At 70.4% G+C, this 57,671-nt stretch carries 48 protein-coding genes and 1 pseudogene (1 of these 49 only partly in view); 24 read left to right on the top strand and 25 right to left on the bottom strand.

The genetic code is table 11. The features are described 5' to 3' along the window. Positions 1–165: 165 nt before the first annotated feature. Complete coding sequence (locus B0I29_RS39825) at positions 166–741, bottom strand: cob(I)yrinic acid a,c-diamide adenosyltransferase (RefSeq protein WP_111654348.1); 576 nt, start codon at positions 739–741, stop codon at positions 166–168. Here B0I29_RS39825 and murA point away from each other — a divergent pair. Beyond that, complete coding sequence (murA, locus tag B0I29_RS39820) at positions 740–2,086, top strand: UDP-N-acetylglucosamine 1-carboxyvinyltransferase (RefSeq protein ID WP_111654347.1); 1,347 nt, start codon at positions 740–742, stop codon at positions 2,084–2,086. The two genes, B0I29_RS39825 and murA, sit on opposite strands and share 2 nt — an antisense overlap. Before the next feature lie 15 nt (positions 2,087–2,101). Here murA and B0I29_RS39815 read toward each other — a convergent pair whose 3' ends face one another. Beyond that, positions 2,102–2,434: a hypothetical protein gene (locus B0I29_RS39815; protein ID WP_111654346.1), complete on the bottom strand. Its 333-nt coding sequence runs from the start codon at positions 2,432–2,434 to the stop codon at positions 2,102–2,104. Between the two features lie 124 nt (positions 2,435–2,558). Here B0I29_RS39815 and B0I29_RS39810 point away from each other — a divergent pair, with 124 nt between their 5' ends. Then, entirely contained in the window at positions 2,559–3,407 is an 849-nt protein-coding gene (locus B0I29_RS39810; protein WP_111654345.1) for a 3-hydroxyacyl-CoA dehydrogenase family protein, read from the top strand. A 738-nt stretch (positions 3,408–4,145) separates the two neighbouring features. On the opposite strand, the gene B0I29_RS39805 is transcribed toward B0I29_RS39810, so the two are convergent. Genes B0I29_RS39805 through B0I29_RS39790 form a run of 4 tightly spaced genes read right to left on the bottom strand, consistent with a single transcriptional unit; the run spans position 4,146 to position 9,470 of the window. Then, positions 4,146–4,916, bottom strand: coding sequence for a hypothetical protein (locus tag B0I29_RS39805; protein ID WP_111654344.1), 771 nt, complete (start codon positions 4,914–4,916; stop codon positions 4,146–4,148). Continuing rightward, positions 4,903–7,440 (bottom strand): FtsK/SpoIIIE domain-containing protein, encoded by a 2,538-nt coding sequence (locus B0I29_RS39800; RefSeq protein WP_181558220.1) that lies wholly within the window; start codon positions 7,438–7,440, stop codon positions 4,903–4,905. Before B0I29_RS39800 ends, B0I29_RS39805 begins: the two co-directional genes overlap by 14 nt. A 57-nt stretch (positions 7,441–7,497) precedes the next feature. After that, complete coding sequence (locus B0I29_RS39795; protein WP_111654342.1) at positions 7,498–8,814, bottom strand: hypothetical protein; 1,317 nt, start codon at positions 8,812–8,814, stop codon at positions 7,498–7,500. An 8-nt stretch (positions 8,815–8,822) separates the two neighbouring features. Further along, on the bottom strand, positions 8,823–9,470 hold the full coding sequence (locus B0I29_RS39790; protein WP_111654341.1) for a DUF4126 domain-containing protein: 648 nt from the start codon (positions 9,468–9,470) through the stop codon (positions 8,823–8,825). A gap of 54 nt (positions 9,471–9,524) precedes the next feature. Here B0I29_RS39790 and nucS point away from each other — a divergent pair, with 54 nt between their 5' ends. Further along, complete coding sequence (gene nucS, locus B0I29_RS39785; protein ID WP_111654380.1) at positions 9,525–10,184, top strand: endonuclease NucS; 660 nt, start codon at positions 9,525–9,527, stop codon at positions 10,182–10,184. On the opposite strand, the gene B0I29_RS39780 is transcribed toward nucS, so the two are convergent. The 3 genes from B0I29_RS39780 to B0I29_RS39770 are packed head-to-tail and all read right to left on the bottom strand — an operon-like array spanning position 10,181 to position 13,809. Further along, positions 10,181–11,677, bottom strand: a complete 1,497-nt coding sequence (locus B0I29_RS39780; protein WP_111654340.1) for a DUF6297 family protein — start codon at positions 11,675–11,677, stop codon at positions 10,181–10,183. The genes nucS and B0I29_RS39780 overlap by 4 nt on opposite strands. Beyond that, positions 11,674–12,306, bottom strand: a complete 633-nt coding sequence (locus B0I29_RS39775) for an ABC transporter ATP-binding protein (RefSeq protein ID WP_111654339.1) — start codon at positions 12,304–12,306, stop codon at positions 11,674–11,676. The genes B0I29_RS39780 and B0I29_RS39775 overlap by 4 nt, the downstream gene beginning before the upstream one ends. Positions 12,307–12,315: 9 nt before the next feature. Continuing rightward, the gene (locus B0I29_RS39770; RefSeq protein ID WP_111654338.1) at positions 12,316–13,809 is read right to left on the bottom strand and encodes an aldehyde dehydrogenase family protein; all 1,494 of its coding nucleotides are present in this window, start codon (positions 13,807–13,809) and stop codon (positions 12,316–12,318) included. Positions 13,810–13,863: 54 nt separating this feature from the next. Between B0I29_RS39770 and B0I29_RS39765 the strand changes: the two genes are divergently transcribed. After that, a complete protein-coding gene (locus tag B0I29_RS39765) occupies positions 13,864–14,190 on the top strand; it encodes a hypothetical protein (RefSeq protein WP_181558215.1) in 327 nt (108 codons plus the stop codon). A gap of 11 nt (positions 14,191–14,201) precedes the next feature. After that, positions 14,202–14,996 (top strand): alpha/beta hydrolase, encoded by a 795-nt coding sequence (locus tag B0I29_RS39760; RefSeq protein ID WP_111654379.1) that lies wholly within the window; start codon positions 14,202–14,204, stop codon positions 14,994–14,996. Here B0I29_RS39760 and B0I29_RS39755 read toward each other — a convergent pair whose 3' ends face one another. From B0I29_RS39755 to mce, 6 genes are all read right to left on the bottom strand, one after another. After that, positions 14,997–15,503 carry a hypothetical protein gene (locus B0I29_RS39755; RefSeq protein WP_111654336.1) on the bottom strand — a complete coding sequence of 169 codons (507 nt, stop codon included), beginning with the start codon at positions 15,501–15,503 and terminating at the stop codon, positions 14,997–14,999. Between the two features lie 14 nt (positions 15,504–15,517). After that, positions 15,518–17,860: an amidase domain-containing protein gene (locus B0I29_RS39750; protein WP_146617044.1), complete on the bottom strand. Its 2,343-nt coding sequence runs from the start codon at positions 17,858–17,860 to the stop codon at positions 15,518–15,520. Between the two features lie 93 nt (positions 17,861–17,953). Further along, positions 17,954–19,069 carry an AI-2E family transporter gene (locus B0I29_RS39745; protein WP_221402011.1) on the bottom strand — a complete coding sequence of 372 codons (1,116 nt, stop codon included), beginning with the start codon at positions 19,067–19,069 and terminating at the stop codon, positions 17,954–17,956. 63 nt (positions 19,070–19,132) lie between these two features. Continuing rightward, entirely contained in the window at positions 19,133–20,536 is a 1,404-nt protein-coding gene (locus B0I29_RS39740) for a coiled-coil domain-containing protein (RefSeq protein WP_181558214.1), read from the bottom strand. Positions 20,537–20,778: 242 nt separating this feature from the next. Continuing rightward, positions 20,779–22,149 (bottom strand): coiled-coil domain-containing protein, encoded by a 1,371-nt coding sequence (locus B0I29_RS39735; RefSeq protein ID WP_111654333.1) that lies wholly within the window; start codon positions 22,147–22,149, stop codon positions 20,779–20,781. Positions 22,150–22,430: 281 nt separating this feature from the next. After that, positions 22,431–22,898, bottom strand: coding sequence for a methylmalonyl-CoA epimerase (gene mce / locus B0I29_RS39730; protein ID WP_111654332.1), 468 nt, complete (start codon positions 22,896–22,898; stop codon positions 22,431–22,433). 82 nt (positions 22,899–22,980) lie between these two features. Between mce and B0I29_RS39725 the strand changes: the two genes are divergently transcribed. After that, positions 22,981–24,162, top strand: a complete 1,182-nt coding sequence (locus tag B0I29_RS39725; protein WP_111654377.1) for an acetyl-CoA C-acetyltransferase — start codon at positions 22,981–22,983, stop codon at positions 24,160–24,162. Next, positions 24,159–25,115, top strand: coding sequence for a methylmalonyl Co-A mutase-associated GTPase MeaB (meaB, locus tag B0I29_RS39720; protein WP_111654331.1), 957 nt, complete (start codon positions 24,159–24,161; stop codon positions 25,113–25,115). The genes B0I29_RS39725 and meaB overlap by 4 nt, the downstream gene beginning before the upstream one ends. Here the strand turns inward: meaB and B0I29_RS39715 are convergent. Continuing rightward, positions 25,108–25,689, bottom strand: coding sequence for a PadR family transcriptional regulator (locus B0I29_RS39715; protein ID WP_111654330.1), 582 nt, complete (start codon positions 25,687–25,689; stop codon positions 25,108–25,110). The two genes, meaB and B0I29_RS39715, sit on opposite strands and share 8 nt — an antisense overlap. Before the next feature lie 53 nt (positions 25,690–25,742). Between B0I29_RS39715 and B0I29_RS39710 the strand changes: the two genes are divergently transcribed. From B0I29_RS39710 to B0I29_RS39695, 4 genes and pseudogenes are all read left to right on the top strand, one after another. Continuing rightward, positions 25,743–26,933, top strand: coding sequence for an FAD-dependent oxidoreductase (locus B0I29_RS39710; RefSeq protein ID WP_111654329.1), 1,191 nt, complete (start codon positions 25,743–25,745; stop codon positions 26,931–26,933). Positions 26,934–26,971: 38 nt separating this feature from the next. Next, a complete protein-coding gene (icmA, locus tag B0I29_RS39705; protein ID WP_111654328.1) occupies positions 26,972–28,645 on the top strand; it encodes a coenzyme B12-dependent isobutyryl-CoA mutase large subunit in 1,674 nt (557 codons plus the stop codon). Between the two features lie 74 nt (positions 28,646–28,719). Next, positions 28,720–29,664, top strand: coding sequence for a tetratricopeptide repeat protein (locus tag B0I29_RS39700; RefSeq protein WP_111654327.1), 945 nt, complete (start codon positions 28,720–28,722; stop codon positions 29,662–29,664). A 42-nt stretch (positions 29,665–29,706) separates the two neighbouring features. Next, positions 29,707–30,786, top strand: a pseudogene (locus B0I29_RS39695) (arginase family protein); the annotation flags it as partial. Positions 30,787–31,233: 447 nt separating this feature from the next. On the opposite strand, the gene B0I29_RS39690 reads toward B0I29_RS39695, so the two are convergent. Beyond that, positions 31,234–33,138, bottom strand: a complete 1,905-nt coding sequence (locus B0I29_RS39690; RefSeq protein ID WP_111654325.1) for a penicillin-binding transpeptidase domain-containing protein — start codon at positions 33,136–33,138, stop codon at positions 31,234–31,236. 200 nt (positions 33,139–33,338) lie between these two features. Between B0I29_RS39690 and B0I29_RS39685 the strand changes: the two genes are divergently transcribed. Further along, complete coding sequence (locus tag B0I29_RS39685) at positions 33,339–38,279, top strand: NAD-glutamate dehydrogenase (protein WP_111654324.1); 4,941 nt, start codon at positions 33,339–33,341, stop codon at positions 38,277–38,279. Between the two features lie 205 nt (positions 38,280–38,484). Then, positions 38,485–39,435: a type IV toxin-antitoxin system AbiEi family antitoxin domain-containing protein gene (locus B0I29_RS39680; protein WP_181558213.1), complete on the top strand. Its 951-nt coding sequence runs from the start codon at positions 38,485–38,487 to the stop codon at positions 39,433–39,435. A gap of 245 nt (positions 39,436–39,680) precedes the next feature. Here the strand turns inward: B0I29_RS39680 and B0I29_RS39675 are convergent, their stop codons facing one another. Continuing rightward, on the bottom strand, positions 39,681–41,135 hold the full coding sequence (locus B0I29_RS39675; protein WP_111654322.1) for a glycoside hydrolase family 3 N-terminal domain-containing protein: 1,455 nt from the start codon (positions 41,133–41,135) through the stop codon (positions 39,681–39,683). Positions 41,136–41,307: 172 nt separating this feature from the next. Between B0I29_RS39675 and B0I29_RS39670 the strand changes: the two genes are divergently transcribed. The 3 genes from B0I29_RS39670 to B0I29_RS39660 are packed head-to-tail and all read left to right on the top strand — an operon-like array spanning position 41,308 to position 44,240. Beyond that, positions 41,308–42,486 (top strand): ROK family transcriptional regulator, encoded by a 1,179-nt coding sequence (locus tag B0I29_RS39670; protein ID WP_111654321.1) that lies wholly within the window; start codon positions 41,308–41,310, stop codon positions 42,484–42,486. Between the two features lie 34 nt (positions 42,487–42,520). Beyond that, positions 42,521–43,348: an ABC transporter ATP-binding protein gene (locus tag B0I29_RS39665; RefSeq protein WP_111654320.1), complete on the top strand. Its 828-nt coding sequence runs from the start codon at positions 42,521–42,523 to the stop codon at positions 43,346–43,348. 1 nt (position 43,349) lies between these two features. Continuing rightward, a complete protein-coding gene (locus B0I29_RS39660; RefSeq protein ID WP_111654319.1) occupies positions 43,350–44,240 on the top strand; it encodes a ribokinase in 891 nt (296 codons plus the stop codon). On the opposite strand, the gene B0I29_RS39655 is transcribed toward B0I29_RS39660, so the two are convergent. Genes B0I29_RS39655 through B0I29_RS39640 form a run of 4 tightly spaced genes read right to left on the bottom strand, consistent with a single transcriptional unit; the run spans position 44,237 to position 46,599 of the window. Next, the gene (locus B0I29_RS39655; RefSeq protein ID WP_111654318.1) at positions 44,237–44,782 is read right to left on the bottom strand and encodes a PAS domain-containing protein; all 546 of its coding nucleotides are present in this window, start codon (positions 44,780–44,782) and stop codon (positions 44,237–44,239) included. The genes B0I29_RS39660 and B0I29_RS39655 overlap by 4 nt on opposite strands. Positions 44,783–44,812: 30 nt before the next feature. Continuing rightward, on the bottom strand, positions 44,813–45,730 hold the full coding sequence (locus tag B0I29_RS39650) for a methyl-accepting chemotaxis protein (protein WP_111654376.1): 918 nt from the start codon (positions 45,728–45,730) through the stop codon (positions 44,813–44,815). Positions 45,731–45,787: 57 nt separating this feature from the next. Continuing rightward, positions 45,788–46,141 carry a DoxX family protein gene (locus tag B0I29_RS39645; protein ID WP_111654317.1) on the bottom strand — a complete coding sequence of 118 codons (354 nt, stop codon included), beginning with the start codon at positions 46,139–46,141 and terminating at the stop codon, positions 45,788–45,790. Further along, complete coding sequence (locus B0I29_RS39640) at positions 46,138–46,599, bottom strand: DUF6232 family protein (protein WP_111654316.1); 462 nt, start codon at positions 46,597–46,599, stop codon at positions 46,138–46,140. Before B0I29_RS39640 ends, B0I29_RS39645 begins: the two co-directional genes overlap by 4 nt. Before the next feature lie 81 nt (positions 46,600–46,680). Here B0I29_RS39640 and B0I29_RS39635 point away from each other — a divergent pair, with 81 nt between their 5' ends. Together B0I29_RS39635 and B0I29_RS47185 are read left to right on the top strand one after the other, a co-directional pair. Then, on the top strand, positions 46,681–47,454 hold the full coding sequence (locus B0I29_RS39635) for an enoyl-CoA hydratase/isomerase family protein (protein ID WP_111654315.1): 774 nt from the start codon (positions 46,681–46,683) through the stop codon (positions 47,452–47,454). 42 nt (positions 47,455–47,496) lie between these two features. Next, complete coding sequence (locus B0I29_RS47185) at positions 47,497–49,659, top strand: Hsp70 family protein (protein ID WP_245973134.1); 2,163 nt, start codon at positions 47,497–47,499, stop codon at positions 49,657–49,659. On the opposite strand, the gene B0I29_RS39625 is transcribed toward B0I29_RS47185, so the two are convergent. Genes B0I29_RS39625 through B0I29_RS39615 form a run of 3 tightly spaced genes read right to left on the bottom strand, consistent with a single transcriptional unit; the run spans position 49,656 to position 50,769 of the window. Next, positions 49,656–50,048, bottom strand: coding sequence for a PLD nuclease N-terminal domain-containing protein (locus tag B0I29_RS39625; RefSeq protein ID WP_111654314.1), 393 nt, complete (start codon positions 50,046–50,048; stop codon positions 49,656–49,658). The two genes, B0I29_RS47185 and B0I29_RS39625, sit on opposite strands and share 4 nt — an antisense overlap. A gap of 38 nt (positions 50,049–50,086) precedes the next feature. Beyond that, on the bottom strand, positions 50,087–50,386 hold the full coding sequence (locus tag B0I29_RS39620) for a DUF202 domain-containing protein (RefSeq protein WP_111654313.1): 300 nt from the start codon (positions 50,384–50,386) through the stop codon (positions 50,087–50,089). Further along, the gene (locus tag B0I29_RS39615; protein ID WP_111654312.1) at positions 50,386–50,769 is read right to left on the bottom strand and encodes a YidH family protein; all 384 of its coding nucleotides are present in this window, start codon (positions 50,767–50,769) and stop codon (positions 50,386–50,388) included. Before B0I29_RS39615 ends, B0I29_RS39620 begins: the two co-directional genes overlap by 1 nt. Positions 50,770–51,174: 405 nt before the next feature. Here B0I29_RS39615 and B0I29_RS39610 point away from each other — a divergent pair, with 405 nt between their 5' ends. The 6 genes from B0I29_RS39610 to ligA form a co-directional block, all read left to right on the top strand. Beyond that, positions 51,175–51,951, top strand: a complete 777-nt coding sequence (locus tag B0I29_RS39610) for an electron transfer flavoprotein subunit beta/FixA family protein (RefSeq protein ID WP_111654311.1) — start codon at positions 51,175–51,177, stop codon at positions 51,949–51,951. Between the two features lie 19 nt (positions 51,952–51,970). After that, positions 51,971–52,903 (top strand): electron transfer flavoprotein subunit alpha/FixB family protein, encoded by a 933-nt coding sequence (locus B0I29_RS39605; protein WP_111654310.1) that lies wholly within the window; start codon positions 51,971–51,973, stop codon positions 52,901–52,903. Positions 52,904–53,039: 136 nt separating this feature from the next. Beyond that, the gene (locus B0I29_RS39600) at positions 53,040–54,215 is read left to right on the top strand and encodes a cysteine desulfurase family protein (protein WP_111654309.1); all 1,176 of its coding nucleotides are present in this window, start codon (positions 53,040–53,042) and stop codon (positions 54,213–54,215) included. Positions 54,216–54,224: 9 nt separating this feature from the next. Next, positions 54,225–55,313: a tRNA 2-thiouridine(34) synthase MnmA gene (gene mnmA / locus B0I29_RS39595; protein WP_111654308.1), complete on the top strand. Its 1,089-nt coding sequence runs from the start codon at positions 54,225–54,227 to the stop codon at positions 55,311–55,313. Then, positions 55,306–56,295 (top strand): methionine synthase, encoded by a 990-nt coding sequence (locus B0I29_RS39590; RefSeq protein WP_111654307.1) that lies wholly within the window; start codon positions 55,306–55,308, stop codon positions 56,293–56,295. Before mnmA ends, B0I29_RS39590 begins: the two co-directional genes overlap by 8 nt. A gap of 64 nt (positions 56,296–56,359) precedes the next feature. Next, on the top strand, positions 56,360–57,671 hold the 5' portion of the coding sequence (gene ligA, locus B0I29_RS39585; RefSeq protein ID WP_111654375.1) for an NAD-dependent DNA ligase LigA. Its footprint extends 953 nt past the window's final position; only the first 1,312 of its 2,265 coding nucleotides appear in the window; the start codon lies at positions 56,360–56,362; its stop codon lies beyond the right edge, outside the window.

Below are 57,671 nucleotides of genomic sequence, written 5' to 3'. Positions count from 1 at the left end.
GGGCCTTGGCCTGCGGCTGGCTCGTGCTTGTGGTCGCCTGGGAGCTGAAAACGCGACCGTAAGCGCGAGCCGGCCGCGACCAGGTCCGAGATCTAGGCGACTAATGGTCGCTATGTGGGCGGAACTTGCCAAGATCTCGACGAGCGGGCGGGCGGACGGTGGGGGCTAGCGCTGGCCGCCGGGGATCCACTTGACGTCGCCGTCTGGGTTGGCTGCCCGGGACAGGATGAACAGGAGGTCGGAGAGGCGGTTCAGGTATTTGGCGGGCAGCACGCTGGTGGTGTCCGGCTCGGCTTCGATCAGGGCCCACGTCGACCTCTCCGCGCGCCGGGCCACCGTGCGGGCCACGTGCAGCAGGGCGGCGCCCGGTGTCCCGCCCGGGAGGATGAAGCTGTCCAGCGCGCTCAGCTGCTCGTTGAACTCGTCGCACCAGCCTTCGAGGCGGGTCACGTAGTCCTCGGTGACGCGCAGCGGGGGATAGGCCGGCGGCTCGGACGAGAGTGGGTTCCCCAGGTCGGCCCCGAGATCGAAGAGATCATTCTGGATGCGGGAGAGCACTGTGCGTACCCCCGAAGGGAGATCGCCCAGGGCGAGGGCCGCGCCCAGCGCGGCGTTGCACTCGTCCGCGTCCGCGTAAGCCGCGATGCGGGGCGCGGTTTTCGGCGCGACCTCGTTGTTGACCAGACGGGTCTGCCCGGCATCGCCGGTTCGGGTGTAGATGCGGGTGAGATGTACGGCCATGCGACCCACCCTACGAGCTGACCCTACGAGGCGGCGCGGGCGCGGGAACCCTACGATTGCCCGCGTGGATGTGATCAGGGTGAAGGGCGGCGCGCGGCTTGCCGGCGACGTCGCTGTCGGCGGGGCGAAGAATTCGGCGCTGAAGCTGATGGCGGTCGCGTTGCTGGCCGAGGGCCGGAGCGTGGTGGCGAACGTCCCGCGCATCACGGACATCGCCATCATGGGCGAGGTGCTGCGCCGGCTCGGCTGCGACGTCGAGCTCAAGGGCAACGAGGCGATCATCGACGTGCCGGCCGAGCCCGGTGCGGAGGCCGACTACGACCTGGTCAGGCGGCTGCGCGCGTCGATCTGCGTGCTCGGCCCGCTGCTGGCCCGGCGCGGGTTCGTGCGGGTGGCGCTGCCCGGCGGCGACATGATCGGCTCCCGAGGGCTGGACATGCACGTGTCCGGCCTGGCCCGGATGGGTGCGGAGATCTCCAACGAGCACGGTTTCGTGATCGCGTCGGCGCCGCAGGGGCTGCGCGGTTCCAAGATCTGGCTGGACTTCCCGAGCGTCGGCGCCACCGAGAACCTGCTGATGGCGGCCGTTCTGGCCCGCGGCGTGACGGAGATCGACAACGCCGCCCGGGAACCGGAGATCGTCGACATCTGCGACATGCTCACCGCGATGGGCGCCAGGATCGAGGGCGCCGGCACGTCGACGCTGATCGTCGAGGGGGTGGACGGGCCACTCAAGCCGGTCCAGCACACCACGGTCGGTGACCGGATCGTCGGGGGTACGTGGGCGTACGCCGCAGCGATGACCCGTGGCGACGTGACAGTGCACGGCGTCCGGCCGGAGTTCCTGGACATCGCCCTGGACAAGCTGGTCCAGGCCGGTGCGACGGTCGAACCGGGCGACAACAAGTTCCGGGTACGCATGACCGAGCGCCCGAAGAGCGTCGACATCGTCACGCTGCCGTACCCGGGGTTCGCGACCGACCTGCTGCCGATGGCGCTGGGTCTGGCCGCCGTGGCCGAGGGCTCGTCACTGATCACCGAGAACATCTTCGACGGCCGCTTCATGTTCGTGAACGAGATGGTGCGACTCGGCGCCGACATCCGTACCGACGGCCACCACGCCGTGGTGAACGGCCGGGACCGGCTCTCCGGAGCGCCGGTACGCGCCACCGACATCCGGGCCGGCGCCGGCCTGGTCATCGCCGGCCTCTGCGCCGACGGGGTGACCGAGGTGGGCGAGGTCCACCACATCGACCGCGGTTACCCGGACTTCGTCTCCGACCTGGCGAACCTGGGCGTCGAGGTGGAGCGGACCGACGTGCCGGAGCCGACGTTCGATTTCTAGCTCCGGGTTCGATTTCTAGCTCTGGGCGAGCCTGCGCGCCTCCTCCACCTCCTCGGCGAAGACCAGCACGGTGACCCGGCCATCGCGCCGGGTCGCACTTGTCGCTCGGATGCCCGCATCGGCGAGCAGCCGCCGGATCTCGTCGGCGACCTCGGTGTCCTCCGTGACCGCCGCGGGCCAGAGCAGTCCGTAGTCCTCGCACTCGGAGAAGATCGAGAGACCGTCCGGTTCCGCGCCGGGTGCGCCGGTGGGCTGCAGGCCCATTCGCCAGAAGACCGCGCCGAGAAAGCCGACAAGACCGACGGCGATCAACGGTCCGATGAGGTACCAGCCGTCGCTCGTGGCCATGGGCACAGTGTGGCACCGCCAAGCGATGTTTTCATGGGATTTGACCCGATCGAGAACCCGTGCTGAATCACCGTTAAGTAACCCGGCTAAGGTGAGCCCCAGTTACCCGACGAAGGAGTGGGATATGGCTGGTCGTCTCGCGGTCATCGGTTCCGGTTTGATGGGCTCCGGCATCGCGCAGGTCTCGGCGCAGGCCGGATGGCAGGTCACTATCCGGGACGTGGACGACGCCTCGCTCAACCGTGGCCTGGCCGCGATCGAGGAGTCGCTGACCCGGTTCGCGGTCAAGGGCCGGATCGCCGAGGCGGACGTCGACGCCACCCTGTCGCGGATCACCACCACCACCGACCTGGACGCCGCGTCCGAGGCCGACGTCGTGGTCGAGGCGATCTACGAGAAGATCGAGGCGAAGCACGACGTCTTCAAGCAGCTCGACAAGATCTGCAAGGCGGACGCGGTCCTCGGCACCAACACCTCGGCCATCCCGATCACCCAGATCGCCACGGTCACCTCGCGTCCGGAGTCGGTGGTCGGCATCCACTTCTTCTCGCCGGTGCCGATGATGAAGCTGGTCGAGCTGGTCCGCGGTTACCAGACCTCCGACGCGACCCTGGCCGCCGCGCGCACCTATGCCGAAGGTGTCGGCAAGACGTGCGTAGAGGTCAAGCGCGACGTGGCCGGTTTCGTCTCCAACCGCCTCTTCTCGGCGATCCTGGTCGAGGCGATCAAGCTGGTCGAGTCCGGCGTGGTCAGCGCCGAGGACCTGGACACCGTGATGAAGCTCGGCTTCGGCCACGCCATGGGCCCGCTCGCCACCGTCGACCTCACCGGCCTCGACGTGATGCTCAACGCGGCCGGCAACATCTACCGCGACACCGCCGACGAGAAGTTCTTCCCGCCGGAGCTGCTCCAGCGCATGGTCACCGCCGGCGACCTCGGCCGCAAGACCGGCAAGGGCTTCTACAAGTACTGACCCCGGTCACCCTCTGAAAGCCGGTGCGGCCTCCTGCCGCACCGGCTCTTCCATGCGTACGCCCCAGGGCCCCACAAACGCACCAAGGCCGAACCCCGCCTCCGGCGGCTACCGCCGGCACTCTGCGGCTCCAGTCCGCAAAGGCATCGCAACCCCGCCTGGACAGGCCCGACACCCGCTCCGCCGGACAGGGGCCCACGGTGTGCCCTCGTCTCGGCGGGTCCAGAGCCCACGGTGAGCCTCTGTCCGCGCGTCGCCGGAGCCATCCGTGGCGAGACCGGCGCCCACCCGCAGCGCGAGTGCAACCGCGGCCCAAATTCGCGCAGGTCAGAACGGATGTGTCGATTTCAGGTTCGATACGCGCCCGAACTCGACACGCAGCGGCGGGCCACTCGCAGCGTGTCGACTTCGGGCGCGCCGGGCGGAAAGCCGAGCCGGGCCGAGCCGTAGCTCAGACGTGTAATCGGATCCTCATAAGGTGCCTGAGCGACGGCCGAGAGGCGCGAGCCGTAGTCCAGACACGCAATCGCCGCCCCATGACAGCTCTGAGCTACGGCTCGCCCCCTCGGCAACGGGAACTGCGGCACCCGAACTACGCCGTGGTCCAACAGGCCGGTGCGCTCTGTCGCCACACCGGCCCATTGGCCGCCAGGATGCCGTCGAGACAACCGTGACAATCAGCCGGGCGATCAGCGATCAGCGATCAGCGATCAGCGGTCAGCGGTCAGCGATCAGCGGTCAGCGGGTCGCGGCGAAGGCCAGAGACAACGCCGTCGCGGCCAGCATGCCGCCGAGCAGCGTCAAACCGATGCCGCCGATCTCCAGCCTGGCCCGCAGCCGCCGGTGCGCGATCCAGGCGGCCACCGGCACACCCGTCGACGGCGCCACCAGGAACCCGAGCCAGCCAAAGCCACGGATCACCGAGGCGCCTACGACGTCCGTACCCCCGAATGTCACCAAGCCGGCGGCGATGAGACCCGCAAGGGTCGCGCAGAGCGCGCCCACCAGCGGCAGTAATGGGAACACCCAGCGCCTCGGCCGGACCCGGCCGGCCGGACGGGACGTGATGTCGATCCGGTCCGCGGCGCGGGCCAGCAGCGCGCGCGGCGACTGACGGCCCGGAGTCAGTCCCTGGGTGGCCAGCTCGGTGCCGGCGGATTCGGGCCGGCGCTGCAGGGCGACCCGGGGCATCGCCTCGATCGAGGCCGGCTCCGGGACCTCGCCCAGGGCACGGACCCGCATCCCGCGGGCCCGGCGCAGCTGGTCCCAGAGGGCGGCCGCCTCCCGGTCCACGTCGAGGACCTGGGCGGCCGCGGCGCCGGCCCAGCGGTCGGCGGTGAGCGCGTCGTGCTCGGCACGGGCCAGTTCGCCGGCCGCGCGCGACGCGTTGTCCTGATACGCCTGTTCCGCGTCGTCCAGCTCGGTGTCGCGGCGCTTGTTCACCTCGGCCAGGGCGCTCACCATCAGCTGGTAGTCGCGGCCCATGGGCTGCCGGTCACGTGTGGTCACTGTTCACCTCGTACGGGATGATCACTTCGGGTGTGCGGTGCACGGAACGGTCGAAGAAGAGTGCTCGGCGGCTGCGCGGGTACCAGACCGGGCCGCCGGGTTGCGGGTACAGCGGTGCCAGGTCGGCGCCGGGCACGTCGAGCGCGACCCAGGCGCCGATCGAGTCGAAACTGGCGCTCATCCCGCCGAGGTCGTCGCGGAGCCGGGGCACGGTGCGCCACCAGCCGAGCACGTGGGTACGCCTCTCCGGCCCCGAGTCGAGCAGGGCACGCAGCGCCTCCCGGTGTGCCGGTCCGGCCGCGTCGAGCGCGTACCCGAGCACGTAGTGCGGCACGTCGGTGGCGGGCAGGTCGAACGTGAGGTCCGAGGAGTCGTACCAATCGGCGGCCGGAAGCTCGGCGACCAGCCGGGCCGCCGCGCGTTCGGCCTCGGGCGCCAGACAGATCACGCTGAAGTGCGCGGGCCCCTGCGCGGCGAGCGACAGCGCGGCCGCGGCGAGGATGTCACCCGCCTCATCGGTACGCGCACCGAGCACCGCCAGGTTCCGTCCCGGCATCCGCCCGAGCCGCAGCCGGGCGGGCCGGGCAGCCACATCGATCCGCTCCCCGAGAACAGCGCCCGGAGAAGAACCCGGCCCGGGAGAAGGGCTCGAGGTGCGATACACGGCAGGGAGACGCGGCACCGCATACCCGTCGAAGAGCCGCGGCTCCTCGCAGCCGACCGGCCGGGACCGCCAGAGCCGCCGCTGCAGGGTGCGCCAGACGGTCCGGTCACCGGCGTCCGGCAGCCGGACGATCCGGTTGGCGCCGGCCGCGCCGGAGTCGGTGTTCACCACCGCGTGGTACCGGGGGATGACCGCCGGCGCCAGGTTGTCGTCGGTCAGCACCCGGCGGGCCTTGGGCAGCGCGATCCGCAGCGGGAAGTGCCCGCCCAGCGACTGCATCCCGACCGTCTCCGGTGACGCGAGGATCAGGTGGATGCCCTGCTGGCCGCCGCGCCGGGCCAGGTCGCCGAGCAGACCGGCGGCCTCGTCGGCGGCCGCGTCCCGGCCGGTGATCAGCGCCTGGAACTCGTCGATGACGGCCACGATCCGCGGCCAGTGGCCCTCCGGGTCGGCCGCTTTCAGCTCGGCGTGTGTCGTGGCGCCGTGCCGGCTCGCGGCCAGCGACCGGGTACGCAACTCCTCGCCGAGGTGGCGCAGCATGGCCAGCCCGAACTCGCGATCCGCGTTGACGTTGATGCCGGCCAGGCGTACCTGGGGGAGCCAGCTGGGGTCACGGGAGCCCGGCGCGTACCGGGCGAACGAGACGCCCTCCTTGAAGTCGAGCAGGTAGAGGGCGAGATCCTCGGGGCCGTACCGGGTGGCGAGCGAACCGAGCCAGACGTGGATCAGGTTGGTCTTGCCGGAACCGGGCGGCCCGCCGATCAGCACGTGCGGCAACGCGTCGCCGAGCGGCACCTCGACCATTGTGCCGTCGGTGCAGTCGCCGATCGGGGCGGGCAGGCCGTCCCGTGCGGATGCGGCCCAGAACTTCGGCGGCTCCAGGTCGCTGAGCCGGGCCGGCGCGGGACCGGCGTTCATCCGGTCGGCGGCCGCCCGGCAGAACGCGGTGACCCGTTCGGCCGGCGGCGGCGGGTCGAGCCGGATCGGGAGCGGGCCGAGCGAGTCGGAGAACGCGGTCCGCTCGTGGACCACGATCCGTTCGACGCTCGGATGTTCTTCGAGCTCCAGCCCGCGAACCACCAGGTGCACCCCGGCGGTCACCCCGTTACGCGCGACCCGGTCCAGCTGGGCCTGCTGCGCCGGCGTGATCTCGGCCGCGGTGGCCCGATCGGCGAGCAACACCACGATCCGCCACGGTTCGGTACGCGGTCCCGGCATCTCGTTGATCCGGCAGATGTGCTCGACCAGCTCGTCCAGAAGGGACCCGAGCGCACCGGGGCCGACCAGGGCCGGCGCCAGCGGGGCGAACGGCGCGAGCGTGCCGCCGAGCTGCTCCGGGTCGTACACGGTGAGCTGGACGTCGCCCGGCCGGGTGCTGCCGATCGCGCGCATCAGCAGGCCGATGATCATCTGATCGAGAGTGGCCGGTGGCCCGCTCAGGTGCAGGTGCGCGGCGTCGAGCAGCGGCACCAGCCCGGGCAGGGCGGCCGTCTCCTCGAACGCGATCGTGCCGATGCGGAGCAGGCCGGGCCGATCGCCCGGCTCCGGCTCGCTCGGCGCCCACACCCGCCACGGCGCACCGGCCGCGCCCGTGGCGCTGACCGTGGCCAGTCCGCGCAGGTGACCGGCGAGGCGTACCGCCTCGCTGCGGTATCGCCGCTGGATGTCGTCACGTGCCGACTCGCGTGCCGCGGCCAGCTGGTTCAGGCAGGTGGCGTACGCCTCCCGAACCAGTCCTTTGCGGTGCTGAGCCTCGCCACGTGATGTTTCGGCGGCGGCCAGCACTGCCCGTGCGGTGCCCCGAGCCTCGGCGAGTTCCTGCCGGACAGCGGCGACCAACGCGTTGCGGTGACTACCCACGCGCACCCCCGGAGTCCATGTTGGGGGAGTTTAGCCATATCTGCCCAATTCGGGCATTTAGCCACTGCGTGTCGTGGTCTCATGCAGATGACGACCGCTCAACTCGTCCCACAGTCCGCCCGCGACGATCATGGCGGCCTCCTGCTGCCATTGCCGGGTCACGTCCCGCGGCACGTACCGCTTGAACCAGTCCACCGCCAGCCTCGCCTCACGGCTCATGCCGTCGGTGCGGGGCCTTCTCGCGTACGGATCAATGCCCAGCACGCAGCAGAACTGCAGCACGTTGTAGTACCGCCACTCGTCAGTGGTCCCGAATGGACCCGTCGGCCGCAGCCCCGAAACGCACTCCCGCAGCACCGCCCGCAGCTCGCGCGCCCGGGCCCGCGGCTGATCCTCCCGGCCGGCGAGCCGCCGCTCCACCACCGGCAGATCCGTGAGCGGGCTCCGGGTCAGCCGATCCAAATCGCCGAAATCGGACAGTGCCCGCCGGGTCAGCCGCAGGAACTCCGGCTCGCCGATGCTGTCCAGGCGCCGGCGTTCCCGGCGGCGCAGCAACGCGTCCGCGTTCGAGAAAAGCGCTGCCCGGTCCGTCCGCAAGGGACCCTCGTCGCCCAGCGCCACCCGGTCCAGCAGGCGGCGCACCCGGCCGGACAGGCCGACGCCCGCCATCGCCACCGCGATGATCAGAAACTGCAGCACGGCCACCACGTCGTCGCCCGGTGTCAGCATCATCGTGACCGTCGCCGGAACCCCGGCCAGCACCGTCACCACGATCGCCCCGGTCGCCGAGCGGCGCAGATCGGGCCGCAGCCGCTCACCGGTCTCCACCGCGTGCGCCACCGCGATCAGGTAACCGGCCGCCAGCAGATCGACACCGAGCGCGGCCAGCGCCGCCACGTCAGCGCCTTTCACCGGCACCAGCAGCAGCACCAGACCCGCCGCGTAGAGCCCGGCCATCGTCGTCATCGCCAGCGGCAGCCGCAGCGGCAGCACCTGCGCGCGCAGCCGCCAGAGCAGCGTCAGCGCGCCGGCCAGCGGCGCCAGCGCCACCAGCCGCCCGATCGGCGGCAGCGCGATCACCATCGCCAGGAACAACAACCCGAGCACCAGTGCGCCACGATCAACCGGCCGTCGTTCGCGCGGCGTCAGCGGCAGCAGCGCCACCACCGCGCCCGCCCAGCCCAGCGCCGGCAGACAGAGCCAGACCTGCGCGAACACGCTTCCTGGGGCGAGGGTCCAGATCAAGACCCCGATTGCGTACGCCCAGAGCGCCGACGAAGCCCACCGCAGAACCGTTCGCCCCGGATCACGCCCCAGCAGGTAACAGGCCAGCCACGCGGAAAGGGCGAACACAGGAACGGCGAGAGCGGGCACCGGAAGAGTCAACCAAAGAGTCGTTGCGTATCGACAGCCCTGTCCCCTGCTTCTCTGTCACGTGCCTCGTCCCGTGCCTCACGGCGCTTGTTGCGGCGCCGGAAGACCCAGAAGGAAAAGAACGTCAGGGCGGCGAGGCCGATCAGCACCAGGATCGGCAGCACGATCGCCAGTACCGACATCACGATGCTGCCGAAGTCCTCGGCGGTGCTCGCCACCGGCGCGCCGAGGCCGCCGGTCGTCGCGTTCACCACCGGTCTGGACGCCGCTTTCACGCCGTGCACACCGAGGGCGATCAGGCCACCCGCGACGATCGGCACCCAGGCGTGCGAGGTGAAGAACGAGCCCGGGTCGGTGACGGTGACCGTCTCGGACGTCGAGCCCGCGCCGAACGCCAGGCCACCGGCGGTCGGCCGGACGAAGGTCTGCACCACGTCGTTCAGGTGATCGACCACGGGGATCTTGTCGGCGACCACTTCGATCGCCAGGAGCACGGCAAGAATCGTCAGTGTCCAGCCGTTGGACAGCCAGGCCCAGCCGGACGGCAGATCGATCGCGCCGGTGAATCGGGCCAGCAGGCCCATGGTCAGCAGGGGGATATACGCATTCAGGCCGGCGGATGCCGCCAGGCCGGTGCCGGTGAGGACTTCGAACACGTAGCCAGCATGGCACCGCCACGCTCGTCCCGCTCGGTCGGTTACTGTCACCCGGTGCGCCTGGTCATCGCGAAATGCTCAGTGGACTACGTGGGACGTTTGTCCGCCCACCTCCCGCCCGCCGTCCGCCTGTTGATGGTGAAGGCCGACGGCTCGGTGTCGATCCACGCCGACGACCGTGCCTACAAGCCGCTGAACTGGATGAGCCCGCCCTGCAAGCTGCAGGAATCGCCGGGCGTCTGGAAAGTGGTGAACAAGGCCGGCGAGGAACTGCGGATCACCCTGGAGGAGATCTTCCAGGACTATTCGTACGAATTGGGCATTGACCCTGGCCTGGTCAAGGACGGTGTGGAAGCTCACCTCCAGGAGCTGCTCGCCGCCCACCCGGAGACGTTCGGCGAGGGCTGGACCCTGGTCCGCCGCGAGTACATGACCGCGATCGGCCCGGTCGACCTGCTCTGCAAGGACGACAAGGGCGGCTCGGTGGCCGTCGAGATCAAGCGCCGAGGCGAGATCGACGGCGTCGAGCAGCTGACCCGGTACCTCGAACTGATGAACCGCGACCCGCTGCTCTCTCCGGTGAAGGGCATCTTCGCCGCCCAGGAGATCAAGCCACAGGCCCGAGTCCTGGCAACCGACCGAGGCATCCGCTGCGTGGTCGTCGACTACGACAAGCTCCGCGGCATGGAGCGCAACGAACTCACCCTCTTCTAACGGGGAGTCAGCTCGGTCCGGGTCTCGGCCGTCGTGGCGTTCAGGTACGCGCGGGCGCCCATCACCGCGATCGCGGCCTGCAGGATCACCGAGCTCCAGGACAGCGGCTTGTTCTGGGCCAGCGCCAGCAGCGTCGGCAGGCCCAGCAGGAGCAGGTCGGGGCCGGCGATCGAGTTGACGAGCGGGCCCGTTGAGACCGTGCCCATCGGGGTGTCCAGCGGGAGCAGGTCGTTGCGGACGAAACCGGTCCGAGCCTTGCGGATCGCCGCGGCTGCTCCGGCGGGTGCCAGGGCGATGCCCAGCGCCCACCACGGGCCGGGTGCGAGGTTGCCGGTGAGCTGGAGCAGGGCCAGGGCCGCCGTCGCCCAGACGCCGGCCAGGGCGACGGGCACCCACGCCCGCTGGTAGAGCGCCTGGCGTGAGGTGAGACCCACGAGCCGGGACAGGACCGGGTTGCCGGCGTCGGTGCGGATCGTGCCGGTCGAGGTGCGGGCCGCGATCATCGTGGCGTACAGCAGGACGATGGCGAGCAGCCAGCGCGGGGTCGAGGTCAGCAGCAGCGGCAGGGTCGTGGCGCCGGCCAGCCAGAACAGGCGGGGCAGCCGGCGGCCGGTCAGCAGCAGGTCCTGGGCGGTCAGCACCGGCAGGCGGGCGACCCGCAGCAGGTGGCTGGAGCGCAGCCGGCGGTTCGCCCAGTACCGTCGCTCGACCATGTCGGTGATCCAGGACGGTTCCATGCCGAATGCCGCGTCGAACAGGGTGCCCGCCGTCTTCGCCGATTCCAGGATCCGGTCGTTGCGGGTGCGCGCGAGGTCGCGTACCAGAAGCCCGAAGCCCAGCAGCAGGACCAGCGTGAGCGCACCCGCGAGCGGGACCAGCGACGTGGTCGTGGGTGGGCCCGCGAGGGTGGGCGGCGTCCATCCGGCTGCTTCGGCGACCAGCTCGGCCAGGCCGATGGCGAGCGCCAGCGAGGCGAGGCGATCGATGATCGTCGCACCTCGGGAGGCCGACTGGGCGAGCGCGGCGATCAGGTAGACCAGTAGGCCGGCCAGCGCGCCGATCACGATGAGCAGATCGGAGAGAGTGTCGCGGGAGCCGGTGTGACCGAGGATCGCGAAGGCGGCCGCGGCACCGGCCAGGGCTGCCGCTGCCGCCGCGATGCGCACCGACGGAATGAGCAGACGGCGGCGGCTCACCGGGGCGGTGAGCAGGAAATATGAGGCCGGGCGGCTCAGTGTGATCGGGCCGAGGCGGCGCAGCGACAACAGCAGCAGGGCGCCGCAGATGACGGCGACCGAGACGCTGCCGAGGGCGGAGAGCGACGGGTCGGCCGGCCAGAAGATCTTGGTGAGCTGCTCCTTGAACATCGCCACCACGATGGCGACGAACAGGACGCCGACGTAGACGTTGCTGAGGGTGGCGCCACGCTCGCGGTGTGATGACTGAGTGGCGTGGATCCAGTGGCGGACCGGGCGGAGCGGGACCGAGGTCACAGCTCGTCCATCGTGGTCACCGACGCGCCGGACGCGGCCGCGAACGCGTCGTCGTGGCTCGCCATCAGCAGGGAGCCGCCGTCGGCGATGTACTCGGCGAGCATCGCGGCGACGGCGGCCTTGCCGTCCGGGTCGAGGCGCTGCTCCGGCTCGTCGAGGATGAGCAGCGAGCTGGGCCGGATCAGGGCCAGCACCAGGGTGAGCCGCTGTTTCTGGCCGGAGGAGAGCGACGGTGGGATGGCGTCAGCGTGCGCGGTGAGGCCGAACCGTTCCAGAGCCTCATCGACTCCGGCAGCTGCCGGATCCTGACCGTGCGCCCGGCAGACCAGCTCGGCGTGCTCGCGGGCGGTGAGGCCGGGGTACCAGGTGGGCGGTTCCACGGTGGTGACCACGGCACGCCAGAACTCCGGGGTGTCGCCCGGATCACCGCCGAAGACCCGGATGGTGCCCTCGTCCGGCTGCTGCAGGCTGCTCACACAGCGCAGCAGGGTGGACTTGCCGATGCCGTTCTCGCCGGTGACGCAGATCCCGGCGCCGGACGGCACGACAAGCCCCACGTCGACGAGGACCGGCGTGGAGCCGTAACTGACGTGCAGACCGCTGACCTCGACCGCCGGATGATCGACCACTCGAACAGACTAGGGCTTACGTCCGTACAGCAGACGCAGGGCCTTGACGATCTGCTGCACCTGGGCCGGTGTGCGTTCGAAGGTCATCGCCGGGAGGAGGGACTTCGCCCGGCGTACGGTGATCGCCTTCGGCCGGGCGAACTCGCGCAGCCCGTCCTCGCCGTGGATCCGCCCGAAGCCGGACTCGCCGACGCCGCCGAACGGCAGGTTGCCCATGCCGACGAAGGTGAGCGTGCCGTTCACCGCGACCATGCCGGAGCGCAGCCGGCGGGCGATCCGGATGCCGTTCTTCTTGGCGAAGACCGAGCCACCCAGCCCGTACGGAGTGTCGTTGGCCTTCTCGACGGCCTCGTCCGCGTCCCGGACCTTGGTGATCGTCAGAGTCGGGCCGAACGTCTCCTCGCGCATCTCCGACGAGTCGGCCGGCACGTCGACGAGCACCGTGGGCGCCACATAGGGAGCTTGCACCGAGGAAGCACCGCCGAGAACCGCCCGGCCGCCCTTGGCCAGCGCGTCCTCGATGTGGTCGCGGATGATGTCGAGCTGCTTCGGCATGGTGATCGGGCCGATCTCCTGGCCGGTCCGCAGTTTGCCGGCCTTCTCCACGACGGCTTCGACGAACGCGTCGTAGACCGGGGCTACCGCGTACACCCGCTCGATGCCGATGCAGGTCTGCCCGGCGTTGGTCATCGAGCCCCAGACGGCGGCCTCGGCCGCGGCCGAGACGTCCGCGTCAGCGTCGACGATGAGCGCGTCCTTGCCGCCCGCCTCGATGACGACCGGCACCAGGTTCTCGGCGCAGGCCATCATCACCTTCTTGCCGGTCGCGGTGGAGCCGGTGAACGAGACCTTGCCGACGCCGGACCGGCAGAGCGCGCCGCCGACGTCACCGAACCCGTGCACGGCCTGCAGCACCGGGTGCTCCGGCACGACCTCGGCGAACGTGTCGGCCAGCCACTGCCCGACCACCGGGGTGTACTCGCTCGGCTTGAAGACGACGGTGTTGCCGGCGGCTAGGGCGCCACTGATCGGGCCGATCGGCGTGACGATCGGGTAGTTCCACGGGCCGATCACGCCGACCACGCCGAACGGCAGGTACTCCACGTGCCCGGAGTGCTCGGCGAGCAGCAGACGGGTACGCACCTTGCGGGGACCGAGCACCCGCTTCGCGTTCTTGGCCGCCCAGTCGAGGTGCTCGACGGCGGCGGTGACCTCGATGATCCCGTCGGTGACCGGCTTGCCGGCCTCGGAGTGGGCCAGCTCGGCGAGCTCCTGGATCCGCTCGACGAGCAGGGTGCGCCAGCGCAGCAGGCGGACCTTGCGTCCCTCGAAGCCGATGCTCTGCCACCAGATCGCGGCTGCCTTGGCGCGCTCGACGGCGGCCACGACCGCCTTCTCGTCGGCGACCGGGACACGCCCGGCCTCGTCGCCGGTGGCCGGGTTCGTGGAGAGAAGCCAGCCGTCCTCGATCACAGGAGTGCCAGGAACGTGAGTCGCCGTCATGTACGGGAGTGTATGGCGATTGTTACCAGCGAGTCACTACGTACTCTTGGTGTTGTGAGCCCCCGCCGCAACCGCCCGAAGAAAAAGACCGATGATGAGCCCAGCGTCGACCGCCCCGGCATCACTGAGGACCGCGTCCAGCAGTGGCAGGACGGCGAGTGGATGGTGCGCAACATCTTCGGGCAGGCGGCGGTAAAGGTCTATCGCTGCCCGGGTTGCATGCAGGACGTCCGCCCCGGCGTCGCGCACATCGTGGCGTGGCCGGCCGACGGTTACGGCGACGAGAGCGACCGCCGGCACTGGCACACGGGCTGCTGGCGAGCACGCGACCGTCGTGCACCAGGGGTGGAGCGGTCACGCAACGCTCCCCGCTATGGGTGAAAATCAACTTCATGAGCAATCAGATCCGGGCCAACTCGATCCTTCCCGCGAACCGCGAGGAGATCGAGCTGCACACCGCGGACGGCGTCACCCTCGTCGGTGAGCTGGCCCGCCCGCTCGACCGTGAGCCGGTGGCGACCATCGTCTGCCTGCACCCGCTGCCCACGCACGGCGGGATGATGGACAGTCACATCTACCGCAAGGCAGCCTGGCGGCTGCCTGCTCTGGCCGGGGTCGCGGTTCTGCGTTTCAACACCCGAGGGACATCTTCGGTACGCGGTACGAGCGGCGGATCCTTCTCCGGCGCCGTCGACGAGAAGTTCGACGTGGCCGCCGCCATCGAGTACGCCGAGTTCGCCGACCTGCCGAACATCTGGCTGGTCGGCTGGTCGTTCGGCACCGACCTGACCCTGATGTACGGCCTGGAACCGTCGGTGAGCGGCGCGATCCTGCTCTCCCCGCCGCTGCGGTTCTCCAAGCCCGAGCACCTCGACGCCTGGGCCGAGGCCGGCAAGCCGATCACCGCGATCGTCCCGGAGTTCGACGACTACCTGCGCCCGGCCGAGGCGAAAGAGCGGTTCGCCGCCATCCCGCAGTGCGAGGTGGTCCCGGTCGAGGGCGGCAAGCACCTCTGGGTCGGCGACGCCGAGACGATCCTCGACGAGATCGTCCGCCGAGTGGCGCCGGACGTGCCGACGCCACTGCCACGGACGTGGGACGGGCCGATCGAGACCGGTGACGCCGGTGCGTACGCGGACCGCACCGTCGCCTCGTTCTCCGACAAACCCGTCCCACAACCCGAGTGATCACTTCTGTGCTGCGATGACCTTCGCGTCGAGCTCCGCCAGCACCGCGCTCTCCTCCGGGCTGCCGCCGAGCGCGGCCTCCCGGAGGTTCGGCGGGAAGATCTCGTCGATCGACTTCGGATAGTCGTCGCCGTCCTGCGGCAGCTCGTACCGCATGGGCGAGGTTAGATGGACCACGACCGGCGAGGCGATCCCCGGAAGCGAGGCTCCGTCGTCGACGCCGTCCCGCACCCACTTGCAGTAGATCCAGGCGTAGACGGTCCGCGGATCCACGTCCTCGGGCGAGAGTCCCATCGGCCGGCCCGCACAGATCGGATGCCAGCCGGGGTCCTGTGTGGTCTCCTGGCCGAACGTGGCGTCCGCCTCCAGAGCCCGCAGGGCCTGCTCGGTGGCGGCCGCGGCGTCGGGTGAGCCGATGACCGCGTCAGCCGGTTCGCTGCCGCATGCCGTGCTGGTCGTCCCGATCATGGCAATCGCCGCGATCAGGGCTGTCCATCTCTTCGTCATCACAGGTCCTGTCGTTACGGGCGGATGATCCGGAGACCGTGGCCGGACTTCTCCATATTGACCCGCTGGTACGAGGTGCGCTTCCAGTACCAGGTCCGCCAGTCGGTGACCTTCCCGGAGGAGTGCTGGGCGTACTCGTCGTAGCCCTTCGAGAAGCCCACCTGGATGGCCGCGTGCTGCCAGTCCGGCTTGCTGCGCTTGTTGCCACTGTCGAAGATGTACGCCTCACCGGTGCCGGCCGGCGAGTACTTCTTGTTCAGCGCGGTCCGGCCCTGAACGTAGACGTACCGGCTGCCGATGTCGTACCAGCGGCTGCGGAAGTCCTTGACCCGGATGAAGGAGTAACTGCCCTCCTTGAAGTAGTAACCGTCGTTGTTGTACCAGCGCGCCTGATGCCAGTTGTTGGTCATCGGGATCTTGCCGCCCCGGTTCCACGCGGCACTCACGAAGTTGGTGCAGTCCGACCCGTAGAACTTGTAGTTCGGGATGGTCGGGTTGCTCGTCGAGGTCTTCGCGTAGTTGGCCTTCGCCCAGTTCTGCGCGGCGACGCCGTCGAACCGGGATCCGTACCCCTTCGCCATCACCTGCGCCTCGGCCTCGGCCTCGGGAGACGCCGACGGGTCCGGCTCCACCTGGCCCGGCTCCTCGGCCGGGGTCTCGGTGTAACCGTCGAAGGTCACCATCCGCCACTGCCCGTCGTCACCCTTGCGCAGGCTGACCTGCCACTGGGTGGGATCCGGCGAGGTGCAACCTTCCTCGGTGGACAGCGAGCCACCCTCGAAGCAGTTCGTCGTCGCGCCCAGCACGATCGCCGTGGCGGTGCTGCCGGAGACCTGGATGCCCCGCCACTCCAGCACCTGGAAGTCCGAGCTGACCAGCGACGGCAGCGTCGGGTCGGCGGCGTCGGCCTGCATCGCCTGAGCCAGTGCGGTCGCCTCGGTGTCCAGCACCGATCGGTCCAGGCTGACGGACACCTTCGCGATGAAGCTCGACGCGGAGGCGGCCGAGTACGCGCTCATCCCGGGCGAGGTGTTCGCCGCGGTGACGTCGCTGACGTACCGGGTGGCCTGGGCCTGCCGGGTGGCCGGAGCCGGCGACAGCCGCTGCGCCTGGTTGAACGACTCCATCAGCGACTCCATGTCGGAGCGGATCGCCGCGACGTCGGTGGCCGGGCCGGCATCGGCCGTGGCCGCCAGCGGCTCGTCGGCGTCGAGGTCGACGTCGGTCGCCGTGGGTGCGTTGGCGGACGTCGCCAGCAGTGTCGCCTTGTCGGCCGGCATCTCGGCCACCTCGGCGCTCGCGGTGAACTCACACCACGGCGACCAGCCGGAGGTGATCGTGCCCTCGTCCGCCTTGACCCGCCACTGATAGCTGTCGCCGTCGGTGAGCTGCCCGGCCGGGACCGTGGTCGCGGCCGCGGTGGCGTTCTTGCCGGAGACCGTCGCGGTGCCCAGCGCCTCGGTGCCCTCGACCGGCCACCACTCGAACGTGACGGCCAGGGTGGCCGACGCGGCGTAACCGTAGGTGGCGGCGAGCGCCGGGGTCAGCCCGGCGACCGGACGGCCGGATCCGATCACGCAGACCGGTGCCGCCGCGGTCGTCCGCGCGCCGAGCCGTGGCACCGTGTTCACCACGACCTCGCACTTGCTGCTCCACGGGCTGAAGCGCATGCCGTCGGTGACCCGTACCCGCCAGGCGTATGTGCCGCCGTTGACGAACGCGCCGGCTGGCACTGTCACCGACCCCTTGGCGCCGGAGTTGAACTCGGCCGACGTCGCGCCGCCGATCTTGGTGCCGCCGGTGGTGAACCACTCGAAGTCGGCGAGCAGGGTGTCGCCGTTCGGGTCCGTTCCGGTGATGCCGAGCACCGGCCGGGTCGTGTTGATCGAGGGCCGGGCCGTACCGGTCACGCAGGAGGTCGCCGGCGTGATGCTGCGCGTGCCGAGCGCGGGCTGCCCGGTGATCGAGCACTCCTTGGCCGGCGTGGTGGCGCTTCCGTCATCGTCCAGGTCGATGCTGGAGATGTTGTCCTCGAAGATCCAGCCGTAGTCCTGGGTCGCGTCGAGGCGGGCGTACCACCACTTGTTGCCCCAGGAGTTGTAGGTGTAGCACCAGAACCAGACCTTCTGCCCGACCTTCGCCTGCACGCCGGTGTTGTTGCAGTCCGCGTAGGGACCGTGCCGGAGGTTCTGGGCAAAGTTCATGATCCCGCTGCCGTCACCGTTGGTGGTGGTCACGAAATCGTCGTCGCAGTACCACTGGGCCTGGGCCGGCGTGGGCGTTACCGCCGCGAGCCCGGCCGTGACCGCCACTGACATCAGGGCAGCCAGACAGAGCCGCCAGAAACGGCGGCTCACCATGTGAACCATAAATTCCCCCGAATTTAATTTCTCGTCAAGCGGACGAGCGGGGGTAATGATCTACTTAGGACTCTCGATCTGGCAAGAGGGTCATCGATCTTGTTGGGACGGCACCAGGACCTCCCGCATGATCAGCTGGATCGCGGCCACCATCGGGATCGCGACCAGGGCGCCGATCACACCGAACAGCCCGACCCCGACCAGGGCTGCCACCAGCGCCGCGACGTCGCTGACCTTCACCGACCGGCGCATCACGTTCGGGTAGATCAGGTAGTTCTCGATCTGCTGGTACACGATGAAGAACACGATGCAGACGATCCCGTCGGTGATCGACGAGCCCAGACCGACCAGGCTGACCACCACGGCGCCGAGCGTCGCCCCGATCTGCGGGATCAGGTCGCATACCGCGACCACCACGGCCAGGGCGAATGGGTACGCGAGACCGAGCACCAGCGCCAGCGCGAAAGTACTGAACCCGGCCAGGATCGCGATCGCCAGCGCACCCACCATGTATGCGCCGACCTTGGTGAGGATCTCGTCGGTGAGCAGCTGGACCCGCTCCCGCCGGGTGCCCGGCACCAGCGAGTAACCGGCCGCCTTGATCCGCTCGAACGCGGCCATGAAGTAGATCGTCAGGACCAGCACGGTCAGGATGTTGAAGACCGTGCCGAACAGCAGCCGGGCGCCGCCGACCACCCCGCCCACCGCGTTGCCGACGGTGCCCGCGTTGATCGCGCTCTGCACCTTGGTCACGATGTCGTACCGCTGGATCAGCTCGTTGACGGTCTCGCTGCGCCGGAAGCTCTCGATCGTCTCGGGCGCGTTGTTGATCAGCTCGGTGGTCTGGGTGACCAGCGGCGGAATCAGCGCGATCAGGCCGCCGACCAGCAGGCCGACCACGGCCAGGGCGACGATCGCGACGGCGAAGCCACGGCGCATGCCCCAGCGGCGCAGCCGTTCCACGGCCGGGTTGAGCCCGATCGCCAGGAACAGCGCGATGAAGATCAGAACCAGGATCGAGGCGGCATTACGAAGACCGAGGAAGAGCGCGTACGCCAGGATGACGCCGAGTCCGAACAGGAACCCGAAAAGGAACGGGCTGCGCCGGTTGAGCGGGCGCCCGGGCTCACCGAAACGGCCCTCGTCGTCGTCCTCGACGAGCACAGGCTCTTCGGCGGGTTCCTCGGCGGGCTGTTCGGACGACATGAACGGAAGCTATCGCTGCCACGCCGCCCCCGCCACCCGGCGCGAACGGCGTGCCGGTGATCGTTACTCGGCGTCCGCCGAAACCCGGCTGGCCTGCGGAACGGTCACCTTCGCCGAAGCGGTGACCTTGGCCGGCTGGACCTGCTGGGTCTTCTCGGACGAGGCGGTGGCGGGTGCGGCCGCCGGAGCGCTGGGCTCCACGTCCTCGTACCCCTCGTGGTCCTCGCCCGGTGAGGCGGCGGCGGCCAGCACCGCTGCGGCGGCCAGCTCGGCCACCCGCTTCGCCTCACGCTGCACCTGCCGGCGTACCTCGGTGGCGCGCCGCTCGGCGGCCTCGCCGGCGCGCACGGCCTCGGCGACCCGCTTGAGCTCCACCTCGAGTGACTGGGACGTCTCGGTGAGGCGTTCCTGCACCCGGTCGGCTTCCTGCTCCGACTCCGACGCCCGCTGCTCGGCGGCGGCCCGGCGCTTCTCCGCCTCGGCGATCTTGCCCTGCGCGGTGTCCAGATCACGCCCGGCCTGGGCGATCTTCTCCTGCTGGGCGGTGATCTCCTTGCGGACGGCAGTGGCCTGCTCGTCGGAGCGCCGGAGCACCTCCTCGGCGTACTTGTCGGCCTCGCTGCGCAGGTCGGCGCACTGCTTCTCGACGCCGGTGCGCATCTGACCGAGCTCCTCCAGCACCGAGTGCCGGCGCAGGGCCAGCTCGTGCTCGACGGAGGCCTTGAGGTCGGCCTGCTCGCGCTCCGCGGCGGTGCGCTTCGCGTCGATCTCCTGCTGGGCCTTCTCGCGCTGGGCCTTGAGCTCCTGCTCCGCCTGGACCCGGGTGGACTGGACGTAACCGTCCACTTCGGCCTTGGTGCGCTGGGCGTCCTGGACGGCCTTGTCGGTGATGCTCTGCCCCTCGGTGCGAGCCCGGTTCAGCACGGTCTCGGCCTCGGTACGCATCTGCTCGGCGTTCTGCCGGGCCGCCGTCACGTGCTGCTCGGTGGCCACGCGTTTCGCCGAGTCGGTCTTCTCCTCCTCGGCCCGGCGTGCGGCCAGGGCGATCTCGAAGTCCCGGATGCCGTCGTGGGCGTGCGCCTCGGACTCGGCGCGGATCCGCTCCGCCTCGGCGAGCCGGCTCGCGATGTCATCGGTGGCCGACGCCTTGATCGCCTCGGCCTGCTCCTCGGCCAGCGCCAGGATCTGCTCGACCTTGGGGCCGAGGTGCCGGAACGAGACCTCGCCGACGGCGCCGGACTGCCGGCGGACCTGGGTCATCTCCTGCTGGAGACGCTCGATCTGGGCGCTCATCGCCTGTATCTGCGAGTACGCCTGCTCCCGCTCGGCTGCCAGCGCGGCGATCTCGTTCTCGGCGCGGGCAACGTATCGCTCGACCTGTTTCTTCTCATAGCCCCGGAGGGCGGTCTCGAAGCTGGGTTCGTGAGCCGAGTCCCCGCTGAGGCCGAAGATTTCGCCGTGCGACATGCTGTCCATCCTCACATACGCATCGTCCCGTGGCGTGTGCATACACACCGGGCTGGCAGGGACTATGCGGGTAGTTACGATTTGTCCGCCCCGGCTTGCCAAAACCCAAGGCTACGCGGCGAGAACGAGCGAAGCCGTATCGGAGAAACTCCGATACGGCCCGATGTAGCCGCACCACCCGGCGCAATCACCGTCGCGTACTCGCGGCGGCTCCGCAACCCGAGGGCGGCGCGTCGAATATCTCAGGAGTTGGTCTTAGCGGCCACCGGCTCGTCGCCGGCCTCCGCTTCCTGAGCCTCGCCCTGCTGCTGAGCGGCCTGCTCGGCAGCCTGCTCGGGGGTGCGCTGAGCAGGCGCCTCGGCCTGCGGCTGAGCCGGTGCCTGCGGGCGCTGCGGTGCGACCGCCTCGGCGACGGCCTTGACGGCAGCCGCGCCACCGACACCCGGCACCAGGCCGGAGAGGCCGGAGAGCATCTGCCCGAGCTGGTTGGTGACCGCGTCTTTCTGGCGGGTCAGGTCCTCGACCTCGCGGCGAGCGGCCTGTGTGGTCAGCTCGGCCTCGGTGCGGGAGTCGCTGAGCAGGCGGTTCGCCTCGGCGCGGGCCTCGGTGACGGTCTTCTCGGCGAGCGCGCGGGATTTCTCGACGGTCTCGACGGCATGGCGCTCGGACTCGACGCGGCGGGTCTCGGCGCGCTGCTGGATCTCCTTGGCGCGGTCCTCGGCGGCACGGGCCCGCTGCTCGGCCTCGGAGACCATCTTCTGCGTGGCGTTGACCTGCGCGGCGTGCCGCTCGGACTCCTCACGCTCGGCCTTCTCACGCCGCTCGGCGATCTCGACGGCCAGCGACTGGAGGTCCTTCTCACGCTTGTCACGCGCGTCGGTGAGCAGCTTGGTGGCCTCGGCCCGCTTCTCCTCCGCCTCGCGGGCGGCCTTGGCGCGAGCCTGGGTGATCTCCCGCTCGGCGGTGGCGCGCAGCGAGGCGACCTCCCGCTCCACGGTCGACTTCAGCTCGGCGACCTCGTGCGCGGTGACCGTACGCAGCTGCTTGGTCTCGCGGTCGGCGTCGGAGCGCAGCGTGTCGGCCTCGCGCCGGGCCTGAACCCGGTTCTCGGCGGCCTCGCGCTCGGCGTGGGTCCGCAGCTGACCGGCCTCACGCTCGGCGGTCGCCTTCATCGCGGCGGCCTCGGCGCGAGCCTTGTCGGTGATCTCACGTGCTTCGAGGCGAGCCGCGGAGAGGATGCCCTCCGACTCCCGTTTCGCCTCGTTGCGGTGATCGTTCGCCTGTTCCTCGGCGAGACGCAGGATCTGCTCCACCCGGGTGCCCAGCCCGGAGAGCGTCGGCCTGTTGTTCTCTTCCAACAGCTTGTTGGAGTCGGCGAGTTTCTGCTCCAGCGCGTTGAGCCGCTGCTCAGCCTGGCGCAGACGACGCTGAGCGTCGTTCATCCGCTGTTCGGCCTCGCCGCGAGCCTGCTCGGACTGGTTCAGCGCGGCGAGCAGCCGGCCGATGTGTCCGTCGACCTGGTGACGGTCGTATCCCCGCAGGACCACGGTGAAGTCGTGCTGCGAGTTAGCGGTCTCGAAGAAGGCCAGGTTCTGATCCTGCTGCTGGGGCATTGCGCCATCCTGGCGAGAAGGGGGCGGACATGCAAGAGCGGACGGGCATCCGAACCGCATCGTAGATCAGCTTTGACCAGGAGCGTAGTCGGGCCCCGGGCCGAACGGATGCGGCCCTCGACAAACCGGTCAGTGTCCGCTGTCCTCCCGTCCTCACCTGCTCAGTCGGCGCTCAGCGTGATCCCGGTGCCTCCGTCTGCCCCGTCGGCCCTGCTCAATGGCCACGATCCTGCCAGGCCGCCCGGTAAGAGTCAGGTGGAATCACCCGACCGAAGTACCCGTCAGGCCGGTTCCACCAGCTCCACCAGGACACCACCGGCGTCCTTGGGGTGGACGAAATTGATGCGGGATCCGGCCGTGCCCCGGCGTGGCGTGTCATACAGAAGCCGGAGGCCCTTGGCCCGGAGCGCGTCCGAGGCCTTCTCCACGTCGGCCACCGTGTACGCCAGCTGCTGCAGGCCCGGACCGCTGCGGCCGAGGAACTTGGCGATCGCGGAGTCGGGCCGCAGCGGCGCCAGGAGCTGGAGTTTCGGGCCGGTGCCGTCACCGACCGCGAGCATCGCCTCGCGGACACCCTGCTCGTCGTTCGTCTCTTGATGCACGCACCGCAAACCCAGGTTTTCCGCGTAGAAGCGGATGGCCTCGTCCAGATCGGGCACCGCGATCCCGACGTGGTCGATGCGCAGCAATTCGACATCAGAGAATGTGAGATTCTCCGGAGAACCGTTACTCGATGAGACGTCCGTCATGAGGTTAGTCTCGGCCCTGACCCATCGTTAAGGCCAGCGGGTGCCTCCTCAGCACCCGGTCGACGCAGATCGGATCGAGACCGTGACCAGCTCCGTCATCGTCAGTGGCGCCCGGACCCCGATGGGGCGCCTGCTCGGCAACCTCAAGCACCTGCCCGCCACCGCCCTGGGCGGCCATGCCATCGCGGCGGCTCTGCAGCGCGGCGGCGTCGTGCCGGAGCGGGTGCAATACGTGATCATGGGCCAGGTCCTCCAGGCCGGTTGTGGACAGATCCCGGCCCGCCAGGCAGCTGTCGCCGGCGGCATCCCGATGACCACCCCGGCGCTCACCGTCAACAAGGTGTGCCTCTCCGGGCTGGACGCGATCGCCCTGGCCGACCAGCTGATCCGGGCCGGCGAGTTCGACATCGTGGTGGCCGGCGGCATGGAGTCGATGACCAACGCTCCCTACCTTCTGACCGAGCAGCGCCAGGGGCGCAAGTTCGGTGACGTGACCGCTCGCGACCACATGGCGCTCGACGGTCTCACCGACCCGTGGGACAACGTGCCGATGGGCGAGGCCACCGAGACCAGCGGCACGAAACTCGGGATCACCCGGGCCGAGCAGGACGCGTTCGCCGCGCTGAGCCACCAGCGTGCCGCCGCCGCGCAGCGCGAGGGCCGGTTCGCCGAGGAGATCGCCGGTGTCCCGGCCGGCGGCCGTGGTGCCACCGGCCTGGTCGAGACCGACGAGGGCGTGCGACCGGACACCACCGCCGAGTCGCTGGCCAAGCTGCGCCCGGCGTTCACCCCGGACGGCACGATCACCGCGGCCTCCGCCTCGCCGATCTCGGACGGCGCCGCGGCAGTGGTCGTGATGCGCAAGGAGACGGCCGAGGAGCTGGGGCTCACCTGGCTCGCCGAGATCGTCTCGCACGGCAACGTGTCCGGCCCGGACAGCTCGCTGCAGTCCCAGCCGGCCAACGCCATCAAGCACGCCCTGGACAAGGCCCACCTGGCAGTGGACGACCTGGACCTGATCGAGATCAACGAGGCGTTCGCCCAGGTCGTGCTGCAGTCGGCGCGCGAGCTGAAGGTGAGCGAGGAGATCGTCAACGTGAACGGCGGCGCGATCGCCCTCGGCCACCCGATCGGCATGTCCGGCGCCCGGCTGGTGCTGACCCTGGCCCTGGAGCTGAAGCGGCGCGGCGGCGGCCTCGGTGCGGCCGGCCTGTGCGGCGGCGGCGGTCAGGGCGACGCCCTGATCATCAAGGTGGCCGCGTGACCCGATCGCGTGATGTGCCCTCTCTCGTCGCGAAGGCGAGACAGGGCGATCCGCGGTCCGTTGCCAGGCTGATCAGCCTGGTGGAGAACGGCGATCCGGCGCTGCCCCAGGTGGCGGCCGCGATGGCTCCGTGGGCCGGCCGGGCCCAGGTGATCGGCCTGACCGGTGCACCCGGCGTCGGCAAGTCCACCACGACGAACGAGCTGGTCCGGGCGCTGCGGGAAACCGGCGCCCGGGTCGGCGTGCTCGCCGTCGACCCGTCCAGCCCGTTCACCGGTGGCGCGATCCTCGGTGACCGGATCCGGATGCAGGACCACAGCGCCGACAGCGGCGTCTACATCCGGTCCATGTCGACCCGCGGCCAGCTGGGCGGCCTCTCGGCCGCGACACCCCAGGCGGTACGCGTCCTCGAAGGCGCCGGCTGCGACGTCGTGCTCGTCGAGACGGTCGGTGTCGGCCAGGCCGAGGTGGAGATCGCCTCACTCGCCGACACCACGCTCGTGCTGCTCGCGCCGGGGATGGGCGACGCGATCCAGGCGGTGAAAGCCGGTGTCCTGGAGATCGCCGACGTCTTCGTGATCAACAAGTCGGACCGGCCCGGCGCCGATGCGACGTTCCGGGACATCCAGGGGATGCTGGCGCTCGGCGACCGCGGGCCGGGCGACTGGCGGCCGCAGGTGACCCGGGCCGTCGCGGTCAAGGGCGAGGGTCTGGACGACGTGGTGGCCGCGATCGGCAAACACCGCGAGTGGCTGGAGAGCACCGGCAACCTTCAGGTACGCCGGGAGCGCCGGGCCGCGGCCGAGGTGTCCGCGCTGGCGCTCGGCGTGCTGCGGGCCCGGATGGGCGACCCGCGCGAGGGCACCGCCCTGGGCGAGCTGGCCGCGCGGGTGGCAGCCGGCGAACTCGACCCGCACGCGGCAGCCGCCCTGCTGCTGGAGACCATCAGCTGAACCGGGCCAGCGTCTCCTCGATGAAGGCGCGGTCCCAGGTGAGGCGGCCCGACTCCAGGTCGGCGACGATCCCGCGCAGCCACTCGATCTCGGCGCGCAGCAGGACCGCGCGGTACTCGTCCTCGACCAGGAAGAGCCGGGGCAGCCCGGGCGGCGCCTGGGCGTCGATCGCGGCCACCCTGCCCTCCAGGACGGCGAGCCGCCGGCTCAGCAGCTCCCGTGTCTCGTCCGGGTGCAGCATCGGCAGGAACGCCAGCGACACCGGGAACTCGGGGAACTCGCGGGCCGGTTCCGGCAGCGTCTCCAGCAGCCATCGGCGCAGGGTGGCGGCGCCCTCCTCGGTCACCTCGTAAACCGTCCGCTCCGGCCGGCCCGGTTCCCGGCTGGTGCTGCCGGCGCGGGCCAGGCCGTCCCGGACCAGCCGGTCGAGAGCCTGGTAGACGCTGTTGCGCTGGGCCACGTTGACGAGCTGGTCCTGCCCGCGCTCTTTGATCATCTGCTGCATCCGGTACGGGTGCGCGGGCGCCTCCACGAGCAGCGCCAGCAGAACCATCGCGAGGGGGGACCGCTTCATGGCGGTCAGAATAGGCCTTGACGCAGCTTAGTCATTCCATCAATAGTCATAGTATGACTAACAAGCGTGCTCTGATCGCCGGCGGCGGGATCGCCGGAGCGGTCGCCGCCATCGCCCTGCACCGGGCCGGTTGGGAACCCCGGGTCTTCGAGGCGCGCGAGCGCGGCGACGACGAGCGGGGCGCGTTCCTGACCGTGGCCGTCAACGGCCTGACCGCCCTTCGTGACCTGGGCCTCGACCCGGAGCGGGTGCTCGCCGCGGGCTTCGTCACGCCGACCCTCGCGATGAGCAACAGCCGTGGCCGCCGGCTCGCTCTGCTCCCGCTCGGCGGCCCGGCACCGGACGGTTCGACGACCACGACGATCCGCCGCGCGGACCTCTACGCGGCGCTGCGGTCCGAGGTGGCAGGCCTGGGCATTCCGATCGAGCACGGCCGCCGGGCCACCGGGTTCACCGAGCGGCCGGACGGGGTGACCATGACGTTCGAGGACGGCACCCGGGCGGACGGCGACCTGCTCGTCGGCGCCGACGGCCTGCGGTCACGGATCCGTGCCGCGCTCAACCCGGGCGGTCCCGAGCCGGCGTACCTCGGCCTGCTCAACGCCGGCGGGTTCACCAGCCGTCCGGTGGCCGGCCTCGACGACACGCCGGGGTTGCTGCACATGGCGTTCGGCAGCCGCGCCTTCTTCGGCTGGGCGGTCGCGCCGGACGGGCTGGTCTGGTGGTTCGCCAACCCGCCGAGCCGTGAGCCGGTGCGTTCCGGCGACTTCACGCGGGAGTCCTGGCGGGCTCACCTGATCGAGCTCTTCGCGGGTGACGATCTGCCGGCCGCCGAGATCATCAGCGCGTCGGACGAGGTGGTGGGCCCGTGGAACACCGAGGACCTGCGGCGGGTGCCGGTCTGGCGATCCGGCCGGGTGGTGCTGCTCGGCGACGCGGCGCACGCGGTCTCGCCGTCGTCCGGCCAGGGCGCGTCGATGGCGATCGAGGACGCGGTCACCCTGGGTCGATGCCTGGCCGCCGAAAGCGGGAACCCGCTGGAGCGCTACGAGCGACTGCGGCGGACCCGGGTCGAGAAGGTGGTGGCGTACGGCCGGCGCAGTGGCAGCAGCAAGACGGCCGGTCCGGTCGGCGCGGCGATCCGCGACGCGATGTTCCCGCTGGTGATGAAGTTGATGACCCGCAAGGGTGATCCCCAGGCGTGGATCTTCGAGCACCGGGTGCCCGATCTCGCGACCAATTGACCCTTAGTCATCGTTCAGTCCTGCACTACAGTGACGGAATGAACGCTGCCGAGATCGCCGCCGGCCGGGAGCGCTGGCAACGACGTTACGACGCTTCCCGCAAGCGGGACGCCGACTTCACCACGCTCTCCGGTTCGACGGTCGATCCGGTTTACGGGCCGCCCGCCGACACCGATCACCCCGGTTTCGAGCGCATCGGGTGGCCGGGCGAATTCCCGTACACAAGAGGTCTTTATCCGACCGGATATCGCGGCCGGACCTGGACCATCCGGCAGTTCGCGGGTTTCGGTAACGCGCGGCAGACCAACGAGCGTTACAAGATGATCCTCGCCGCCGGAGGTGGCGGGCTCAGCGTCGCGTTCGACATGCCCACCCTGATGGGCCGCGACTCGGACGAGCCGCAGTCGCTCGGCGAGGTCGGCCACTGTGGCGTCGCGATCGACACCGCCGCCGACATGGAGGTGCTGTTCGACGGCATCTCGCTCCAGGACGTCACGACCAGCATGACCATCTCCGGTCCGGCGGTGCCGGTGTTCTGCATGTACCTGGTGGCCGCCGAGCGGCAGGGCGCCGACCTCAGCAAGCTCGACGGCACGCTGCAGACCGACATCTTCAAGGAGTACATCGCGCAGAAGGAGTGGCTCTTCGAACCGGAGCCGCACCTGCGCCTGATCGGCGACCTGATGGAGTACTGCGCCGCCGAGATCCCGAAATACAAGCCGCTGAGCGTCTCCGGTTACCACATCCGGGAGGCCGGCTCGACCGCCGCGCAGGAGCTGGCGTACACCCTCGCCGACGGCTTCGGGTACGTCGAGCTGGGCCTGTCCCGCGGCCTCGACGTCAACACGTTCGCGCCCGGCCTGAGCTTCTTCTTCGACGCGCACGTCGACTTCTTCGAGGAGATCGCCAAGTTCCGCGCGGCCCGCCGGATCTGGGCCCGGCACCTGCGTGACGATTACGGCGCGACCAGCGAGAAAGCGCTCTGGCTCAAGTTCCACACGCAGACCGCCGGCGTCTCGCTCACCGCGCAGCAGCCGGTCAACAACGTGGTGCGGACCGCCGTCGAGGCGCTCGCCGCGATCCTCGGCGGCACCAACTCGCTGCACACCAACGCGCTCGACGAGACCCTCGCGCTGCCCACCGACGAGTCCGCCGAGATCGCCCTGCGCACCCAGCAGGTGCTGATGGAGGAGACGGGTGTGGTTAATGTGGCCGACCCGCTCGGCGGTTCCTGGTACGTGGAGGCGCTCACCGACCGGATCGAGGCCGAGGCGGAGGAGATCTTCGCCCGGATCCGGGAGCTCGGTCACGACGGCAGCGTCACCCAGGGCATTCTGCGCGGCATCGAGGACGGCTGGTTCACCGGGAACATCGCCGAGGCCGCCTTCGTCTATCAGCAGGCCCTGGAGAAGAACGACAAACGGGTCGTCGGCGTCAACGTGCACACCGGCACCGTCTCCAAGGATCTGGAGATCCTTCGCGTCTCCCACGAGGTCGAGGTCGTGCAGCGGCGCGAGCTGATCACTCGCAAGACCAACCGCGATTCGGTACGCGTGAAAGCAGCGCTGGAACGGCTCGTGGCAGTGTCGCGTACCGGGGAGAACATGATTCCCGCGATGCTCGACGCGGCCCGCGCGGAGGCCTCGCTCGGCGAGATCTGCGGTGTCCTGAAGGACGAGTGGGGGATCTACCGTGAGCCCGCTCGGTTCTGAGGGCCTGTGACGTCCGATATCGGCCGCCTGGTGGCGGCGCGAACAGCCGTGACAGCGTGCGAGACTAAATAACCATGAGCGACCCACGGACCACTCCGTCGATCTTCACCCGCGGCGCGGTCGATCTCAGCGCGCTGCGTTCCCCGGCGCCGGCCAAACCGGCCGCGCCGAGTGTCCCTGCGGCCCCCGACGGTGGCGCCCCCGGCGGCGTCCCGTCCGGCGGCATCCCCGGTGCGGTCCCCGGCGTCACGCCGGACACCGTCATCCATGTCACCGAGGCTGATTTCCAGGACGTCCTGGAGCGGTCGCTGACCACCCCGATCCTCCTGGACTTCTGGGCCGACTGGTGCGAGCCGTGCAAGCAGCTCTCGCCGGTGCTGGAAAAGCTGGCCCAGGAGTACGCGGGCGCCTGGATCCTCGGCAAGGTCGATGTGGACGCCAACCCGCGACTCGCTCAGGTCTTCCGGGTGCAGGGCATCCCGATGGTGACCGCCGTGATCGGCGGCCAGCCGGTCGAGGGCTTCACCGGCGTGCTCCCCGAGGCGCAGATCCGGCAGTACATCGACGCGGTCCTCAAAGCCGCCGGTGTCGCCGTGGCCGAGGTCGAGGACCCGCGCCTGGACGCCGCCGACGACGCGCTGATGACCGGTGACCTCGACGAGGCCGAGGCGGCGTACCGCAAGATCCTGGCGGAGTCGCCGGCTGACGCGGCGGCCGAGGCCGGCCTCGCGCAGGTCGAGCTCTACCGCCGGATCAGCGGCGCCGACCCGGCCGCCGTGCTGGCCAAGGCCGAGGCGAACCCGGACGACGTCGAGTCCCAGCGGCTCGCGGCGGACATCGAGGTGCTCAGCGGTCAGGCCGAGGAGGCGTACGCGCGACTGGTCCGGCTCGTGAAACGGACCATCGGCGACGACCGCGACGCCGTCCGCAAGCACCTGCTGTCGCTGTTCAGCGTGGCCGGCCCGGACGATCCCGCGGTGGCCGGTGCGCGTCGCGCGCTCGCCAGCGCGCTCTTCTAGGCCGCGTTCTCCATCGACCGAATCGACGAAGGGGAGGGCGTCGTGCGCCGCATCGCCGTTCTGGACGCGCCGTCCAATCTCGGCCTGCGCCCGCCGACCGCGACGTCGGTGCCGGGCTGTGCCAAGGCACCCGGCGCCCTCCGCGACCACGGTGTGGTGAGCCGGCTCGGCGCCCGTGACGCCGGCTGTCTCACCCCGCCGCGGTACGACCCGGGCGACTGGCGTCCCGGTGACGGTGTCGCCCAGGCGCCGGAGATCGCGGCGTACTCCCGGGCGCTGGCCGACCGGATCGGCGCGATCATCGACGGCGGCGAGTTCCCGGTGATCCTCGGCGGCGACTGCTCCATCCTGATCGGATCCGGCCTGGCCATGCACCGCCTCGGCGAGGCGGTCGGCGGCCGGATCGGCCTGGTCTTCGTCGACGGGCACTCCGATTTCCGGCACCCCGGCAACGCGTCCTACGTGGGCGCCGCGGCGGGTGAGGACCTCGCCCTGGTCACCGGTCGTGGACAGGCCGACCTGGCCGGGATAGAGCGCCGCCGGCCGTACTTCCGCGACGTCGACGTGGTCGTCCTCGGCATCCGCGCCCAGGACGAGTACCGCCTGGACCTGCAGGCCGCCGGGATAGTGACCCGGCCGGTCCCGGCCCTGCGTGCCGAGGGCGCGGCCCGCAGCGCGCAGTGGGCGCGCGACCAGCTGGTCGACTGCGCCGGTTACTGGGTGCACATCGACGTCGACGTCCTGGACCCGGCGGTCATGCCGGCCGTGGACGCGCCGGACCCGGGCGGCATCGCGTTCCCCGAGCTGGAACTGCTGCTGGCGGGCCTGGTCGAGTCGCCGCACTGCCTGGGTGTGGAGATCACCGTCTTCGACCCGGACTACGACCCGGACGGCCGGTACGCCGCGGAGATAACGTCCGCAGTGGTGGCCGGCCTGGCGCCGGTCAAGGCCACGTCACCGCGACCCGACCTGGTGGCGGCCCGCCGTGATCTGGCGAACCCGCTGAAGGTGTCGCCGGTGCTGAACGGCACGACCGACCCGGTGGTCGCTTCGGCGGCCGGCATCGAAGAGCCGGTGACCGTTCCTGATCAGGTTTCGGCGGAGGTTCCCGCTCCGGACCCCGCCGAGCCCGAGCCCGAGGCCGAGCCTGAGTTCGAGCCGGAGCCCGAGGCGGAGCTGCCGGAGGAGGCCGTGGAGGCCTCCGCCTCCACGTTCGAGACCGAAGAGACCGAAAAGCCCGAGAACCCCGAGGACTTCGAGGCCGCCGAGCCCGAGCCGGATGCCGCGCCGGAGGAGGTGGAGCCGGAGGACTCTCAGGCCGAGGCGGTCGTCATCCAGGAGCACGAGCCCGAGGAGAACGCCGAGGTCCGCCTCGCTCCGCTGCTCGGGTCGGCACCGCTTCTCGACTCGGAGCCGCTGCCGGCCACCCGGCCCGGCATGCTCCGCCCGAGGCCCTCACTGGACCCGCCCGCGGCCGAGACGCTGCAGCGCCCGAGTTTCCCCGGACCGAGCTTCCCCGGCCTGGGCCTGCCCGGAGGCGACCTCCCCTGAGAGGCCGCCCTCGGGCGATTACTTGTTGAGCTCGGTCAGGAACCGCTTCACGATCGGCACGGCCGCCTCGGAGCCCGCGCCGCCCTTCTGCACCATCACGGCGAACGCCACGTCACCCTGATAGCCGATGAACCACGAGTGCGTCTCCTCGTTGCCATTCTCGAACTCCGCGGTGCCGGTCTTGCCGTGCACCGGTTTGCCCGGGACGCTCTTCAGGGCCGTACCCGTGCCGCTCGTGACCACCTCGCGCATCATCGCGCGCAGTGCGGTGACCGACTCGGCGTCGAGTTCCGGTCCGGCGGCGCCGGGCCCAGCCGGTGCCGGGTCGAGCACCAGCTTGGGCGGCTGGAACTGTCCCTTCGCGACCGCGGCGGTGGCCACCGCCATCGCGAGCGGGCTCACCACGGTGCTGCCCTGGCCGAAGATCGCTGAGGCCAGCTCGGTCGAGGTGCCGCCGTCGGAGACCTGCCCGGCGTACGCCTCGATGCCCATGTCGTACGTCGCGCCGAGGCCGAGCGCCGACGACGCCTCCTGGAGACCGGCCGAGGTCAGTTTCGGCGCGAGGCTGGCGAACGCGGTGTTGCACGACTTCGCGAAGTCGACGTGGAACGGCACCTTGCCGAGCTCCTCGTCGTGCGAGTTCTTGAACTCACGCCCGTCCACGGTGAAGGTCTTCGGGCAGTCCACGGCGGTGTCGGCGGTGACCACGTCGCGGGACAGCACGCCGTACGCGGAAACCATCTTGAACGTCGAGCCGGGCGGTACCTGGCCGGTCAGCGCGGTGTTGACCCCACCGGCGTCGGGACCGTTCGCGGTGGCCAGCACGGCGCCGTCGCTGACCCGGATCGCGACCAGCGAGCTGGGCTGTTTCTCGCCCGCCACGGCCTTGTCGGCGGCGTTCTGGGTCGCGGTGTCCAGGGTGATTTTCACCGGCTTGCCGTCGACCGGCTCGGACTGGAACACCTCGGAGGACTCGACCTTGCCGTCGGCCGCCTCCTTGGCGATCACCACGGAGAGGCCGGGCGCGCCGCGCAGCGTGTCGTCGTACTTCTGCTGGAGGCCGCCGTGCCCAGCCAGGTCGCCGACTGCGAGGGTTTCCGGCCGGGCGTCGATGTCGTCCTTGGTGGCGGCGTCGACGGTGCCGATCAGGGCGCGGGCGAAGGCGCGGGTCGGAGCGAGCTGCCGGGTCTCCTCGCGGAAGACGGTGCCGGGCAGCGGGCGTACCTGGCTGCGGATCTTGTCGTAGTCGGAGCGGCGCAGCGTGACCACGTCGATGAAGGCGCCCGGGTCGGCCTTGGCGATCTTGTCTTTCAGCGCGTCGACGTCGACGTCCGCGTCGATCTTCTTGAACGCGGCGGCCAGGCCGTCGCGCAGCTTCTCGAAGTCGGTGGCCTTTTCCGGGCTGACCCCGATGACCACCACTTTCTGCGGGCCGACCAGGGCTTTGCCGTCCGCGTCCTGAATACCGGCGCGCTGCGAGGCGACCCGGCGCAGCCGCAGCTTGTCGCCGGTGGCGAGGTCCGGCTGGACGAGCGCGGGCTCCCAGACCACGGCCCAGTCGTCGCGGCCGGCCTTGGTCGCGCGGACGGTGCTCTGGTACGACCAGTCGACACCACCCGGAAGCGTCCACTTCACGGTGATCGGGGTGCTGGCGTCGTCGCCCGTCGTGGTGGTCGTCCCGGCCGAGAGGGCGAGCGGCTGCCCGGTGAGATCGCCGTAGAGCTCACGAATCCCGGTCAGTACGTCCGGGGCTGCGATCCGGCCTCCGTCGGCCGTGACGAAGCCCACGTCGTTCAGATCGCCGCTCTGCCAGCCGGCCACGAACGCCGAGACGGTGTCCTCCGGCGGGTCGGCGGAACAGCCGGTCAACCCGCCGGCGGTGAGAATGACCAGCGCGGCGATTCCGGCAGTGCTGCGACGCATGACGTTCCCTTCCCTGGGTAGCTGATCGAACCGTAGTAGGCCAACGCCCGCCATGGTGTCCCGCAGTGGTTGATACGGTGCGAAAGCGCACATCACTTCACTGGCACACCCGGGGTGTGAAGAGTGCCGGGCCGCTCGTTCTAGTCTGTGGTCGACACGTTCAAGCCCACAGTGCCGTGGGTGAGGGGAGCGCCGGAGCCATGGCTGTCGCCGACGAGGCAGCGACCGATTCTGATCAGACTGTGCCCGATCCTTCGGCGCCGCAGCCCGGACTCGCCCTCACCGGGCGATTGGGCGCGTCAACCGATTCGGGAGAGCTCGACGAGCCTCTCCCGAACGCCGAGAGACTGGTCGCGCAGGCTGTTCAGCGAGCGGGCGAGGACACCACCACCGCATCATTGGTCGACCGCTTCTGGCGGTTCGCCCCCGACGAGGAACTGGTCGGGTACACACCCGACGAGATGTTCGCGGCCACGATCGCCCACCGCGATCTGGCCCGCAACCGGTTGCCGGGCGAGGTGAAGCTGTCCATCACCGAACCGACCGGATCCCAGGGCCACACCGTCCTGCGGATCGTGACCGACGACATGCCGTTCCTCGTCGACTCGGTGATGGCCCTGCTCACCGCCCACAATCTGCAGGTCTATCTGCTGGTGCACCCGCTGATCGTGGTGCGCCGCGAGCCGCTGGGCGCGCTCTCGCAGGTGGAGCCGGAGGTCGAGCCGGACGACGCGATCGAGGGCGATCTGGTCGAGAGCTGGATCCGGATCGAGATCGACCCAGTCCGCCGCCCGGACGCCCGCGAGCAGCTGCTCAACGAGGTCCGCCGGGTGCTCACCGACGTCCGGGACGCGGTCGAGGACTGGCCCAGGATGCGGCAGCGCGCCATGGTCATCTCCGAAGAGCTGAACGCCGCTCACGAGTCCGGCACGATGCCGCCGGTCCCGGAGAAGGACGTCACCGACACGATCGAGTTGCTCCAGTGGCTCGCCAACGATCACTTCACGTTCCTCGGATACCGCGAGTACCACCTGGACGACGGCGTCCTGACCGCGGTTCCCGGCACCGGCCTCGGCATCATGCGTGGGGCGAGCAAGCCGCGGCGGCTCGCCACGATGGCGCCCGAGGCGTACCAGAGGGTCCTGGAAAAACGGCTCCTGGTGATCACCAAGGCGAACTCGCGGGCGACAGTGCACCGCTCGGCCTACCTCGACTACATCAGCGTGAAGGTCTTCGACGCGGACGGCTCGGTGATCGGCGAGCGGCGCTTCCTCGGTCTCTTCTCCTCGTCGGCCTACCGGACCAGCGTGCGCCAGCTACCGGTGGTCAAGCGCAAGGTGATGGAGGTGCTGGAACGCTCCGGCCTCTCACCGCGCGGGCACTCCGGCAAGGACCTGCTGCAGATCCTGGAGACCTATCCGAGGGACGAGCTCTTCCAGATCAAGACCGATGATCTGTACGAGGCCGTCATCGGTGTGCTGCGGATGGCCGGCCGGCGTCAGCTGCGCCTGTTCCTGCGGCGCGACGGGTACGGACGGTTCATCTCCTGCCTGATCTACCTGCCCCGGGACCGGTTCACCACCGGCAACCGGCTGCGGATGCAGGAGATCCTGCTCCGCGAGCTGAACGGTGTCGGTGTCGACTACACCACCCGGGTCACCGAGCGGATGCTGGCTCGGGTGCACTTCATCGTGCGTACCGACCCGGCGGCGCCGCCCGGGCCGGTCGATCCGAACGAGCTGGCCGAGCTGCTGGCCGACGCGACCCGGATGTGGGACGACGACTTCTCCCTGGTGCTGGAGCGCAAACTCGGCGACGAGCAGGCCAAGACGCTCTTCCACAGGTACTCCGCGGCGTTCCCGGAGAGCTACAAGAACGGGCACACCCCGTACGAAGGCATGCAGGATCTCGCGAAGCTGGAGCTGCTCGAAGAGCCGGGCCAGCTGGCGATGCACCTGTTCCGGCGGCGCCGGCTGAGCCCGGACGGCGTGCCCGAGCCGGACGAGCGCGACGTGCGCTTCAAGGTCTACCGGTACGGCGAGCCGATGATGCTCTCCGCGGTGCTCCCGGTGCTGCACTCGCTCGGCGTCCGGGTCACCGACGAGCGGCCGTACGAGATCCGCCGCGACGACGGCGTGATCTACCTGTACGACTTCGGCCTGCTCCCACCGGCGGGTCACCGCGAGCTCGCCGAGGTACGCCCGCAGGTGGAGAACGCGTTCGCTGCCGCCTGGCGTGGTGAGGCCGAGGTGGACGGCTTCAACGAGCTGGTGCTCCGGGCCGGGCTGACCTGGCGTCAGGTGGTGGTGCTCCGGGCGTACGCGAAATATCTCCGTCAGACCGGGACCGTCTTCTCCCAGCGGTACGTGGAGTCGACCTTCATCGCGTACCCGGAGATCGCCGGCCTGCTGGTGCGGCTCTTCGAGACCCGGTTCTCGCCGTCGCTGGAGGTGGGCGAGGCCGACCGAGCCCGCCGGGCCGCCGCGCTGCGCGATCGGATCACCGAGCTGCTCGACCAGGTGGAGAGCCTGGACCAGGACCGGATCCTGCGTTCGTACCTGACGCTGATCGAGGCCACCCTGCGGACCAGCTTCTTCCAGCGTGGCACCGAGGGACGGCCGAAGTCGTACGTGGCGTTCAAGCTGGACCCGCAGGCCATCCCGGACCTGCCCCAGCCCCGGCCGAAGTACGAGATCTTCGTCTACTCGCCGCGGTTCGAGGGGGTGCACCTGCGGTTCGGGGCGGTCGCTCGTGGTGGTCTGCGCTGGTCCGATCGGCGTGAGGATTTCCGTACCGAAGTCCTGGGTCTGGTGAAGGCCCAGATGGTGAAGAACTCGGTGATCGTCCCGGTCGGCGCCAAGGGCGGCTTCGTGCTGAAGCAGAAACCGGGCGACCGGGACGAGGCGGTGGAGTGCTACAAGGGCTTCATCACCGCGCTGCTGGACGTCACCGACAACATCCTGAGCGGCAAGATCGTGCCGCCGCAGGACGTGGTGCGCCACGACGGCGACGACCCCTACCTGGTGGTGGCCGCGGACAAGGGCACCGCAACGTTCAGCGACATCGCCAACGCGATCTCGGTGAGCAAGGACTTCTGGCTCGCTGACGCGTTCGCCAGCGGCGGCTCGGCCGGTTACGACCACAAGAAGATGGGCATCACCGCCCGCGGCGCGTGGGAATCGGTCAAGAAGCACTTCCGTGACCTGGGCGTCGACACCCAGACCGAGGACTTCACGGTGGTCGGCGTCGGCGACATGTCCGGCGACGTCTTCGGCAACGGCATGCTGCTCTCGCAGCACATCCGGTTGGTGGCGGCCTTCGACCACCGCCACATCTTCCTGGACCCCAACCCCAACGCCGCGATTTCGTACGCGGAACGCCAGCGACTGTTCGACCTGCCCCGATCCTCCTGGGCCGACTACGACGAGTCCCTGATCAGCGAGGGTGGCGGCATCTACCCGCGCGGCGCCAAGTCGATCCCGGTCTCGCCGCAGATCCGTGAGGCGCTCGGACTCGGCGAGGCGACCTCGATCAGCCCGTCAGATCTGATGCGCGGGATCCTCAAGGCGCCTGTCGACCTGTACTTCAACGGCGGCATCGGCACCTATGTGAAGGCGGTCTCCGAGTCGCACGCCGACGTCGGCGACAAGGGCAACGACGCGATCCGGATCAACGGCAGCGACCTGCGGGTCAAGGTGGTCGGCGAGGGCGGCAACCTCGGTCTCACCCAGAAGGGCCGGATCGAGTTCTCCCGGGCCGGCGGCAGGGTCTTCACCGATTTCATCGACAACTCCGCGGGTGTGGACTGCTCCGACCACGAGGTCAACATCAAGATCCTGCTCGGCGGGGCGGTCACCGACGGCGAGATGACCATCGAGCAGCGTGACGAGCTGCTGGCCGCGATGACCGACGAGGTCGGCGCGCTCGTGCTGCGCGACAACTACGAGCAGGCGATGGCGCTCGGCAACGCCCGGGCGCAGGCGCACTCGCTGCTCCCGGTGCACCGGCGGATGCTGAAGGCCCTGGAGAGCCGCGGCGAGCTGAACCGTGAACTCGAGGCCCTGCCTACCGACAAGGAACTGGCCGCTCGCCACGAGCAGGGTGAAGGACTCGCTGCTCCGGAGTTCGCCGTGCTCCTCGCGTACGTGAAGATCAGTTTGGAGCGCGAGGTTCTCGCGGATGAGCTGGTCGACGAGAGCTGGACCAACGACGTTCTGGTCCGGTATTTCCCGACTCCGCTGCGCGAGCGTTTCGCGAGCCGGATGGCCGGCCACCGGCTGCGGCGGGAGATCATCTCGACGGCGCTGGTGAACGAGGTGGTCAACCGGGGCGGCACCTCCTTCGTCTACCGGGCGATGGAGGAGAGCGGCGCGTCGGCGGCCGACGTGATCAGGGCATACGTCGTGATTCGCGACGTCTACGGCCTCAAGGAGATCTGGGCGGCGGCCGAAGGCCTCGACAACCAGGTGCCGACCGCCGCGCAGACGACGGTCCTGCTGGAGACCCGGCGGCTGCTCGACCGGGCGGTCCGCTGGCTGTGCAGCACCCGGCGCTCGCCGATCGACGTGGTCGCCGAGGTCGCGAAGCTGCGGCCCGGTGTCACCGAGCTGATGCCGCGCCTGCCCCAGGTCATCGTCGGCGCCGAACGCCGCAACCTGGAGCTGCGGGTCACCACGCTGACCGGCAACGAGGTTCCGGAGCAGCTCTCCGAGGCGGTGGCCAGGGTGTTCTACGGCTTCGGCCTGCTCGACATCCTGGAGACGTCGGCGCTGACCGGCAAGGACGCGCCCGAGGTGGCCGAGGTCTACTTCGTGCTGTCCGAGCGGTTCGGTGTGGACACGTTGCTGTCCCACATCTCCCGCCTGCCCCGTAACGACAGGTGGCAGACGCTGGCCCGGATGGCGCTGCGCTACGACCTGTACGCGGCGCTGGCCGCGCTGACAGCCGAGGTGTTGCAGTCGACACCGTCGGGCTCGAAGCCGGAGGACCGGGTCTCGGAGTGGGAACAGGTGAACGCGGCGTCGATCGCCCGTGCCTCGAACGCGATGGGCAACGTGGAGGACTCCCCGGCCGACCTGGCAGCGCTGTCGGTGCTGCTACGCCAGATCCGAACCCTGGTGAAGACCTCTTCGGCGTCATAACGGAGGAGCTGGGCCGCCCGTCAACGACGGGCGGCCCAGCTGAGCCCGCGCGTCCCGGCCCCGGGGCCGATCTTGGAGCCTTTCTGGTTTGTGGAGAATCGCGGGGCATATAGCACCAGTGATGCTCCAGGCAGTGTTTTCCACATTTCCGGGCCGTCCACAGGGCCGCTGGCGGAACCGTCCAATCGGGCGAACCGTCGATGTCATGGCGAGAATCGACGAGATCAGCGGCCGACAGCGCGGAATCATCAGCCGAGCCCAAGCCTTCCGAGCCGGACTGAGCCCCGACAAGGTTCGGAACCTTCTCGAATCCGGCCGTTGGCAACGGCTCTACCCCGGCGTTTATGCGACTTTCAGCGGCGAGGTGCGAAGACCCGCGATGCGCTGGGCCGCCGTTCTGTCAGCCGGGCCCGGCGCGCTGCTGTCACACCGATCGGCCGCGGAGGAGCTGGGCCTGGCCGAACACGAGGACGGGCATGACGCGATCCACGTGCTCATCCCCGCCGACCGGCACATCAGGCGGGCGTCCGGAATCGTGGTGCACCGTGGCACCCGGTCGGCAGCGCGGCGGCATCCGGCCCGGCTGCCACCGCAGACCCGGGTCGAGGACACGGTTCTCGATCTGGCTTCGGCGGCCACGGAAGAAGAGGAAGCGATGAGGTGGATCGCCGCAGCCTGCGGCCGTCGTCTCACCACGCCGGCTCGCCTCGCCCGCGCACTCCACGATCGGCCGCGGCTGCTGCGACGGCGCCGCCTCGCCGAACTGCTCGCCGAGGCGGATGCCGGCTGCGCATCGGTTCTGGAGTGGCGTTATCTGCGTGCCGTGGAACGGGCGCATGGACTGCCGGCCGCCGTGCGCCAGCAGCGACGCCCGCGCCGGGGTGGTTACTGGTACGACGACGTCTACTACCTCGACCACGGTGTCCGGGTTGAGCTCGACGGTCAGGCGGCACATCCGGCGGAACGGCGGTGGCGGGATTTCCGCAGGGACAACGCCGCGGCGCAGTCGGGGGAGGTGGTGCTCCGGTATGGCGCTGCGGACGTGAGCGCGACCCCGTGTGCCGTCGCCGAGCAGGTCGCCGAGGTGCTGCGTTCCCGAGGCTGGCGCGGAGAGATGAAACGGTGCCGCCAGATGTGCGGAAAAGGCAGGTGGTGAGCCGGGCGTTGGGGGACTGCTCCCGTAGTCCACCCTGGCCCGGCTCACCGTCTGCGTCGCGGCTCGTCTGGTCCCGAGCCGAGGTCCGCGACGTCCCCAGACCCACCTGCGGGCATGACGCTACGGCGTGACCGGTCCGTGCCGGAACCGCTGCGTGACCGGATTGTCCGTTCGGTTAGTCCGATTCGGGCAGAAAGACCGGACTTTACCGACATCTAACGCAATAATCCTGCCGACGATCACTCTCAGTGATGAGCCAGATTCATGACCTCGGCGGCCGCGCGGCCGTTCGCCAGGCTCGCGCCGTGGGTGACCACGAACGCGCTCACGCCTTCCGGCCGCCAGCTCGACGGCCAGCCCATCTCCACGACGCCCACCGGGCGGCCGGCGGCCAGCTTCTCCACCAGCGTCCTGGCCGCAGGCATGCTGTGGATGCGCCGGCCGACCACCACGATCGGGCGTTCCCCGGCCAGCTCGGCCACCTGCTCCGGTGTCGTCGAGGCCGCCACGATCTCGATCTGCTCGGTTCCGTTGAGGTGCGGGCGCAGACCCCACGGCACCCGGCCCTCGGCGATCGAGAAGCCGGATACCAGCTGGACGACCAGGGGGGATGTCAGTGCGGCGGGGGAGCCCTCCACGCGTACCGCACGGCGGGCCGCGGCAACGCCCAGCGCGAGATCGGACGCGGCCGCCGGGCGCGGTGTCGCCGCCCAGGCGGCGAGCGCGGCGGTACGCGCGGCCGCACCCTCCAGTCGTTCGAGAGGAAGACGCCCGTCACCGGCAGCCACGGCGATCTCGGCGGCGACATCCTCCACCAGTTCCCGGGTGACCTGCGCGCCGATGCAGAGCAGGTCGGCGCCCGCGGAGAGGGCGGCCACCGCGGCGAGCGGGATGCTACCGGCCGCTCCGGCGGCGCCCCGCATCTCCAGCGCGTCGGTGACGATCGCGCCGCGGAAGCCCAGCTCGTCGCGGAGCAGGCCGGTCAGCGCGGCCCGGCTGAACGTGGCCGGCAGCTCGCCGGTCAGCGCGGGAACCCGGATGTGCGCGCTCATCACGGCCTGCGCCCCGGCGGAGACGGCGGCGGCGAACGGCGGCAGGTCGCGCTCGCGCAGCAGGCTGAGTGGCACGTCGACGGTGGGCAGTTCGAGGTGCGAGTCGCTGACCGTGGCGCCGTGGCCGGGGAAGTGCTTGGCGCAGGCCGCCACGCCGGCCGATTCGAGCCCGGTCACGGCCGCGGCGGCGTGCCGGGCGACCAGGGCCGGGTCGGCTCCGAACGAGCGGGTCCCGATGATCGGGTTGTCGTCGGCGGTGTTGACGTCGACGGTGGGCGCCAGGTTGAGGTTCACGCCGGCGGCGGCCAGGTCACCGCCGACCGCGGCGTAGACCCGCCGGGTGAGCTCCGGGTCGTCGACCGCGCCGAGCGCGGCGTTTCCCGGGTACGGGCTACCCGTGCGGTGGCCCAGCCGGGTGACGTCGCCACCCTCTTCGTCGATCGCGATCAGCACGTCGGGGCGGGCCGCCCGCAGGGTGCCGTTGAGCGCCGCCACCTGTGCGGCGTCGACCACGTTCGTCCCGAAAAGGGTGTGCCCGGCGAGCCCGTCGGCGACCAGCTGGAGCGCCCAGTCCGGCGCCGTGGCACCGGGGAAGGCGGCGAGCAGGGTACGCAGGGCGAGCCGGCGAAGGCCCGGGTCGTGAGACATGTTGTCCTTCCGATGGCGCGGATCTGGTCCGGAAGACCTGCGACCTGCCATGATCGCTCGGAGTCGATGAGCCACCCTCCGGCTAGGCAACGTCGCCTACCGTTACGCTGCGGCTGCGGTTTGAGCGTCGACACTGTAACAGGAAAGAACCTTTAGTATTAAGGACAACGCTATGGCCACCCGTCTCCCGGGCACGCCCCGGCTGCTGCGCGCACTCAACGACCGTGCGGCGCTGGACCTTCTGCTCACCCGTGGACCTCTGACACGGGCGCAGCTCGGCGAGATGACCGGCCTCAGCAAAGTCACCGCATCCCAGCTGGTGGAACGCCTCGAAGAACGCGGTCTGGTCCGCCGGGTCGGCGAGCAGGCCGGCGGCCGTGGCCCGAACGCTCAGCTGTACGCCGTCACCCCCGGTAGTGCCCACGTCATCGGCGTCGACGTCGGCCCGGACTGCGTCGTCGCGGCCTGTGCCGACATCACCGGCACCATCATCAGCCGGGTCGAGCAGAGCACCAAGGACACCGACGACCCGGTCGGCGTGGTGCACAACGCGGTGATCCAGGCCGCGACCGAGGCCGGGACCGACATGTCCTCGGTCCGCCGCGTCGTGCTCGGCACCCCCGGCCTGGTCGACCCCGAGTCCGGCGAGATCTCCTTCGCGCACGACCTGCCCCGCTGGCACCGCGGCCTGCTGGCCGAGCTGCGCAAGGACCTGAGTACCCCGGTCCTGTTCGGCAACGACGTGAACCTCGCCGCCGTCGCCGAGTCCGGCACCGGTGGCGCGGCCACCGGGGTCAGCGACTTCGCGCTGATCTGGATCGGTCGCGGCGTCGGTCTCGCCACCGTCATCGCGGGCCGCCTGCACCAGGGCGCCACCGGTGCGGCCGGTGAGATCGGGTACCTGCCGGTGGCCGGCGCCGAGGTGCCGCACAACGCGTCCCGGCGCGGGGTGAAGGGCGCGTTCCAGGCGATCGCCGGCGCCGACGCGGTGAAGGCGATCGGCAAGCAGTTCGGCTTCCGGGGCGCCGAGGCGTCCGACGTGGTCCGCGCGGCGGTCGCGGCCGGTCCGGCCGGTGAGCCGGTCCTCGACGAGCTGGCCCGGCGGCTGGCGCTCGGTGTCGCCGCCACCTGCGTGGTGCTCGACCCGCCGCTCGTGGTGCTGGCCGGCGAGGTGAGCCGTGCCGGTGGCGCCGCCCTGGCCGACCGGGTGGAACGTGAGGTCGCGGCCATAACTCTGGTCTCGCCGAAGGTCGTGGTGACCGCCGTGGCGTCCGAGCCGGTGCTGCACGGCGCCCTGCGGACGGCTCTGGACGCGGTCCGCGACGAGGTGTTCGGCTCGACCACCGACTGAGTAGGTGGTGCCGGGAAACAACAGGCCCACATGGTTGGATGGACGCGTGCTGGAGGCTGCCGTATCCATTCCGCCCGACGAGGACACCGTCATCGCCTTCGACCGCGTCAGCGTGGTCCGCGCGGGGAATTTCCTGATTCGTGACCTGTCCTGGCAGGTCGAGCTCGACGAGCGATGGGTGGTGCTGGGCCCGAACGGCGCCGGCAAGACCACCCTGCTCAACCTCGCTTCCGCCCGGATGCACCCGACCAGCGGCCAGGCGTACGTGCTGGCCGAGAAGCTGGGGCGCACGGACGTGAACGAGTTGCGTACCCGGGTGGGCATAACCACCGGCCGGTTCGCCGACCAGGTGCCGCCGGACGAGAGAGTGCTGGACGTGGTGATGACCGCCGCGTGGTCGGTGGTCGGCCGCTGGCGGGAGGATTACGACCCGCTGGACGAGGCCCGCGCCCGTGAGCTGCTCGACCAGCTCGGCATCGCTGCTTTCGCCGACCGTTCGTTCGGCACGCTGTCCGAGGGTGAGCGCAAGCGCACCCAGATCGCCCGTGCCCTGATGACCGACCCCGAGCTGATGCTGCTCGACGAGCCGACCGCCGGGCTCGACCTGGGCGGCCGGGAGACCCTGATCGGTCACCTGAGCGAGCTGGCGCTCGACCCGGACGCCCCGGCCATGGTCCTGGTGACCCACCACGTCGAGGAGATCCCGCCGGGATTCACCCACGGCCTGCTGCTGCGCGAGGGCGGCACGGTCGCGTCCGGCCTGCTCGGCGAGGTGCTCACCGCGGAAAACCTGACCAAGACGTTCGGGCTTCCGCTGGTGGTGGACCGGTTCGGCGACCGCTACACGGCACGGGCCGCCTGAGATGGCGCCCAAGGTGGTCGTGGTGGGCAGCGCGAACATGGACCTGGTCGGTCTGGCGCCCACGCTGCCCCGACCGGGTGAAACCGTGCTCGGCGACGACTTCGTGATGGCGCCCGGCGGCAAGGGCTCCAACCAGGCCATCGCGGCGGCTCGGGCCGGCGGCGAGACCACGTTCCTCGGCGCGATCGGTTCAGACGCGTTCGGGGTCACCCTGGGCGCGCGACTCGCGGCTACAGGCGTCAACACCACTTGGGTACGCACGAGCTACGGCACGTCCGGCGTAGCAGTGATCATGGTGGACCATGCCGGGGAGAACTCCATCCTGGTCAGTCCCGGGGCGAACCGGACCTTCACCGGCCTCACCGCCGACGAGCAGGCGGTGATCGGCGAGGCCGACGTACTGCTCTGCCAGCAGGAGATCCCGATGGAGACGGTGCACGCCGCGCTGCGTGCCGGCCGCGCGGGCGGCACCCGGACCATCCTGAACGCCGCGCCCGCCCGTGACCTGCCGCCCGGTCTGCTGGACGAGGTGGACCTGCTGCTGGTCAACGAGATCGAGGCGCGGGCCGTGGCCGGCACCGGGGAACCCGACATGGGCGCGCTGCTGGCCCTGGTGCCCCGGGTGGTGCTGACGCTCAGCGGCTCCGGCGCCCGGTACGCCGACCGCGACGGCCAGGACGTGCACATCCCGGCGTTCCCGGTGGAGGTGGCCGACACCACTGCCGCCGGTGACGCGTTCACCGGCGCGCTCGCCGTCGCCTGGGGCGAGGGCCGTGATCTGCTCGACGCGGTCCGCTGGGCCAACGCGGCCGGCGCGGCCTGCGTCCAGCGGGTCGGCGCGAGTGGCGCGCTGCCCGAGCGCGCCGAGATCGAGGCCCTCTACAACTCCTAGGGTCTGCGGCTGCCCGACGCGATGTCCCAGACCAGCTCGTCATAGGTACGGCCGCGCTCGTCGAGCACCTGCCGCAGCGCGGCCTCACCGGCTTCAACCGCGTCCTGGGTACGGTCGTGCCGGCGCTCGGCGGCCCGCAGTTGCCCGTACAGCTCGTCGGCCGCGGCCACCGCGGGGCGGGACGGCACCCGCCGGTTGGAGTGGTAACCGATCACCCGTCCGGCGCTGTCGAACGACGGGGTGACGTGCGCGAACACCCAGTAGTGCGCGCCGTCGGCGGCGAGGTTCACGACGTACGCGAAGATCTCCCGCCCGTCCTGGACGGTGTCCCAGAGCAGTTTGAAGACCGACCGCGGCATGTCCGGGTGGCGGATCACGTTGTGCGGCTGCCCGACCGCCTCCGCCTCGCTCAGGGCGGAGATGCGCAGGAAGACGTCGTTCGCATAGGTGATCACACCGTGCGGATCGGTCTTGGTGACGATCAGCTCACCGTCGCTGAAGGTTCGTTCGGTACCGGTCGGCCGGATCTGGGTGAGTCGCATGATGACCTTCTCTGCGGAGAAATCGGGGTTTCAGGCCTCGCGGATCATGGTGACGAACCGGGACACCTCGCCCTGCAGCACTTCGGCGAGCTGGGACAGCCCGCCATCGGTCACGTCCTGGCCGCCGTCCACGGCCCGGGCGATCCCGTCGACAAGACCGCTCATCTCGCGGATCCGCGCGGTCACCGCCTCCAGCACGCCGATCGCGTCGGCGGCCGCCTGCTGCACCGTGGCGACCTGCCGCATGATCTCCTCACTGGACGCGCTCGTCTCGTTCGCGAGCGACTTCACCTCGTTCGCCACCACGCCGAAGCCGCGCCCGGCCGTGCCGGCCCGAGCCGCCTCGATGGTGGCGTTGAGTGCCAGCAGCCGGGTCTGTGCCGCCACCTTGTTGATCAGGTCGACGGCGTGCCGGATCTCGTCGGAGGAGCTGCGCAGCGAGGAGACCGTGCCGAGGCCCCGCTCGGCGTCGGTGACCGCCTCCCGGGCGAAATCGGCCAGCCCGTTCGCCGAGGCGCCCATCTCGGTGGCGGCCGTGGCGACCTGCTCGGAGACCGTGAGCACGGCGGATTCGAGCTGGTCGGCGAGGCGCAGCCGGCCCTGGGCAGCGCCGGCGAACTCGGCGGCGGTCCGGCTCATCACCTGGTTCGAATGGGTGATCTGCTGCGCGGCCGTCCGGTAGACGCCGTTCAGCCCCTGATCGAGGAACTTGCGATGGAACCGGCCCTCGGCGGCCGCGGCCGAGGCGGCACCGGCTTCGCGGACGAACGCGTCGGTCTGGTCGAGCAGCCCGTTCACCGCCGCGCGCAGGCCGGCGGCCTGCGCCGACTCGCCGATGAAGGTGACCCGCGCCTCCAGGTCGCCGCCCCGCGCGCGAGAGCAGACGTCGATGACCACGCGAACCGCGTCGTCCAGGGACTCGCTGGGGATGATGTCTCGCTTGCTCATGATGCTTTCATCGTCCACATGCCGGACGAATCCCGGATCAGGATTCGCCAGAAGCGATCAGCGGGACACGCGCCAGGCCCAGGCGATCAGTGGCGCCTGCAGCGGCAGCCGGCCGAACGCGACGGCCCGCTGCGCCGGGGGAGCATGCCGCCAGTCCACCGCCATCTTGACGTTGGCCGGGAAGACCGCGGCGAACAGCGCCGCGGCGGCCAGGCCACCGGCCCGGCGGGTCCGCGGATGCGCGACGGCGGCGGCCACGGCCAGCTCGGCCACGCCGCTCAGGTACGTCCAGGTGCGCGGCGAGCCGGGCAGCGACCGCGGCACGATCTTGTCGAACGGCCGGGGCGCGACGAAGTGCAGCACACCCGTCGTGGTCAGCAGCGCGGCCAAGCCGGCGGCGTCACGCCTCACCGGCGGACCGCCGGCTCCAGGGCGCGCTGGAGTGCCCGGTAGACGCGGCCGAAACGCTGGGCGTTGTCGGTGCGCAGCAGCAGCACGTCGCCGCCCGGGACCCGGCCCCAGATCTCCAGGCTCCGGCTTCCCCTGTCGTACGACCTGTCGACCCGCTCCAGCATCAGGTCGGCGACCGGGACGGCGGCGAGGCCGAGCAGGATGCCGCCGACGACGAGAGCGAGGGTGGTGGCGAGCGTCGCCTCGATGACCAGCGCGACGCCGATCGCGAGCAGACCGGCGACCAGGGGCAACAGGATTGTCAGGCCGAGTGCGCCGCGCCAGGCGATGACACTCCAGTCACGAGCGCCTCGGGTGTACCAGACCCGGATCAGCTCGGGCAGCCGGAAGTCCTGGTTGTTCATGTGGACCGCGGACGATGTGATGAGCACTTCCGGGTCTCGGTAGTACGTCGTCATTTCCCCTCCCAGAGGACCCCAATGTATCCCGTACCCGTCGTAGGCTGTCGGCCAAACGACCCCAGCGCGAGGAGGCACCGGGTGGGCGAGTTCGTACGGCTCGAGGTCACGGACGGCATCGGCACGATCCGGCTCGAAAGACCCCCGATGAACGCGTTGAACACCCAGGTGCAGGAAGAGCTGCGCTCGGCCGCGCACGCTGCCTCCACCGACGACCAGGTTCGCGCCGTGGTCGTGTTCGGCGGGGAGAAGGTCTTCGCCGCGGGCGCCGACATCACCGAGTTCACGACCGTGACGTACCAGGAGATGGTGGCCCGGGCCGGCGCGCTCTCCAGCGCGTTCGACGCCGTCGCCCGGATCCCCAAGCCGGTCGCCGCCGCGATCACCGGGTACGCCCTGGGCGGCGGGTGTGAGCTGGCTCTCGCCTGCGATTTCCGGGTGGTGGCCGACGACGCCAAGCTCGGCCAGCCGGAGATCAGGCTGGGCATCATCCCCGGCGCCGGCGGCACCCAGCGTCTGGCCCGGCTGGTCGGCCCGGCCAAGGCCAAGGACCTGATCTTCTCCGGCCGGATGGTGGACGCCGAGGAAGCGCTGCGGATCGGGCTGGCCGACCGGGTCGCGCCGGCCGCTGACGTGTATTCGACAGCGCTGGCGCTGCTCAGGCCGTACACGACCGGTCCGGCGCTCGCGCTGCGCGCCGCCAAAGAGGCGATTGACGGCGGTCTGAGTGTCGACCTGGCCTCCGGCCTCGCGCTGGAGTCTCACCTGTTCGCGGGGCTCTTCGCCACCGACGACCGGGTGGAGGGGACCACCGCTTTCGTCGAGAAGCGCAAGCCGAAGTTCACCGGGAGGTAGTGGAGGGACCGAGACGGGCGCGTCATTGCCTAGACTGCGGTCATGTCCATCGACCAGGGTGGTCCGAAGCGGTACGCCCTCGGCATCGACTTCGGCACCTCGAACACCGTCGCCGTGGCGCGATGGCCGGACGGCCGTGCCCGGCCGATCCTGGTCGACGGTTCACCGTTGCTGCCGTCCGCCGTCTACGCCGACGCCGCGGGCAACCTGCTCGTCGGCCGGGACGCGGTGCACAGCGCCCGGCTCGACCCGGCCCGCTTCGAGCCGAACCCGAAACGCCGCGTCGACGACGGCCTGGTGCTGCTCGGCGAGCGTGAGTTCGAGGTCGTCGAGCTGATCGCGGCGGTGCTGGCCCGGGTCGTCGAGGAGTGGCACCGGGCCGTGGGGCCCTATCGGCCGGAGACCACGCTCACCTGCCCGGCCAGCTGGGGTTCGGCCCGCCGGACCCTGCTCGCCGAGGCCGCCGCGCAGGCGGGGCTGGAAAGCGTCCGGCTGGTCGCCGAGCCGGTGGCCGCGGCGACGTACTTCGCCGAGGTGCTCGGGCGGGACGTGCCGATCGGGTCGGTCGTGGTGGTGCACGACTTCGGCGCCGGCACGTTCGACGCGAGTGTGGTGGCGCGTACCTCATCGGGGTTTGAGGTTCTGGCCGTGGACGGCCGGGACGATCTCGGCGGGCTGGACGTGGACGCCGCGGTCGTCGAGCACCTGAGCACCGACGACTGGCAGCCGCTGATGGCGCCCTCCACGCTTGAGGAGCGGCGTGCCCGGCGGCAGCTCTGGGATGACGTGCGGATCGCCAAGGAACGTCTCTCCCGGGCGCAGGCCGCCGATTTCGTGGTGCCGCTGCTCGACGTCGAGGCGCACCTCACCCGCGAGGAGCTGGAAACGGTGGCCCGGCCGGTGCTGGAGCAGACCGTCCAGATCACCAAGAACCTGCTGCGCTGGGCCGACCTGCCGGACGGCAAGCTGGCCGGCGTCTTCCTGGTCGGTGGCGCGAGCCGGATCCCGCTGGTCGGCACGCTGCTGCACCGCGAGCTGGGCGACCCGCCGGTGGTGATCGAGCAGCCCGAGCTGGTGGTGGCCGAGGGCAGCATCCTGGCCGGGGCGGCCCTGCTGACCAGCGAGCCGGCCGCGCCGGGACCGACCGAGGAGATGCGGCTCCCGTCGAAATACCTGGCGGTCCGGGAGTCCGAGCCTGTCCAGGAGTCCGAGGCGAACGGCATCACGGTGCTGTCCGGCTCGAAGATGGCCGCGCTCGCCGGGCCGGTCGCCGGGCCTACCGAGGAACGGCCCGCTGTCACCACGCCGGTCGCGGTGCAGCCGTCGGCCGAGCTGGCCGCCGAGGCGGAGCAGGCCACGGTCCTCGCCGCCCGCCCGCAAGCGCCGGCGGAGGCGGAGGCATCCGAGGAGCAACCGGGGGACAACGGTCCCACCGAGGTGCGAAGTGCCAGTTCTCTCCAGCATCCCGGGCCGCTCAAGACCGAGCGTCTGGGCGAGACCGCTCAGCCGGCCGAGCCGCTCCCGCAGCGACGGCCCGCGAGCACACCGCTGCCGCAGCGAACCCCGCAGCCGGCGGAACCCGCGCCCGCCGCGAAGTCAGCCGAGGAGCGGCGGGAGCCTGAGTTCGACCCGGACACCCCGCCGCATCTGCGGCCGCCGGTCGACCCGTGGCCGGACGCCGACCCGTCGAGCTGGCGGCCCGACCCGGACGCCACGGCTGCCACGCCTCCGCCGCGTAACGACGGGTGGCCGTCACCCGTACCCCAGAGGCAGGCTGGACCACCGCCGCGCGTGACGCGGCAGTCGCCGCCGGTGGTGGCACATGCTCGGCCGATCTCTCCGATGAGCGCGCAAGCGCGACCGGTGTCGCCGGTGATGGGTTCGGCGCGTCCGGTGCCGTCGGCGCGGGCGGTCGTGTCCGCTCCGCAGCGACCGCAGCCGCCCGGTCCCGACCGTCCGATCCGGCAGCAGAACCAGCCGGAACAGCAGAAACGCCAGAAACCGCAGAAACCGGCGAAACGGCAGGGCAAGAAGCGGCGCGGGCGGTTCGTGCGCAGCGTCCAGATATTGCTCAGCCTGATCGCGATGGTGATCGTGCCGCTGGCCGCGCTGGTGCTCGCTTACGGGTACGCGAATGGCGATCCGCTGGCGGAGGACGCCATCAACGTCTTCGAGGACATCGCGAAGCTGATCGGTCTGAACTAGGGCTTCTTTTCGTCCTTTTGTTCGCCATCCGGCTGTTCGTTCTCTTGAGGCACCTCGCGATCGGCCTCGCGCTCGCGTTCCTGATTCAGCTCGGCCTCCCACGCGGCGAGCATCTCGCGCTCGCGACGGGACTTCTCCACGTTCATCGAGCGCAGGAAGTCCGGGTCGTCGTCGGGTGAGGACGGGCGGGACGGCGAGCGGCGAGGCCCGGAGACCGGACGGCCCCAGGCGAAATAGGCGGCCGGGCCTGCGATCGGGATGAAAAGAATCACCAGCAGCCAGGCCGCACGCGGCAGATTGCGGACACGCTCCGCCGAGAGACCGCTGATGAGCGCCAATATGAGGAGGACGAGCGCCACCGCGGCCAGAAGGATGAACAACCGGACCATGCCGCAATGATGCCCCGCCCGAGCCAGGACGGCGACGATCAGAGCATGACAACCCATCCTGCGAGGACGGCGAGGGCCACCGTGATCAGCGCGTAGGCCCGGATCAGGCGCGGAACAGCGGCCGGAATCCGGGCGCGGAGATCCTCGGCGCGGTGCAGGGCGATGCCGGCCAGAGCCGCCCAGCTGATCATCGAACCGGCCGCGACCAGCCATTCGTCCGGCCCGGCGCCGGGTGCGAAGGCGGGCCGCACGGCGAGCAGCGCGACCACGGCGGCGGAGAGCCCGGTGCGGCGCCAGGCCAGCCGGGTCCGCTCCGGCGAAGCACCCGGATCACTCATCAGAAGATCTGGACCAGCACTGCGACGACCAGCGCGACCGAGCCGAGGGCGACCACCACGGCGAGAATCGCGGGGAACCGGGAGCGGGGCAGGGCGGTGCCGAGCCGCATGGCCCGTTCGGTACGCGCCCAGTGGTCGACGGCCCGGAGCGCGACCAGGCCGCCGAGCAGCAACAGGACGATCGAGATGATCTCGCGAAGGTGCTCGATCGGCAGCGGTGGCAGGAACTGGGCGCACGCCAGACCACCGGCGATCAGGGCGAGGCCGGTGCGGATCCAGGCGAGGAACGTCCGTTCGTTGGCGAGCGAGAACCGGTAATCCGGTGTGGTGCCCACCTTCGACGAGCGTTCCGGGTCGAACCAAAGAGTCAGGTCACCGAGCACGTGGCCGATTATTGACCTGTCGGGTCAAGAAGGTGGTGCCAGAGGGTGCGTACTTCGTCACTGACGCAGGCCTCACGCGGGCGGCCGCAGCGGCACCACGGAGAGTCCGGGCCGGCGCGACCATGGGACTGCGGCTCCGTGATCTTTCCCGGTGGGAGAGTATGGGTCGTGGGCGGACTGGTGCCGTTCACTAGTGAGACGTTTTGGCCGGACATGTCAGACACCTCCTCGTCGTCACTGTAGCGATCCCAATCGCGCCGTGGGTGAGGTGAGTCACTCTGGGTGTCCGGCAACAGAAAAGCTACTGGCGGGTAACCTTGCCGACATGTCCGCCGCGAGGCGCGAGCAACCGGCGGTGGGCCGACCGCAACGGTGCGTTCAAAACAGGAGGGTCGTAGTAGCGCGATGAATATCGTCGTACTGGTCAAGCAGGTACCCGACTCCGGTGCCGAGCGCGCCCTGAGCGCTGACTACTCGGTGGACCGCGCGTCCTCGAGCAATGTCATCAACGAGATGGACGAATACGCCATCGAGGAAGCGCTGAAGATCAAGGAGGCGCACGGCGGCGAGGTGACCGTTCTGACGGTCGGTCCGTCCGGCGCCACCGAGTCGATCCGCAAGGCGCTCTCGATGGGTCCCGATAAAGCGGTTCACGTTCAGGACGACGCGCTGCACGGTTCGTGCGCGATCGCCACCTCCAAGGTTCTCGCCGCCGCGCTGCGCACGCTGAACGCTGACCTGATCATCAGCGGCGCCGAGTCAACCGACGGCCGTGTCCAGGTCGTCCCGCACATGCTCGCCGAGCTCCTCGGCGTGGCCGCTCTCACCGGCGCCCGCAAGCTCACTGTGGACGGTTCGCAGCTGACCGTCGAGCGGCAGACCGACGAGGGTTACGAGGTCGTCACGGCCGCCACCCCGGCGATCGTGAGCGTCTGGGACACCATCAACGAGCCGCGGTACCCGTCCTTTAAGGGCATCATGGCCGCGAAGAAGAAGCCGGTGCAGAGCCTGTCCCTGGGCGACCTCGGCGTCTCCGCGGACGAGGTCGGCTTCGCCGGCGCCACCAGCCAGGTGCTGGAGTTCTCGAAGCGCCCGGCGCGTACCGGCGGCGCGAAGGTCCTTGACGAGGGTGACGGCGGCACGCAGCTGGTCGCGTACCTCGCCACCGAGAAGTTTGTCTGAGCGGGGACGGGTAAGAGAGATGGCTGAAGTACTGGTAGTTGTCGAGGCGGGCGTCAAGAAGGTCACCCTCGAGATGCTGACGATCGCTCGTGGGCTCGGTTCGGTCTCCGCGGTGGTGTTCGGCGAGGCCGACACCGCGAAGCTCGCCGAGTACGGCGCCGAGAAGATCTACACCGCGTCCGGTGAGGACGTGGCGGGTTACCTGGTGGCGCCGAAGGCCACCGTGCTCGCCGAGCTGGTCAAGCAGGTGCAGCCGGCCGCCGTGCTGCTCGGCTCGACCCAGGAGGGCAAGGAGATCGCCGCCCGCCTGGCGATCAAGCTGGACAACGGCCTGCTCACCGACGCGGTTTCGGTCGAGGCCGACGGCACCGCCACGCAGGTGGTCTTCGCCGGTTCCACGATCGTCAAGTCCAAGGTCACCAAGGGCCTGCCGATCGTCACCATCCGCCCGAACTCGGTCACCCCGGAAGCCGCTCCGGCGTCGCCGACGACCGAGGCGCTGACCGTGTCGGCCTCCGACGCGGACAAGCTGACCAAGGTCGTCGAGCGGGTCGCCGAGCAGAAGGGCTCGCGCCCCGAGCTCACCGAGGCGTCGATCGTCGTCTCCGGCGGTCGTGGCGTCGGCAACGCGGACAACTTCAAGCTGGTCGAGGAGCTCGCCGACCTGCTCGGTGGCGCGGTCGGCGCGTCCCGCGCGGCGGTCGACTCGGGTTACTACCCGCACCAGTTCCAGGTCGGCCAGACCGGCAAGACCGTGTCGCCGCAGCTCTACGTGGCGCTCGGCATCTCCGGTGCGATCCAGCACCGGGCCGGCATGCAGACCTCGAAGACCATCGTCGCGGTGAACAAGGACCCCGAGGCGCCGATCTTCGAGCTCGCCGACTTCGGCGTCGTGGGTGACCTCTTCAAGGTCGTCCCGCAGGCCGCCGACGAGGTGCGCAAGCGCAAGTAAACCCCGCTTCTGGAAACGGCCCGGCGGTTTTCCGCCGGGCCGTTTCTTCTTCCCTGGGTACGCCTGAAGCGCGCTTGATCTTTACCACTAGGACGACTGCGGGCGTCCGCCTGAAGACGGCCTAAGCTTGGAGCCGATGGCCTACTTGGATCACGCGGCGACCACGCCGATGCTGCCCGTCGCACTGGACGCTTACGTCGCCGCGGCGCGGGAGGTCGGCAATCCGTCGTCCCTGCATGCGGCCGGTCGCGGCGCCCGGCGACTGGTCGAGGAGTCCCGCGAGCGGATCGCCGCGGCACTCGGCGCCCGCCCCTCTGAGGTGATCTTCACAGGTGGCGGCACCGAGAGCGACAACCTGGCGGTCAAGGGGATCTTCTGGGCGCGGCGTGCCGCCGACCCGGCCCGGACCCTGGTGGTCGCCTCCGCTGTCGAGCACCACGCGGTGCTGGACGCGGTCGACTGGCTCGGCGCTCAGGAAGGCGCCGAGGTGGTGACCCTGCCGGTCGACGGCGACGGATGGGTCGATCCGGCGGTCGTGGCCGATCTGATCGCCGAGCGCGGCGACCAGATCGCGGTGATCAGCGTCCAGTGGGCGAACAACGAGGTCGGCACGATCCAGCCGATCGCCGAGCTGGCGCGGCTCGCGGCCGCCGCGGGCATCCCGTTCCACACCGACGCGGTGCAGGCGGCCGGCCAGATCCCGGTCGACTTCGCGGCGAGCGGTGCGGCGGCACTCACCATCACCGCGCACAAGCTGGGCGGCCCGGTCGGCGCCGGCGCGCTCCTGCTCGGCCGGGACATCGCCTGCACGCCGCTGCTGCACGGCGGCGGCCAGGAGCGCGACGTGCGCTCCGGGACGCTGGACACCCCCGGCGTGGTCGCGTTCGCCGCGGCCGTCGAGTCCGCGATCAAAACCCGGGATGAGTACGCCCAGCGCGTCGCCGCCCTCCGCGACGACCTGGCCGCCCGGGTCCGCGCGCTGGTTCCGGACGCCGTCTACAACGGTTCGGCCGCTGATCGGCTCCCCGGCAACGCGCACTTCTCCTTCCCCGGCTGCGAGGGTGACGCGCTGCTGCTGCTCCTGGACGCGCAGGGTGTCTACTGCTCGACCGGCTCGGCCTGTTCGGCCGGGGTGGCCCAGCCCAGCCACGTGCTGCTCGCGATGGGTGCCGACGACGCCCGCGCGCGCTCCTCGCTGCGCTTCACCCTCGGTCACGACAGCACGGTCGCGGACGTCGACGCGCTGCTCGCGGCGCTGCCCGGTGCGGTGGAGCGTGCCCGCCGGGCCGGAGCGTGGAAGACACCCAGATAGGCTGGGGTCATGCGAGTTCTAGCGGCCATGTCGGGCGGTGTCGATTCCGCGGTCGCGGCCGCGCGAGCAAAGGACGCCGGCCACGACGTCACCGGCGTCCACCTGGCGCTGGCCCGTAATCCTCAGACGTTCCGGACCGGAGCGCGCGGCTGCTGCACCCTGGAGGATTCCCGGGACGCGCGCCGCGCCGCCGATGTGATCGGCATCCCGTTCTACGTGTGGGACATGGCGGAGGAGTTCCACGACAACGTGGTCGACGACTTCGTCAACGAGTACGCGGCCGGCCGCACGCCGAACCCCTGCCTGCGCTGCAACGAGAAGATCAAGTTCGAGGCAGTGCTGGACCGCGCGGTGGCGCTCGGGTTCGACGCCGTGGTGACCGGTCACCACGCCCGCCTCGGCGCCGACGGGCTGCTGCGGCGCAGCGTCGACATCGCCAAGGACCAGTCGTACGTTCTGGCCGTTCTCACCCGGGCGCAGCTGGACCGGGCGGTCTTCCCGCTCGGTGACTCGACGAAGGAGCAGGTGCGCGCCGAGGCCGCGGCCCGTGACCTCGCGGTCGCCGACAAGCCTGACTCGCACGACATCTGCTTCATCTCGGACGGCGACACCCGGGGCTTCCTGGAGAGCAAGCTCGGCAGCGCGCCCGGCGACATCGTCGACGGCCGCACGGGCGAGACGCTGGGTTCCCACAACGGGGCCTACGGCTTCACCATCGGTCAGCGCAAGGGGCTGGACCTGCGGGTTCCGGCCGCGGACGGCCGCCCTCGCTATGTGCTTTCGATCACTCCGGTGTCGAACACGGTGACGGTTGGTCCTCGTGAGGATCTCGAGGTCGACGTGGTGACCGCGGATCGACCGGTGTGGCACTCGTCTGCGGATATCGCCGACTGCGAGGTCCAGCTCCGGGCGCATGGTGAGGTGGTCTCCGCTGCTGTCTCGCTGGCAGACGGTGTGCTGACCGCCCGGTTGAAGTCGCCGGCTCGCGGCGTCGCCGCCGGTCAGGCCATCGTCGCCTATCGGCCGGACGCCGACGGTGACATCGTGCTCGGCTCCGCGACCATCACCGCGGGAAGCCGGGCCGCCGCCAATGCCTGATTTCCCCTGGCCGTCCGGGTCCGCCACCGGCATCGGCTCGATGCCCGGCACCGATGTCGCCGAGGCGCAACGGATCATCTTCGGCGAGCTGCCCAGCCTGCCGCACCTGGCCGAGCTGCCGGGCCGTGGCCCGGGCTCCGACATGATCGGGCGGACCGCGGGTCTGCTGGTCGAGATGCCGGTCCAGGTCTACGCCGGGCGCTGGCAGATCGCGTCGCGACCCGGCAAGGACCTCCGGCGTACCGATGATCTTTTGGAACGCGACCTGGACCAGCTCACCGAGCAGGGTGACGGCTTCACCGGCACGGTGAAGATCCAGGCGGCCGGCCCGTGGACCCTCGCGGCCAGCCTCGACCTGCCGATCGGCGGGCGGATGCTGCGTGACCTGGGCGCGGTGCGCGACCTCACCGACTCGCTGGCCGAGGGTCTGCGCCGGCACGTCGCCGACGTGCGCAAACGGCTTCCCGGCGCGACCGTGCTGCTGCAGCTCGACGAGCCGTCGCTGCCGGCCGTGCTGGCCGGGCACGTGCCCACCGAGAGTGGCCTGTCGGCCTATCGCGTGGTGTCCGCGCCGGCCGCGGCGACCCGGCTGCGCACGATCTCCGAGGCCGTCGACGCCCCCGTCGTGATCCACTGCTGTGCGCCGGACCTGCCGTTGCAGGTGGTCCGGGACGCTCGTGCCGCCGCCGTCTCGCTCGACCTCTCCCTGGTCAAGGACCTGGACCCGCTCGGCGAGGCGATCGAGGCCGGACTGGGCATCTTCGTGGGCGCGGTCCCCTCGACCGGCCCGGCCCGGCCGGACGCCAAGCAGATCGCCGCTCGGGTGACCACGCTGTGGCAGCGGCTCGGCTTCCCGGCGGCGCTGCTGCCCCAGCAGGTGGTGATCACGCCGGCCTGCGGCCTGGCGGGAGCCACCCCTGGGTACGCGCGAGAGGTCCTCAAAGCCCTCACCGAAGCCGGTCGGCGCATCTCCGAGGTGTGACTCCCAGTTTTGTCAGTGGGTGGGGCTACCGTGCTCCATAGGTCTCACTGACAGGGGGTTCGTGGTGGACGGTTCGCCTACGCCGCAGGCGAGTGCGCGTCATGCCGAGCTGGCCGACGAGATCCGCGGCCACCAATATCGCTATTACGTGCTCGACGCGCCGACGATCACCGACGGCGACTTCGACGTGCTGCTGCGCGAGCTCGAGGCGCTGGAGACCGAGTTCCCGGTCCTGCGCACGCCCGATTCCCCGACGCAAAATGTGGGCGGCACCTTCTCCAGCGACTTCGCCTCGGTCGACCACATCGAGCGGATGATGTCGCTGGACAACGTCTTCAACACCGACGAGCTCGCCACCTGGGCCGAGCGGACGGTGCGTGACTCCGGCGGTCCGGTGCGGTTCCTCTGCGAGCTCAAGATCGACGGCCTGGCGATCAACCTGACCTATGAGAAAGGCCGCCTGGTCCGCGGCGCCACCCGCGGCGACGGGCGCACCGGCGACGACGTCACGCCCAACGTGCGCGCGGTCGGCGGCATCCCGGAGCGGCTCACCGGTGACGACGTGCCCGACCTGCTTGAGGTGCGCGGCGAGATCTACTTCCCGGCCGAGGCCTTCGCCGGCCTCAACGCGAGCCTGGTCGAGCGCGGCAAGGACCCTTATATGAACCCGCGCAACGCCGCCGCCGGCAGCCTGAGGCAGAAAGATCCACGGATCACCGCCTCCCGTGGCCTGCGCATGGTGGTGCACGGCATCGGCGCCCGCGAGGGCTTCCAGCCGGCGTCCCAGTCCCATGCCTACGAGGTGATGAAAGCGTGGGGCCTGCCGACCAGCGAGCGGTGGCGGCTCTGCGACGACATGGACGGCGTCCGGGCGTTCATCGACTACTACGGCAAGCACCGCCATGACGTCGAGCACGACATCGACGGCGTCGTGGTCAAGGTCGACGACGTGGCGATCCAGGGCCGGCTCGGCTCGACCAGCCGGGCGCCGCGCTGGGCGATCGCGTTCAAATACCCGCCCGAGGAGGTCACCACCAAGCTGCTCGACATCGCGGTCAACGTGGGGCGCACCGGCCGCGTGACGCCCTATGCGGTGCTGGAGCCGGTCAAGGTGGCCGGGTCGGTGGTCGCCCAGGCGACGTTGCACAACGAGCAGGAGGTCGCCCGCAAAGGCGTGCTGATCGGCGACACCGTGGTGCTGCGCAAGGCCGGCGACGTGATCCCGGAGATCCTCGGCCCGATCCTCGAGCTGCGCCCGGCCGACGCCCGGCCGTTCGTGATGCCGGCCGAGTGCCCGGACTGCGGCACCCCGCTCGCCCCGGCGAAAGAGGGCGACATCGACATCCGGTGTCCGAACTCCGAGTTCTGCTCCGGCC

Source organism: Actinoplanes lutulentus (assembly GCF_003259845.1).
Classification (GTDB): Bacteria; Actinomycetota; Actinomycetes; order Mycobacteriales; family Micromonosporaceae; genus Actinoplanes; species Actinoplanes lutulentus.
Note: the sequence above shows the minus strand (reverse complement) of the source record. Positions and strands in the feature narration are given on the sequence as shown.

Bases quoted from the DNA above. Each gene is read 5' to 3' on its own strand.
- murA (WP_111654347.1), top strand. From the start codon at position 740: ATGCGACCCACCCTACGAGCTGACCCTACGAGGCGGCGCGGGCGCGGG.
- B0I29_RS39825 (WP_111654348.1), bottom strand. From the start codon at position 741: ATGGCCGTACATCTCACCCGCATCTACACCCGAACCGGCGATGCCGGG.
- B0I29_RS39815 (WP_111654346.1), bottom strand. From the start codon at position 2,434: ATGGCCACGAGCGACGGCTGGTACCTCATCGGACCGTTGATCGCCGTC.
- B0I29_RS39810 (WP_111654345.1), top strand. From the start codon at position 2,559: ATGGCTGGTCGTCTCGCGGTCATCGGTTCCGGTTTGATGGGCTCCGGC.
- B0I29_RS39770 (WP_111654338.1), bottom strand. From the start codon at position 13,809: ATGACGGCGACTCACGTTCCTGGCACTCCTGTGATCGAGGACGGCTGG.
- B0I29_RS39760 (WP_111654379.1), top strand. From the start codon at position 14,202: ATGAGCAATCAGATCCGGGCCAACTCGATCCTTCCCGCGAACCGCGAG.
- B0I29_RS39755 (WP_111654336.1), bottom strand. From the start codon at position 15,503: ATGACGAAGAGATGGACAGCCCTGATCGCGGCGATTGCCATGATCGGG.
- B0I29_RS39745 (WP_221402011.1), bottom strand. From the start codon at position 19,069: ATGTCGTCCGAACAGCCCGCCGAGGAACCCGCCGAAGAGCCTGTGCTC.
- B0I29_RS39740 (WP_181558214.1), bottom strand. From the start codon at position 20,536: ATGTCGCACGGCGAAATCTTCGGCCTCAGCGGGGACTCGGCTCACGAA.
- B0I29_RS39735 (WP_111654333.1), bottom strand. From the start codon at position 22,149: ATGCCCCAGCAGCAGGATCAGAACCTGGCCTTCTTCGAGACCGCTAAC.
- mce (WP_111654332.1), bottom strand. From the start codon at position 22,898: ATGACGGACGTCTCATCGAGTAACGGTTCTCCGGAGAATCTCACATTC.
- B0I29_RS39715 (WP_111654330.1), bottom strand. From the start codon at position 25,689: ATGAAGCGGTCCCCCCTCGCGATGGTTCTGCTGGCGCTGCTCGTGGAG.
- B0I29_RS39710 (WP_111654329.1), top strand. From the start codon at position 25,743: ATGACTAACAAGCGTGCTCTGATCGCCGGCGGCGGGATCGCCGGAGCG.
- icmA (WP_111654328.1), top strand. From the start codon at position 26,972: ATGAACGCTGCCGAGATCGCCGCCGGCCGGGAGCGCTGGCAACGACGT.
- B0I29_RS39700 (WP_111654327.1), top strand. From the start codon at position 28,720: ATGAGCGACCCACGGACCACTCCGTCGATCTTCACCCGCGGCGCGGTC.
- B0I29_RS39690 (WP_111654325.1), bottom strand. From the start codon at position 33,138: ATGCGTCGCAGCACTGCCGGAATCGCCGCGCTGGTCATTCTCACCGCC.
- B0I29_RS39685 (WP_111654324.1), top strand. From the start codon at position 33,339: ATGGCTGTCGCCGACGAGGCAGCGACCGATTCTGATCAGACTGTGCCC.
- B0I29_RS39680 (WP_181558213.1), top strand. From the start codon at position 38,485: ATGGCGAGAATCGACGAGATCAGCGGCCGACAGCGCGGAATCATCAGC.
- B0I29_RS39675 (WP_111654322.1), bottom strand. From the start codon at position 41,135: ATGTCTCACGACCCGGGCCTTCGCCGGCTCGCCCTGCGTACCCTGCTC.
- B0I29_RS39670 (WP_111654321.1), top strand. From the start codon at position 41,308: ATGGCCACCCGTCTCCCGGGCACGCCCCGGCTGCTGCGCGCACTCAAC.
- B0I29_RS39660 (WP_111654319.1), top strand. From the start codon at position 43,350: ATGGCGCCCAAGGTGGTCGTGGTGGGCAGCGCGAACATGGACCTGGTC.
- B0I29_RS39655 (WP_111654318.1), bottom strand. From the start codon at position 44,782: ATGCGACTCACCCAGATCCGGCCGACCGGTACCGAACGAACCTTCAGC.
- B0I29_RS39650 (WP_111654376.1), bottom strand. From the start codon at position 45,730: ATGAGCAAGCGAGACATCATCCCCAGCGAGTCCCTGGACGACGCGGTT.
- B0I29_RS39640 (WP_111654316.1), bottom strand. From the start codon at position 46,599: ATGACGACGTACTACCGAGACCCGGAAGTGCTCATCACATCGTCCGCG.
- B0I29_RS47185 (WP_245973134.1), top strand. From the start codon at position 47,497: ATGTCCATCGACCAGGGTGGTCCGAAGCGGTACGCCCTCGGCATCGAC.
- B0I29_RS39625 (WP_111654314.1), bottom strand. From the start codon at position 50,048: ATGGTCCGGTTGTTCATCCTTCTGGCCGCGGTGGCGCTCGTCCTCCTC.
- B0I29_RS39620 (WP_111654313.1), bottom strand. From the start codon at position 50,386: ATGAGTGATCCGGGTGCTTCGCCGGAGCGGACCCGGCTGGCCTGGCGC.
- B0I29_RS39610 (WP_111654311.1), top strand. From the start codon at position 51,175: ATGAATATCGTCGTACTGGTCAAGCAGGTACCCGACTCCGGTGCCGAG.
- B0I29_RS39605 (WP_111654310.1), top strand. From the start codon at position 51,971: ATGGCTGAAGTACTGGTAGTTGTCGAGGCGGGCGTCAAGAAGGTCACC.
- B0I29_RS39600 (WP_111654309.1), top strand. From the start codon at position 53,040: ATGGCCTACTTGGATCACGCGGCGACCACGCCGATGCTGCCCGTCGCA.
- mnmA (WP_111654308.1), top strand. From the start codon at position 54,225: ATGCGAGTTCTAGCGGCCATGTCGGGCGGTGTCGATTCCGCGGTCGCG.
- B0I29_RS39590 (WP_111654307.1), top strand. From the start codon at position 55,306: ATGCCTGATTTCCCCTGGCCGTCCGGGTCCGCCACCGGCATCGGCTCG.